Source organism: Tetzosporium hominis (genome assembly GCF_002265435.1).
Lineage (GTDB): Bacteria > Bacillota > Bacilli > Bacillales_A > Planococcaceae > Chryseomicrobium > Chryseomicrobium hominis.
In genome coordinates this window covers 1-42,247 of sequence record NZ_NOKQ01000189.1, presented here as the reverse complement: position 1 = coordinate 42,247, position 42,247 = coordinate 1, and the positions used below count along the sequence as shown (strand labels likewise).

Below are 42,247 nucleotides of genomic sequence, written 5' to 3'. Positions count from 1 at the left end.
TATTGGTGACGGAAAATATTTTTTCGGGCACTTGCGATGGTGAAAACCATTGATATATCAACATTTATAGAGGGAGGGAAGTAAATGTTGTTCGTTTATATATCGGAGACACTTTTATATCTGTGTTTCTCTTTATTAATCGGAACGTTCGTTATTGCATTAATTCCTGCAAGTAAAAGACCGCCAATAAATATAGGAAAACGATGGTTACAGGGTTCCATTTTGGGAATTGTTCTATTTTCAATGTTTCCTATTATCCGCCTTGTCCTTTACCTGTATGAAGATATTGGTCTGTTGTTAACAGTCCAAAATATACTGACGGATTTTGAAATAGGAAAGGCTTGGATATACACACTTTATGTATCGATTGTCTTTTATTTATATGTATCAATTTTCCCGGTACAAGTGAAAAGACTACATACATTCACGGCAATCATATTTACGATTGCCCTGGCATTATTGCTCGGGTGGGCAAGCCATTCAGCTTCTTTGACAGAATGGAGTGGGTTTGTAGTTCATTCCGTACACTTCTTGGCGGTTATAACATGGGTAGGCATTTTGCTCGTGGTGAGTTGGTTTTCATTTACCGCTGCTAATTGGTTATCATTTTTAAATTGGTACACACCTGTAGCTTTTGCCAGCCTTGCAGTGATAATTGTTTCAGGGATTTTTATGATGAACTTAGTGGTTGAGATCAATGATTATCCAAACTCCTGGATTGTACCGTATGGGCAGGCACTATTGATCAAACATTTAATTATAGTTCCTATATTGGTCTTTGCGCTTGTTAATGGCTTCATTATTAAAAGAAAGTTACATATTGGAATATCTATTAATCCACTGCCATGGGTTAGGTCAGAGAGTATATTCCTTTTATTGATTTTCTCGGCTACGGCTGTTTTGGGCCAGCAAGAACCTCCGCACAACATCGAATCGATGGTGACAAGCAATGGAATGTCAAAAGTATTTAACACCATTTATATGGGTCCAATCAACGCTCCTATAAATGCAGACTTGAATATCACCGTTCTAGGGTGCTTGTTCTTTTTGATTTCGCTTTGCTTTGCAACTCTTATCGGAGTAACTCTAAAGAAAAAAGCTTCAATTTTAGCGGTATTTTTGTTGAGCTTATTGCTAGCTTTTTCCTTGTATTTGGGAATGATGAATAGTGTGAGTTTTTAGTCAAGATAAAACATAAGTTGAGTGAAGAGATGAAGAATTAAAATATGAAATTTGCGGTGGTAATATAGCTTGTCACTGTGTCTTTAATTGCATTGACTGTTGTATGCCAGTCTCTTGGTTGATTTACAAAATCAAAATTTTTAATTGCGGAAACCAATTTTCTTATTAAAATTCAATTAAAATGTGGTGACTATCAAATATATTTGAGTTTAAGACTAGATAAAAAAGTTGTATTTTTTTAATACGCCCTTTATATTTATATATGAGCATATGTAGATATAATAAATTAATGTGGAGGTATGATGCAAAATGAAACATGATTTTAAAAAGGAAGAAAATTTCTTTGAAGGCGAATACCCTTTAGATGAGGAAACCCTTTTTGTGGTCTCTCAGACATTCAAGGCATTGAGCGACCCGACCCGTATTCGCATCTTAAATCTACTCTGTTCAGCTGAACATTCTGTCAATGAATTAGCCGAACAATTAGACTTGGGTCAATCCACTGTATCGCAACAATTGCGCTTCTTGAAACAACTGCGCTTAGTAAAGTACAGAAGAGCCGGCACGACTTTGTATTATTCTAAAGACGATGAACATATCATGAACCTTTTAAGACAGGCAATTGAGCATGCAACGCATCATTAAAAGCTCGTCTCCATGATAAAGAGGTAGTAATCTATAAAGATAAATTGAAGGAGGTATCGGAATGGGACACAATCATAGCCATGACCATACGCAGGGGAAAAATAAGAAAGTGTTGCTCATTTCATTTATCATCATCACCAGTTACATGATTATCGAAGCTGTTGGAGGTATCTTAACAAACAGCCTAGCACTTCTGGCCGACGCCGGACATATGCTGAGTGACTCCATTTCGCTCGCAATCGCCCTAATCGCTTTCAAATTGGCTGAAAGAGTAGCAAATCATAGTAAAACCTTTGGGTACAAGCGATTTGAAATCCTCGCCGCAACAATCAATGGCATTACGCTGATTGGTATAGCACTTTACATTTTTTATGAAGCCATTGGCAGGTTCGCTAATCCGCCTGAAGTCGCCACGACAGGTATGCTCATCATCAGTGTATTTGGCTTATTGATAAACATTCTGGTCGCTTGGATCCTGTTCCGCGGCGGAGATACACATGATAACTTGAATATGCGCGGGGCGTATCTGCACGTGTTAAGTGACATGCTAGGTTCTATTGGCGCGATTGCGGCCGCTCTACTCATAATGTTCTTTGGCTGGGGCTGGGCTGACCCCGCGGCCAGCGTCATCGTTGCAGCTCTCGTCCTGCGGAGTGGATATTTCGTAACTAAATCTTCTCTGCATGTGCTGATGGAAGGTGCCCCGCAGACTGTAAAGATTGAAGATATCATTCAAACCATCAAAAAAAACAAAGATGTTCAGGGTGTCCATGATCTACACGTCTGGACTATTACAAGTGGATTGAACGCCTTGTCTTGCCACATAGTAGTTGGCAATCATCTCACGCTTGTCGAAAGTGAACGCATATTGCATAGCATCGAACATGACCTTGAGCAACAAGGCATCAACCATGTGACGATTCAGATGGAAACAGATGCTCATAAGCACCATGATTCTATTCTCTGCACAGTGAAAAGTGAACCGTCTCATCATCATTAAGCTTAAAGATTGAAAGAATGCTGATAATTTTTGAGGCAAATCATCTTGGACTAGAAGTCTCATAAAACTAATTAGAAGAGAAATTGTCCTATTTAATCTGACAATTTCTCTTCTTTTTGCTCAATCAAGATTTAAAGGTCTGAGTAAAGAAATGAAGTAAAAAACATCATACGAGTGCAAGTTCGTAATCAGATGTTAGGAATGGAGGATCTTTTCTTAATATAGAGGTAGAGTCAGAAAAATGCAGATTTACAACGTTAAAGACAATCCAGTATAAAAGCCCAATTTCTCAAAGTTAATTATGAAATTTAGGTTTTTTCGATGTACTAGAAAAAAGTATCTTGGAAATTTTTTTTTTTTTAAAAAAATTCAACTAAACTACCTATTACTTCAATATTTGTTTCCGAAATTCTTTTGATGTCATGCCCTCTTGTCCTTTAAATTTTGTAGAAAAATTTGAGCTATCATTGTATCTCACTGCTAATCCGATTGTTGTAATTGAATAAGTATGCTTTTTTAGTAATTCTTTGGATTTATTGACTCTAACTTGATACAAATAACGTAAGGGAGTACTCCCTATTATATAAATTCCTATAAATTCCTTCATGAATAAACTTATTTATAAGAAATTACAAAACCTTTCCGTTATATATATTCATTATAGTACTTCTTACTAAAATAATCCCGACAAAAGAGTTACCAAGGGGTAGAGGTGTCAACTTCCATAATGATTTATATTCTCGAATAAGCAGCACTATTTGTAACAATATGTATAAAACAAACGAATATTTTCATACTTAAACATGATAGATTGACAGAGAAAATTTAATTTAGAGGTACTACCTGTGTAGGTATAAAAGGAGAAGATGAATTTATGCCACTGAACGAAGAAGTACTACAAGATAAAAGCCCTGATAGTAGCCTTGCTCTAATGCGTGAGGGGTATCTATTTATACAAAACAGGTTTGACCGTTATCAGTCCAATCTATTTGAAGCTCGCTTGCTGGGACAGAACGTTATTTGCATGAGTGGGAAAGAGGCGGTTAGGGTGTTTTACGATCCAGAACGGTTCCAACGAACCGGTGCTGCACCAAAACGGGTACAAAAAACGTTATTTGGCATGAACGCAGTCCAAGGAATGGATGGAGAAGTGCATATTCATCGGAAGCTGCTTTTTATGTCCTTGATGACCCCGCCGCACCAAAAACGGTTAGCGGCACTTGTGATGGAACAGTGGCAGGTAACTTTCAACAAATGGGAAAGCTCCGAGAAAGTTGTACTATTTGATGAAGCAACTGAAATTTTATTCCGTGTAGCATGCCATTGGTCTGGAGTTCCATTACAGGAAACTGAGGTTAAAGAACGGGCAAATGACTTCTCTGCAATGGTCGATGCCTTCGGAGCTGTTGGACCGCGTCACTGGAAAGGAAGAAGTGCAAGAACACGAGCAGAAGAGTGGATTAGACAGGCCATAGAAGACGTACGAGCTGGCAAGGTGATGACCGAGGAAGGTTCAGCCCTTCATGCTATGGCTTTTCACAAGGATCTCAATGGGAATCAATTGGATACCCAGATAGCTGCAGTTGAACTCATTAACGTGTTAAGGCCAATTGTTGCGATTGCAACCTTTATTACCTTTTCAGCTTTGGCACTGCATGAGTATCCAGAGCATAAAAAGAAACTGCAGTCCGGTGACAGTGATGATTTTGAAAGATTCGCACAAGAGGTTCGACGCTTCTACCCGTTTGGCCCTTTCGTTGGTGCAAGAGTACGAAAGGGTTTTCTCTGGAATCAATGTGAATTCAAAGAGGGGATGCTTGTACTGTTGGATATGTATGGTACAAATCACGACCCCATGCTTTGGGAATATTCAAATGAATTCCGGCCGGATCGGTTTAAGGAGTGGAAGGGAAGCTTATTTGATTTCATTCCCCAAGGTGGGGGTGACCCTGCCAAGGGACACCGTTGCCCAGGCGAGGGTATTACCGTCGAAGTTATGAAAGCGACTCTGGAATTCCTTACCATAAAAATTGAGTTTGATGTCCCCAATCAGGATTTAAGCTACAGTCTAGTAAAAATGCCTACATTGCCTGTAAGCGGATTTGAAATGAGGAATATTAGATGGAAATGATAATTCAAAAAAATAGCCTATAAATTTCACTTGCTTCTTTTTTTATAATCTTATTTTTAATTATTTGGTTTAAACCATTTGAAATCATCCGTATGATGACTTGGCTTAAGAATGTTACTTAACAAGTGGTGAGCGTTTGGGCGACTGCACTAGAGCGACTAGAAGTTCATGAAGTCGCTCTACGTGTCGCTTCGTCCTAAAAAAGCCGATAATCACAGGCTGTATCCTTTCGGACCGCCTATAGATTCCTGTCTTTTTCTTCACGGACGAACGAGTCGGAAATCCAAGAGCATGCAAATCGGAGGGTAGCCACCAGCTGGCTACCCTTTCTTGTCGTTATTTTTTGCTTTTGGCCACCGGAGCGTACACATCCACAGCCTGTCTAAGGACCAAATACGGACAGATTCCACGGCTTCGCCCTATCCCTATTTCGTCCCAAGACAGGAGAGTCCAGTTCAAGGGGCGAAAAACTTTTTATACCGGCTGCGCTAAAAACTTTTGCGCTGAGACCCTTGACCGGTCCTCTATGTGATGTATCCGTCCTCCTTACCAAAAGGCAAAAAATAATCCCTTTTGGGACCACTTCCGCCCGGCGGACCAAAATTGAAAGGGAGCGATACACATGCAATTAGAAAAAATCATTGAAATCACACGAATCAAACAGGAAATCAAAGAGGTCGAGGAGACGTACAAAGACATCTTACCGGAGAGAATTAAAGGCTCTACAGACGCACTCGATTTTGCACAGGCACTCATAGGAGATGATGACCGTGAGGTGTTCCTCGTCATGTGTCTCAACATCAAGAACGAGATTACAGTCGTCCACCGCTGTCACATAGGCGCATTAGGAGCTAGCATCGTGCATCCACGAGAAGTCTTCAAGTCAGCTATCATGAGTAACGCCCACAGCATCATCGTCGCCCACAACCATCCATCCGGTAACTGCCAGCATTCTCCGGAAGACGTCAAAGTCAGCGAACGGTTGATAAAGGTCGGTGAAATATTAAATATCGAAGTTCTCGACTCGTTGATAGTAAGCCATCAAGACGCTGTTTCTTTAAAAGAACTCAGAGTCATCTGAAAAAGCCCTCCTCTGAGGGCTTCTCAGAGGAGTTTAGATGTACACTTCACCATAAAACAAAAAGTAAAGACCTCAGAATGCGAATCTCAGCATAGAAGATTCACATTCTGAGGTAAATACGATCGAATTTCTAAAGTTCAAGGTAGACGAAGCATCTAGAACGAGGGTGCCTCTACATAGATGCTTCGCCTTGATCGTCTAAGAGCATGGACTGGATTTTTCGGGTCCATGCTAGCCTTCCGTCTAACTCCCCTCTTAATCCAACTAAAAAACTTGAACCCCAATTTTAAAGTCAAATCGATTCTGTAAAACTTTTTCGTCACTTAAAGATACAGGATAGCTTGCTTTTCCATAAAATCTTGATTGATAAATTCAATTAAGCATTTCAAAATGAGGGTCAGTTCTTGATATCTCCGTAAAACACTTTGGGCGACTGCACTAGAGCGCCTAAAACTTCATGAAGTCGCTCTACGTGTCGCTTCGTCCTAAAAAAGCCGATAATCACAGGCTGTATCTTAAAGGACAGCCTGTAGATTCCTGTCTTTTTCTTCACGGACGAACGAGTCGGAAACACAAGAGCATGCAAATCGGAGGGTAGCCAACAGCTGGCTACCCTTTCTTGTCGTTATTTTTTGCTTTTGGGACTACTTCCGCCCGGCGGACCAAAATTGAAAGAGAGCGATACACATGCATTTTGAAAAAATCATTGAAATTACACGGATTAAACAGGAAATCAAAGAAATCGAAGAGTCGTATAAGAGTTACCTACCGGAGAAGATAACGGAACCCATAGATGCCATCAAATTTGTTCAGGCACTCATAGGAGATGAAGACCGTGAGGTGTTCCTGGTCATTTGTTTAAATGAAAAGAACCAAATCATTACGGTGCATCGCTGTCATACAGGGTCTTTAGGTGCCAGCATCGTCCATCCTCGGGAAGTTTTCAAGACAGCAATCATGAACAATTCTCACAGCATCATCGTTGCCCATAACCATCCTTCAGGTCACTGTCAATGTTCACCGGAAGACGTTACTGTGAGTGAGAAATTGATTGAGATAGGACAAATCTTAAATATCGAGGTCTTGGATTCTTTGATTGTTAGCCATAAAAACGGAGTCTCATTGAAAAAACAGATGTACATCTGATAAACCCTCTCCGAAGGGTTTTCACTTCTTCAAATTCAATTTCAGTTAGCCAAATACTTAGAGCTCATTCCTATAAAAACCACCATTCGAAAGACTGGAAATGATATTCTAAAGAGAAGAGTAGATACAGCGAAGAGCATCAACCGAATAGATATATGAAAGGGGCCCTATACATTGTCATTATTTACAGAAAGCCATCACGTATCGTATAACGAAACACTGCAAAAACTTAGCTCTTATCAACAGAGGAGCCATGAATACCAGACGTTAATCTATGTCCTTACTGGTAATGACGAACTTGTCAAAAAAGCGCTTCCTTACTTAAACGATGGTGGGTTCAGTTCAGATAGATGCTTTAAAGAACAGGATTTCTCAAGGGGCACGGCAAGTCTATTGAAGCTTGCAGTCCATCTATATAATGCGAATGAAGACTGTACACCACTTGAACTAGTAGAAAATCTTGATTCAGACTCTTTCCAACTGGCGATGAATGCTGTGTATCTAAGAAAGTATGGATTGAATTAAAAAATATAAATTTAATAAAAGCGAGGACATAGGTATAAAACTTAGCCTCATTAGCTAAATAAGAAAAAGTAAAACCGCGTAGAATCAAGATTCTAAAAATTTGATTTTACGCGGTTTAATCATTTTATTTCGTTTGTCCCAGCCTCTTTTAATCTACCTGACCTATAAAATTAAAAGTCTCGACTTAATGACTCTTTTCGAAATCTACTTTTTCAATGTTCAAATCCCTAACTGATTATGAAGGAAACCACACTCATTTTTAGTCATGAGTGTTCAGATCCTATCAGAAGAGGAGTCTCTCACTAATAGTTCATTCTTTTTCGTCGATTTCTAACTGTCCTGTCTCTTGGTTGTAGAAGCGATATAGGTTTCTATTTATAAGAATGTCTGAATAGAAAAACCCCTGATCTGCCGTATCTACTTTTCTTCACTAGAAGGGCCATCATAGAAGATATATTCCTAAAAACAGATATTTACTATTTCACAGAAGGACTGTTCACTCCTCCTATCAGGTCTATTTACATAAAGAAACTCTAGAATTAAGGTGCAACAAAGCTAATCTCCTATTTAGTTGATGTATAATCAGTCTACCTATTTCAACCCAAGATGTTCCCTTAGTGTTTTTCCCTCGTACTGTTTTCTGAAAATCTCTCTTTTCTGCATTTCGGGAACAACTAATTCAACGAAGTCCTCTAAGCTCTCAGGTAGCGTAGGAGGCATGAGATTAAATCCATCTGCCACGCCTTTGTCTAGCCACATCTCCATCTGATCAACAATCTCTTCAGGTGTTCCGATTAAGGTGAAGTGCCCTCCACCTGCACTAAGAAATCCTAATAATTCCTTCACCGTAGGATTAGTATCATGAATAATTTCAAGTATTGTCTCATACCGACCTACGGGACCATTAAATTGTTCTAAAGGTGGTAGTGGAGGCACTTTTAAATCGATTTCCCAGTCCGTACAATCCATCTGGAGAAAATAGCTCAGTTGTTTTAACGCTGTCTCTAGAGGCAACATTTCATCTAATGCTTGCTTTTTAGCCAGAGCTTCTTCACGGGTCTTTCCTACATATGTAACAAGCCCTGGAAAAACTTTAATTTGCCGATTGCACTCTCCATTTTGCTTGATGGCCTCATCTAACTTTCGACGATATTTCATAGCCTGACTTATATTCCAAGATACTGAATAGACTGCCTCCGCATGTTTGGCAGCTAGTTGAATACCTTGCTTTGAGGCCCCTGCTTGCATGGACACCGGTTTTCCTTGAGGACTCTTTGGTGTCGTTGATGGACCCCTCACATTAAAAAATTCTCCTTTGTGATTGATAGGGCAAATATTATCAGGGTTGATTACCTGACGTCGCACTCGATCAGCGAGAACCTCTTTTTTATCCCAAGACAAGAAGAGTTTATGCATCAATTCTGCGAATTCATCTGCCTTCTTATATCTCTCTTCGTGGGATAGAAGACTCTCCATACTGTGATTCCATGCTTCTTCATCTCTCATAGATGTCACTAGGTTCCAACCTACTCTTCCATTTGTAATATGTTCTAGGCTCAACAACTGTCTTGAAGCTGTAAAAGGATTTGAAAAAGTACTTGAGATGGTTGAGACGAGTCCTACATATTTTGTCACCTGAGAAATAGCTGTCAAATTGATTAATGGGTCGAACCAAAATGCCGGTATTTCATTTGGTTCTTGTGCCAGGAAAGATTGACTGTCTGCGAAGAAGACAGCGTCAAAGCACCCTTTTTCAGCTAACTGCGCCAAGGATTGATAATATTCTATCTCCCCTACCCGGTTGACACTTGAGTTCGGCATCAACCACGCAGCCTGATGATGTCCACACCCATAAACCAAAACCCCTATATTAAGTTGATTCTTTTGAATAACCGTCATTACTCTTCCCCCTAAGACTAGACCAATATTATTATGCCTTCCTATCTTACATATGGAGGTAATACTACATTTAGTTCATCGTTAGTCCACCATCTACTGTGAAATTTTGCCCTGTGATACCTTCTGCCTCTTTAGATGAGAGATAAACGACCAAATGGGCCACCTGTTCCGGAGTTGTCACTTTTCTCAAGGGTGTAGAATTAGCAATCAGTTCAAAGACCTCTTGAGACGTTACTGAACTGGCATCAGTCACCTTCAACAAACCACCTGATACGACATTTGCTTTAATTCCGTATTGTCCCAGTTCAGAAGCTATATTGCGTGTAAAACCTATAAGTCCTGCTTTTGCAGTTGTATACTCGTGGTAGGGGACTACTGGATTTTGGTAGAGATTCGTACCAATACTGATGATACTTCCATTTTGTCTCTCCATGAATTGGGGTAAGACACTTTGAGTCACATTGAAGGCCGCTTTTAATGTTCCGTCCAGCTGTTTTTGATAATCTTTCCATGAAAGATCTATAAAAGACTTTTGTTGTATCGGATCGAATTTGAAATCTACCAATGCATTATTGACCACCACATCAATTTGACCAAAATAGTCGGTCGCCACTTTCACCATCTCATCCACTTCTTGGCGATTTGTCACATCAGCATATAGAGCTATAGCATTTTGTTCACCGAGCTCCGAAGCAAGTCCTTCTGCCTTCTCTTTACTTTTGTAATAGTTAATCACTACATTAAACCCTTTTTCAACTAAAGCTTTTGCTATCGTAGCACCAAGACCCTTGCTACTTCCTGTCACCAAAACTGTTCTTTTCATGTCACCACTCCTATACTTTTAGTTGCAATCGCAAGGACAAATAAAAAAGTGAAAGATAGTATCCCTGCACTCCCTTTAGTCTTTCCAATAAATCTAACTCTTCCGTACCAACTTCAGATGAATATCATTCTGAATAGTACTATCAAATTTGCAACGACCTGATTTGTAATGCATTGTACAATTGGCGCTCTTTCACGAACAGAGAGTTGCATTAGTATCCCTCCGCACTCGGTTGCTTCTTTGAACTCTTGTACAATGACCCATGCCTATTACCCCTTTCTTGAACGCAAAAAACCGCCTCCTGAAGATAGGAGGCGGCGAAAGACCTGTTAAATAGAAAGTATAAAGGGTTCGCACACTTCCCTCCGCTGGTATGACCCAGATCAGGTTCAAAGGGTCCGGACTATTGTCCGTCTCAGCCAATTCGGCTCCCCTAGTGTATTTAGGTATTTTGTTTTCACGACCACTATAACAAATACTAATTTTTATGTAAAGCCTGGTATCTACTGTCTACAGAGGTTGTGCAGGAAGTAACCCTTGTCTTACGAGGGTTTCGTACTAGATGTTTTAATTATAAGATTATAAGATACCTATTAACTTGTATGATATTTTAAATGAGCTCTGATTTATAGGAATTGCTCTTCTTATTTTTCCCCTCCCTAAAACCACACCGGGCTGTTTTTTTATCCTTGAATTAGAGTGTGATAAAAATATTGACTATAATATCAAATGGCCACTATTTATTTTTGATAGAGAAAAAGAAAGATCTTAGAATTAAACATAATTAAAAACGTTCATAAAAGTAGACTTTTACGGACGGCCTGAAACAGCTAAAAACAATCTACAATCGAGTTCCCAGGGAAGATTTCAATGAACGAGTATACTTCTTTCTGAATTCTTCCCTGGGAGCAATTTCTTTCTCTTTCCGAAACTTCTAGCCTCCTAATTCGTAAAGAAGAATCAAGAGGTGATTTCGTATGAAGAAAAACTGGATACTATCTCTAGTAGTGACTTTGACACTTATCGGTCTGTTTCCTTTGCAAGCATTAGCCATCGACTTTGAAATTGAAACGGTGCGGATCGATGCACAGCTGAATGAAGACGGTTCTGCTTCTGTTACAGAGCGCTTCACGTATGCGTTCGAAGAAGATTTCAACGGCATTACGAGAAGCTTGATCGAAAAAGAAGGGACTGCAATTGAAGAATTTCAAGCGTTTGAAAATGGGAAAGCACTCCGAACGGAATTTGTAGACGGGATGTACCGCGTCTACCGCGCTGGTGATGACGGCGACACCGTGACAATCGATTTAAGTTATACAATTACAGATGTTGTAGAAAAGTTTGAAGATGGGGCTCAGTTCTACTATGCCTTCTTTGACGAAAGCAATGAGAGCGCCTATCAAGATCTGACGATTTCCGTGACGCCACCGGGGCCATCTACCAACACAGAAGCACTGGGATATGAAGAAGCATTTGGTTCTCAGACGGTTACCGAAGACGGGACTGCATTGTATGAGATCGGTTTAGTTGATGAAGGGGAAAATGGCGATGTCCGTGCAATTTTTGATGCAGAGCTATTCCCTGTCCTCTCGACTTTAAATGGTACGGTCCGAGATGACATGGCAGAAAACATTCGCATGCAAGAGCAAGCCGCGGTGTTCTCAGAGAACCAACAAACGGCAAGTACGATTGCAAAACCAGCTGTCACGGGAGGAGGAACACTTCTACTGCTGTCGGTGCTAGTCCTTTGGTTGCGTGCAGCACGACGTAAAAAATCGGTCCAAAGTGATGCTTCAGGTTTCACTGTGCCCGCAGAGACGATGAGTATTCCGGCAACCTTATATTTCACTCACTCAGCTTTCTTATCACCGCACGTGACCGTGGCTGCCATTCTAGACATGTTACGAAAAGGAAACTTACGTCAAGTATCTGAAGACCAATTTGAGCTGGTAGACCGGAAGACGCAGTATGCGCATGAAGAGACCTTGCTCAAGCTCCTCGTCGACCGTATCGGTAATGGTACAGAGTTCACACTGACTCAAGTTAAAGAGTTTACACAGAAGACCATCTACCACGCCGAATACAATGAAGCCATCGCTAAATGGAACAAGGGTGTCCGAGCTGAAGTGCTTTCTCACCACTTTTACGAGAAGCACCCTACTCTTCGCTGGATTGCTGGTATCTCATCTGCGGCATTTGTTGGACTGGCCGTCTATACAGCGATCTACGATTTGTTGCCTTGGACGTTCGGATCCGTGATGCTAGCAATGGGCACGTTGTTATTAGCCATCTTCTACTCTCCTCTCACTCGAGAAGGACACGAGATTCGCTCCCAGTGGCGAACCTTGAAAAAAGAGTTTCCTACGGTAACAGAAGAACAGTGGAAATCCTTAACGGAAGACGAGCGAAAACGCGCCTATGCTTATTTACTCGGTAGTGATTCCAAAACAGCTACTAAACAAGCTACTACTTTCCATGCCGCGACATCTTCATCAGATGATAGCAGTTTTGTAATGAATCCTGTCTTTCTCACCACCATTTTTGTAGCCGCAAATACATCAACTAGCGCCAGCGCTAGTGGAGGAGCAACTTCTGGCGGTGGTGCAGGAGTTGGTGGCGGTGGAGGCGGATCAGGCGCCTTTTAAATTTCAGACCAGATAGTCCTCGCTATACGGCGAGGGCTATTTTCATTCTCGACGACAGCACAAATTTTGGTATACTTGACATACTTCCTACATACAAAACGGAAACGAGTGATGTCTAATGAAACTCTCTCTAAAATTTTGGATTATTTTTATAACCACTCTAACCATGGTCATCACACTTACGGTCATTTTTGTTACAGAACACTACGTCAGCAGAGAAACACTGACAGAGGCCGTTCTAGAACTGAATTACTCCAACGCACGAAAATTGAGCGCTTTAACTAACGATAGTTTTATCATGATGCAAGATACCTTACATGCGCACCACGATAAAATTTTAGAAAACTGGGATGATCCTCAAATGCTTAAGGAGATCGTTCAAGATGTTCATGACTCAAACTTCAACTTCAACTCTGTCACTATTATCAATGCAGATGGGACAGGGCGTGCCAATCATCCCGAATTGAATTTGATCGGCAAGTTTGTAAATTCTGATGGCGTAAAAACGGGCATCGAACTTCAAGAAGATTTTATTTCTGAACCCTACATAGGAACCAATGATAAATTGATGCTCATCGTATCCACAGCCCTTTATCAAGATGGCAAATATTACGGAATGCTCAATGGCCTCGTGTGGTTACAAGAACGGAACTTTTTGACACGACTCCTTGAACAAACTTACGGCAGCGATGTAGAACAGGCTGCTGTTTATGACAGAAATGGCAATTACATCTACCATAGAAACTCTGCGTGGATTGGAACAAAAGCGCATGAAAACCAAGCTACTCGCGACTTAGCTAAAGGACTCTCAGGAAAAGGCATTATAGAGGATCGTTCGGGGGAGACTTTCTATGCGGGATACACAAAAGTACCCGAAAGTGGCTGGGGTATAATTTCAATGACTCCTGAAGAATTAGCACTTGCTCCTGCTTCTCTTTCCGCAAACCGCGCTTTACTTATTGGGTTACCATTCATTATAGGTACCTTTTTATTGTTAATTGGATTAATCTTGTTCATCACAAGACCCTTAAATCGTCTCTCGGCAGTTGATTATTCGAAGCCTATAGGAGAAATCATTGTAGAGGCTAAGTCCATCCAGTCTCCCTATAGAGAGGCAGAAAATATTAAACAAATGATCCTGTCTTTTGCTCAGAATCAGCAACATCTTGTAACGGAACTTGAAACATTGGCTGTTACTGACCCCATGACTGGCCTTGCTAATCGTCGGCAATTTAATCATATGGTGACAATGATTAAAGAAAACAATGCAATCTTTGGTTTCATCATCCTTGATATCGATCGCTTCAAATCAATCAATGATACATATGGCCATCTGATTGGCGATCAAGTGATCATCAAGCTAGCGGACATTCTAAAGTCCTTAGCTCCAACTGCCAGTTTACCTGTAAGACTTGGCGGAGAAGAATTTGGTTTTGTGCTTCAAGATACTTCTATGGAGGGTGTTTATGCGCTAGCAGAGCGGATTCGAAGAGAAGTGGAACATGCAGACTTCCCTGTACCGCAAGCCGTCACGGTATCTATTGGGGCAGGGTATCTCGATTGCGACCGTTGTGACTTGAATACCTTCTTCAATGCTGTAGATGAGCAACTCTATAAAGCAAAAGAAGGCGGAAGAAATCGGGTGGAGACGGTCTCTTTCATAAATGGGGTTCGCCAAGACTCCAAATAGCAACAGCCCTCAGACTCTAGTAGTCGAGGGCTGTTTTGTAGTTGGACACCATCACTCTTCGCTGGATGGTTTTTAGCTATCTCTCTTGATCCTTGTCTTTAAAATTATCGGCGAAGTTCTTTAAGAATTCGACATTCAACTCAATATTGTTCTCATAGGCATATTTGATCCCGTAGCCAAGCGCTAGCGTCATAGAAGCAGCAACTCCGCCTCCAATAGCAGCGCCTGCGCCAGGCACTACTTTGACAGCTTGACGGAAGATACTCTTGCCGATATTCCCCGTGAATGTGGCGATTGCTAACTCACGTGCTCGCTGTTTCGAAATAGGTTTATCGTAAAGAGTCGCAAGTCTCACCATCATCCCTACCTGAAGCCCTGTAAGAGGCACGATATCGGCTCCTGGTAGAGGAACCGCTCCAACCACTCCTGCCGAAGCTGATGTGGCGAGGATCCATCGGTTAGCGACCGCGGATTTTGCTTTTAATTCTTTGGCGAAGAGTAGGTCCTTTTTTTTCGTCTGTAAAATATCTAAGATGGCATCGCGAAGCTGCTGCATGTTCTCTCCTGTACGAGACGAGATTGGAATCACTTTGAACTCGTTTCCTGTATTCGTCTTGATATAGTGAACAAGTCCTGGAATGTCATCTGCAGCATCGATTTTATTTAAAACGAGCAGGATTTCTTTATTCGTTTTTCTTACTTCTCGAAGCGACTTCTTCTCACCTTCTGATAAGACCGTTCCTGCTGCGTTCAAAAAGAACAGAATGACGTCCGCTTCTTTATAGTATTTCAGTGTCTCCGCAGAGTTCTCCCGGTTGATGTCATCTAAGCCTGGTGTATCTACAAAGGCAATCTTCTCTTTGTAGACATACTTTTTGATAGCGGTCGTCTCGCCTGGTTGCGCTCCGACAGACGCTACGTCTTCTCCCATAATCTGATTCACCGTAGAAGATTTCCCTGCATTGACGTCCCCGATCAAGACGAAGAGGATTTCGCTATCCAGCTGCTCTTGAACGTCTCGTAACTCTTTATCATACAGGTCATTGAATTCTTGTTCGTTAAACTTCATCATCCTACCCCTTCCTCTAGTCCACTTCGTAATCCAGTGGATGTTCTTACTTGTTTTACGTAGAGCAGAGGAAAAGGTTCCCTGATAGTGCTTTACTGTACTTTTTGTAGCAGCTCTGTTGAGTTGAAATGATACTTTACTCTCTTTTCGCCTTCTAAAAGAGTTGTCTCGATGAACACGTCTCCTCTAGGAACATCTAAATTATACGTAAACACCGAATCTGGAAAAGGATCTCTTCGGATTTCTGACTGAAGTATGGCGCTTTGGAAGGCACCGTCTTCGAATCGTATCACTTGGACGCCTTCGTCATCTAGTAGCCATTCCTCTGTACCATCTCCATCTAAATCAAATTGACTGGCACTTCCCACTTCTGGACTGGTTCCAACAAAATGAATCCTTTCATCCATAAACAAAGCGCCTATGAGGCCGTATCCTTCCGCCTGGAGCATATATGCCGTTTCCCCCGTATCTTGCACCATAAAGGGTTGAACATCGAGAGACCCTACTTCAGGAACCGACAAGCGCGTTAAGTAATACGATTTCTCATCAGTTGCAAAGACAACGTCAAACTCCCCATCTTGAAATGCAGCAATCGAGACGGTCCCCTCTTCACCTACAGATGCCTGTTGTTCAATAAGATCCGGATGAAAAGAAATCTCTTGAACCGTCGGAATTTCCTCGTAATTTAAAGTGACCGTTTCTGGAAATGTGAAAGGTGTGTACTCGGGATATTCTCCGTAGAAATCTTCCGATACGGTCATCTGTATCCCGTCTCCTCGATCAACTGTATAAGTCTTGAGAACTTCATTCGATGCGTCTTTGTAGGCAAATGCTGCGACAAGGAACGTGACAGGTTCCCCTTGGCTTTCTGTTACGGAAATCAAACGAAAGGTGTCCAAATCGATGGTTTGGTACTTCTCAAACACTTCTTTTGGGGAAGCGACAAGGTCTGTTGTAGAGACAGCCTCAAAGCTTGCGTAATCCTCGTTTTCGATAGATTTTAAATAGGTGATAAACGCGTTTTCAACTTGTGGATCTTCAATCGCGTTTGAAATGGCTTCGTAATTAAAAGCAGCGACTTCAGGTTGGACAGGTTGGGTTTCTGTATTCCATAAGATAAATGCGAAGAGTGCAATTGCGAAAGTCACCACGCTAGGAATCAGAACTTTCGATAGGCTTCGCTTTTCTTTATTTGGTTTATAGTGTGGACGAATCATTTGATGAAGGACCTCTTCAGTCAACCAAGGTTCCTCACCAATCGCTTTTTCAATACTCGTTTTGATAGAAGAATCGCGCATCGTATCCACCCCTTTCCAAGTTCAGCTTCAGTTGCTTGCGTCCACGTTGCATCCTAGTCTTCACTGTATTTTCGGAAACGTTCAATAACTCTGCGATTTCTCGCATAGAAAGTTCTTTATAGTAATAGAATACGAGCACTTCGCGGTACTTGATTGGTAGTGCCAGCACTTGGTTGCCTAGTATGGCATTGTCTTCTGATAGTTCACGCGATGGTCTGCCGCTGGAAGCTCCTTGAAACGGCTCCATCAGAATCGTTTTGCGGTAGTGCCAGCTTCTCAAATAGTCTTTGCACCGGTTCATAACCATTCGGTACAAGTAGGTCTTATAGTGGCTATCGCCTCGAAAATCAGTTTGTTTTACAAAGGCTTTTAAGAAGACGTCTTGAACAAGATCTTCTGCGGTCTGTCTGTTCTTGACATACGTATAAGCAAGCCGAAGCAACTCTTCTCCGTGCTGCCGAATGGTTTGTTCTAAATCCGTTTGGGTGTTCAAAGCTTCACCTCTTTTTTCACTTGTTTCTGATTAGACGATACATGTCTCACTCTCGGTTCAAAAATTACATTGTGACTTTCGATTTCCTACCGTATACTCTAATTACAAGTATTTACATATATAAGTATACTAGATGGGGGAATGAACATGGCAAAACAATTGATGAAAGAATATGTGGTCGCGCTTAGTGCTTTAGGAATCGGCTGTCTTTTCCTCCTGATTGGAATGAATGGAGGTACGATTGCGAGTATCACCAGTCGGCCAATGAACTCTAGCTCTTGGGAAACTTCTTTTGCGGCTATTAACGCGTGGACGTATATTCCAATCGGATTAGGAATTACGTTTTTACTTGCTGCCTTGTTTGCATTTACGATTAAGTATTATGTTCAGCAGGTGAAGAACGTCTAGTTCAATACACATTATTAAATCATTGTTTACGATTTGATTATCGAAATGATGAGTGAAACAAACTTAAGAAACGAAAGTAGTTGGAAGAGCTATGAAATTAGTACGAAGATTTGCTGTACTGAGCAGCATCTTACTACTATCAAGTATGGTAGTCATGATGATTCAAATGAATTTTGGAGAAGAAGAGTATCCTAGCGGAATGATTGAGAATCAAAGTGGCTTGCTTCCCACAGAATCTTTTGATGAAGGAATTCAAATTGGCATGCCCGCACCTGACTTTGTCCTCGAAACTCTAGATGGTGAATTAGTTCGACTATCTGATTATCGAGGTAAAAAGGTATTTCTCAACTTTTGGGCATCTTGGTGTGGACCTTGCCAAGACGAAGCACCTGAAATGCAAAAGTTTTACGAGACATCTCCCGATGATTCAAACAACGAAATTCTTGCAGTCAATATGACGACCAAGGAATCGTCAAGAGACGACGTTATTGCTTTTTCGCAGAAGCATGGCCTGACTTTCCCAATATTGATTGATCCCAATGGAGAAGTCGAAAAGCTCTATCAAGTTATTGCCTATCCGACTTCTTACATAGTAAATGCTGAAGGCATTATCACTTATGCATTTAAGGGTCCAATTAGCGATTCAAAGGAACTTGAGAACTTGTTGACTGAGTATTGAAATACCAAGTTGCTCAGTATAAAAAGAGCAGCCCTGAACATTATTAGTTCGGGGCTGCTTGTTTTATACAGTGTCCTTTTTCATCACTTCTCGCAACACCCTCGCCACTCCGATTGCCATCAGTCCATTCAAAAGACCAAAGATAGAAGCCACAATGTAATAAATCGCACTTGGATCAAAAGAAACGAAAGACATGATCAGAAATATAAAAGAACCGATAGCTACCAGTGCTCCAAAAATTTCGAGGATAATAGAGAATTTCATAGCAATCATCCTTTCTTGGGTATGTCCCTAGGAATCTAGTTACTTTAGTAGACTATGGCTCGTGTCATTAAGTTTCAGTTATTCGTGCGAGGAATCACAACAAATTTACTAATCATTACGAGAACTAGTGAAATAAAGCATACTTGCACTACCGCCTCGTTAATAGCTAGGGATTGAGCCGATGTGAACATGTTTAAAATATAGGCTCCTAAAAATAGCGCGTAAAAAAATGTTGTCAAAACATAGCCCAGACGAGTTCTGCTATTTGATTCGTACGTGCTTTTGATTTTTTGAGTGATAGTTAAAGTTCTACGCACTTGGATGACAAGGCCCACAAGTAGAATAAGCGCGATGATGCCCACTATTCCATATTCCATTCAAAATTCCCCCCTATCAATTTTCTAGTAATCAATGAATAGCAAGGTAGATCGACAACAGTATAGATGCTACCCATGCAACTGATAACGAAGTAAATAATGCTCCCCATATCATTGTGTCTTTACCTGCAATTAGATTTTTAAGAAGTTGAATAAAAACTTTCGCTAGTAAATATGTGCTCACTAGTGGTAAGAAATAGTAATACAGAATAAGATTTGCCACCTTAACTTCCACCTTTCAAGCTCTGTTCGAGTTCAGAGAACTGCCTCTCATGATGGCGGAAATGCATATCCACAAGTGCATACCATTCCGAAGCATTCAGCCATCCAAATCCATCATGTTTTACGCGATTTGTTGCGGGAATGGATACTACCTTCTTTTCCACTTCATCCATTCGCACAGTTAAGTTAACCAGTTCTGCTTCAAGTTCTGCACGAAGCAAACTATTGTTAGGCGGTTGATTCATATCCGGAGGCAGCGTAATTTTGATTGTCGGAAATTCTCCACGCTCAAACAGCTCGGCACCAAATGCAGTTTTAGAGTCCGCACTATCTCCTGTTGCTTCTTGGCAGGCTTCTGCAGCATCGAGATATTCATGGGCGACGGCCAAACAATGATCCGTCACTTGGCAGATCGACCAAGCTTCTGCAGAAGGTTTGAAATGAATGGCTTCTTCTGTATAGTTACGTAGACGTTGCAACAATTCATATCTAGGGTTCATAGAGTTCATTCCTTAATTCACATCTCCCAGATAGACTGGATGATGAGTGACATTCTGAATTGGTTGAATCAAAGCTTTAGGATATAGTCTATAATCGGCGATATGTTGGATCGGAAGCCATTCCGTTCCTATTTGATCCGTATCCGGCTGGCTTGGCTCTCCATTCACATGTTCTTCACTAATTGTACAAAGAAAATAAAATTCAATCTGATGGATGTCACGATCAAATTCTGCAAATTCATGATGTTGCCCTATGTACTCGCGAATACAGATTAACTCGTGCACATCGACAGCTGCATCAAGTTCTTCTAGACATTCTCTTCGAACGGCTTCTTCAAGAGTCTCAAACTTCTCTTGCCCACCGCCAGGAAAAATGTAATAAGCCCCTTGTGCATCCTCTTTTTTGATTACTAGGATATGGTCATCCCGTTTGATGATGGCTTTTGCAGAATTTCTCATGATAGAGTTTTCTCTCTAACTATTTTAGTATTTAAAAGCTCCGCAACTCCTACAGCAATCAAGCCATTAACAAAAACTAAAAAACTCAATATCATAGCAGTACCCTTGCCATCATCATTTGAGAAGAAGCTCATCACAAAATAGAGGACTGCTGCTCCGCAAATCAAAAAGCCACAGATAGCTAGTATTCCGGATAGTTTCATACTAAGCTCTCACTCCCCGTATTTTCCGAAAAACTTCAATGTCTCATCGATGATTGTCTGTTGGTCATTGTCGAGAGTTGCTACATGATAGCTTTCAGGGAGTTCAATTAAATGTTTGTCTTTCGACGTAATGGTGTCTAAAATCATTTGGCTATTGCTAGGCGGTACGACATGATCTTCTGGTGAAACCAAAACCAATGTCGGACAATGGATACTAGACAATCCTGCCTTCACTTCGCTCATAAATGTTAACAACTGCTTAACAGCAGCCACTGGTGTTTTCGGATACGCGAGTTCTACTACTCCAGGCTTTTTAATGTCTGAGCCAATCGCATCTAAAAAGCGAACCTCTTTAGGAAGTTGAGCCACACCTTCCATCGCAGGCACTTCAATGGCAGCATTGATAACAGAAATTGCTTTCAAGTCAGGATGATGTTGCGCCATATACAGAGTTAATGTTCCACCCATAGACAATCCTGTCATGTAAATCGAGTCGCAACGTTCTACAAGCCAAGCATAAGCTTCTTCAATCGTCTCAATCCAATCTTGATATGTAGAGATTTCCATGTCTTCTGGATCTGTCCCATGTCCTTTTAGACGTGGCATCGAAACTGTGTAACCTGCTTCAGCAAAAGCTTCGGCGAGTGGACGCATACTCTGCGTCGTGCCAGTAAATCCGTGAGAAATCAGCACCCCTCTTTTTCCGCCTTCATATGAATAGGCTTCTGCCCCTTGCAACACTTCATAGTTTGTCATATTTACTCCTCCTTTAAATTGTAAGAATATTCATTGTATCTACTTCCTTCATCATACCTTCCAATCAAAACGGTTACAATATATTCCCAAAAAAGACTAGAGGAACCTGATTCCTTTTGGTACGATTAGGAAACTATCTATACCGACTGATTAAGGAGGGGTTACATTGCACATAAGAAAAGCGAGCGTTCAAGATGCAGAAGCCATTGCAAAAGTTCATGTGGATACTTGGCGTACTACATACGAGGGAATAATACCTACTCCGTTTCTGGATAAGCTGTCCTATCAACAGCGTGCAGAGCTATGGGAAAAGAATCTGAGGAAGCCCGAGGACTATGTACTAGTCGCTGTAAATGAAGATTCGAGAGTTATAGGATTTGCGACTAGTGGAAAAAGACCAACAAATCTAGAGAACAACTCCACTGATTTAACTTCTTTATATCTTCTGCAAGAATATCAGGGACAGGGAATCGGAAAGTTGTTGATGCAAGAACTCTTCCGCTACTACAATGAACAAAATTATGATTCTGTTTATGTAGAAGTACTAAAAGACAATTCGACTAAAACGTTTTATGAAGCCTTTGGAGCGAAACATGTCGAGGATATCGAAATAAAGATTGCTGGCAAGCTCCTGTTGGAAAGTATTTATAAGTGGGATCTGAAAAGTGTGGACAACATCAAATTTAAAGGAGTCTATTAATGTCAAAGTACATAATCAGATTTTTTCTAGTCTTGATCACTAGCCTATTTTTAATGTATATATTTTTAGGAATATTTGATGGCGGTGATTACGTAGAGACTTGGATACTAACTTTTAGCAGCATCATTATTTTACTTTTATCATTCATAATTGCACTTTTGTATTATTTAATTGATTTAATCAAAAAAGCATCGTAGATATTAGGAAATATCCATACTCGAAAAACTTTTAATCAAAAACTCCAAGAACTCTCTCATTTCAGGAATGTTCTTGGAGTTCTTATATTCATTCAGTCTTTTCACGTCTACCATACAAAAATAAGCCTATTATCGTTACAAAAGTTACTATAAAAATAAATGCAAATAGTTTTTGCTCCCCAAATACCGTTTCTAATAGATCACTGAATCTCGGAACTCCCAGTAGCGTAGACAAAGGCATTATGATGAGTCCAGTAAGCAAGCCTAAAATGAAATACCATTTTTTATTCAACTAGTTTCTCCTCCTCTTTTTTCTTCCCATAAGTCTTTGAGTCCCATCCCCATTTAAAAAATGCAGCGAAAGCAAAGGTTAAACCAACTCTGATGATTGCTTCTGTTATTGATACATCCGAATTTTTAACGAGTAAAATGCCAACTGCAACTAAGAATCCGGATATGAAAACCATAAATTTATTTCTCTTCAAACTTGTAAGCAAACAAGCACCTCATTCCCTCTACTTGTAAATCATTTATTTCGCCTGCTGTTCATTCAACCGAATCCCTCTTACAATAAAACTTATAAATAGTAGAATGATTAAAACCGCTCCGACCCACAACCATGGACTCCTCAATACATCTTGCACTTTTAAAGGAACGTCTGTCTCGTACGTAGCCAATTTATAGCTTTCATTCACTTTTACAGCAATCGCCTCTGAAATTGGAGAATCTTTAATTTCATAATATGGAGTCCCTTTTGGATAGATATTCGAAGCATCTCCGTAATAGTCTCCCGTATATTCATCTGCTTCCACTTTGACCTCACCAATCCGATCGCCAATCGTAGTTTCAGCCATAGAAGAATCTACTTGTACGACATATAATTTCTGATCATAAATCACGAATTCATATGCCCAGCTTAAAGCTTTTGCCGTAGGAGCTAATAATAAAAGAAGAATAATAGAGAGACTCCCAATTTTCTTGTGCATCCTCATCCCTCATTTCTTTTGAGTGAAATCGACCATGACCGCAATAATAATAAAGAGTACAACAGCAATTAATAAAAATATCATAGTGATCTCTCCCCAATTTAAATTCCATAAAGACTAAACTGCCGATAACAAATGATTTCAATTTCTATTCTTTACGTAGTACTTCTAGAAAACGTTCCCAATATCCTTTTAAATTGTAGAAAACTGGTATACTTAATGAAAATGGAGGGAGTGGAAGCCATGTACATTTTAGGATTTATTGTTGCTTTAGTGTCTATTGGAGTACTAGTCGATCTTCGTAGAGGAAGCTTCAAATCAAGACAGGCCCATGATACCAACCCTAACCACGTGCAAACCCCTGCTGCTGAACAAAATGCATTGAATAGCACAAGCCCAGAGGTGCCTTACCCGTAATGTCTTTTATCGTTTTGTTTCTATTGTCACTAGTAGTATTAGGTGGTCTATTTGTTTTTATGGTTTGGTTTGCCGTTCAAATTTTACGCTCCCAGAAGACCCCGTATAGTTGGGTGATTCTTGGCGTCCTGACATTCTTTATTTCCTTTATTGCTATTCAATTTATTGGATTTGTTTTTTAGAGTAGTTATTTACATTACTACTATGAAGCTGTTTCAAAATCACTGAAAGGAGTTGTTGAAAATGAAATTTAATAAAGAGGTGCAGGAAAAGTAAGTGCTTGGATCACTTTTCCTCCTCCACTCATGACCAAGCATCAATCATGATTACTTGGAGGAACTTATGTTATCAAAACAAGGATTTAATTTATGGGCAGATGGCTACGACCAGTCTGTGCAGCTTAGTGAAGAACGAAATGAGTATCCGTTCGCAGGGTATAAAGCCATTTTAAATGCCATCTATCAAGAGATTCGAATGAGTCCAGGAAGTTCTGTCTTAGACATTGGAATCGGTACTGGGGTTCTCACAGCGAAACTTGCTGAGCATGGTCACGCCATTACAGGTATCGATTTCTCAGAAAGTATGTTGGTGCATGCAAAAAAACGTATTCCAAATGGACAGTTTCTACAGTGGGATATTCACCAAGGAGTTCCCTTATCTATCCCAAGAGCTCCTTTTGACGCGATTGTAAGTACGTATACATTGCATCACTTAACAGACCTCGCCAAGTTCCAACTACTCAAACAGGTGGCAAATTATTTGAAACCTGATGGTGTTCTATATATTGGAGATACTTCGTTTGCCACTCGACACTCTTTAGAAGAATGCCGTAAGAAGAATCTTCATCATTGGGATGACGACGAATATTATTTTGTGTATGAAGAGATAGAGCGTGCTCTCTCTAATGAGTTTATTATGGAATATACTCAGGCTTCTCATTGCGGAGGCTGGTACAAAATTAAATTAAGATAGCACAAAAACACGGATTCTCGTCATGAGAATCCGTGTTATTTTTATTCATCACTCATTCGCTTCTTGAATAGAAATGTTGATAACATAACCGCTACTACTGCCCATATAGTAAGGACTACTAACGACGTGAGGATATCTGATGTAGCACCAGTTGAACTGTACTGCTCTAATAAAATCAGTTGTGCGCTAGGTAGCCACTCAAAGATTTCAAGGATAGGGTAACGGTCTGCAAACAACAATACAAGGGGACCAAACGAGAACACAATCATGACAGGAAGAATTCCTACAGACGCTTCCATCACTGTTTTTGTATAGAGACCTACAATCAAACCCATAGCCAGATAGAATACTGTAGAAAGGACAAGTGCACTACTCATTGCTAACAGATTAGAAGGCGTAAATTCAAGTATCCACATGCACAGTCCTAAAACGATGACCGTAATCACAAATACGAGAGCACTTTTTCCAATCAAGACATCCGCAATAGAAGCGGGAGACAAAAGGAGGCTCCGTAGTGTGTTGTGTTCTTTCTCTTCTGCAATCAAACAGCTCTGAATGAAAGCCGTGATCATGGCAAATGTCAGGTTAATCGGCATGAATAGACTTTGCAAATCCATGTCGCCCGTCATACTGTAGATAAATGCAAGTGCAAGAGGCATGAGCACCATCGTAGAAATCGCGTAGTTCCGGTAGAACTCTTTATAGTCTTTCACAAAAATTGCTTGAATACGTTTCATGGATACATTCATGATAAGTGCCCTCCAGTTACTCGCATAAATAAGTCGCCTAGCGTTGGTTCATTAGAATGAATACGCCGAATACGCTGTGCTAGTGCCCATCCTTTTAACTTGTCTATAGTCGATAGTTCATTTACCGGCAGTACATGGGTTTCCCCACATGTCAGTTCAATTTCAATGACGTTATCTCGATAAGCGTCCTTCAATTCTTTTGGAGATCCACTCTCTTTTATTTCCCCTTCATGTAAAAATGCGACACGGTCACATAATGCCTCTGCTTCATACATATCATGAGTGGTTAGTAGTATGGTGGTTCCTTGTTCATTCAATTTACGCAATCCCTCATGAATATGATGTGTATTCACCGGATCTAGCGCCGAAGTAGGTTCATCTAAAAAAAGCAATTCTGGTTTGTGCAGGATGGCCCGAGCCAATGTGACACGCTGCATCATCCCTCGAGACAGTTCAGACACCTTCTTCTTTTTACTAGAAGCTAGATTCACAAACTGTAAGGCCTCATCCATCGCTGAGACGGGTAAATCATAGAGCTCACAATACATTTTGAGATTTTCCTCTATAGTAAGGCGCTTATACAGACCGCTGTTGTCCGTCAACACACCAAAGCGCTTACGGTTGTGACTTTTCTTTACCTGATCGCTCGGCTCTCCAAATATCATGACGTTTCCTGATGTGGGTTCAAGCTGACCAGTCAAGATTTTGATGATTGTCGATTTCCCAGCACCACTTGGACCGAGTAGCCCCAAAATCTCTCCTGATTGAATGTCTAAGTCTACGTTTCGGATTGCTTCAAATCGATTAAAACTCTTTCTCACTTTTTCCATTTTAATGGTAGTACCCATCAGAACAGCCTCCCTTTAGTTTTTCTACACTCAGTGTATGAAAACTAGGAGAGGCTTGCAGTTGTTTTCAGATGAACAGTCCACGAATTTCGCCGAGTGGTGGAATTTTCGACACGAATGGAGTCGATTATTTCCCAGGAAATATTATGAGATGCCAAGAAGTTCTTTTAACTGCGTCAGTTTGGCACGAGATATAGGCACCATTGTGGTTTTTTCGACATCCAATTTGATGCTATAACTATTTTTCGTCCAACTGACCAGTTCACGAACTTTTTGCAAGTTCACGATGTACGATCGATGACACCTGTAGAATCCATAAGGCTGTAAGCGAGTCTCTAATTCTGTCAGAGTCATCGGACTTGAATAAGCCATACCCGCAACATTTATGTAAACCGCTCCTTCGATACTTTCAATATAATCCACTTCAGGAGGATTAAAGAGGAGTGTTTTTTCTTGATGCTTTACTTGAATCTTATTGACTTTGAGTTGAGCAGGTTCTTCCTGTTGGGTCACTGCCTCATCTCTGAATTCCATTTTATGGATTCCTCGTTCGTCCATTCTATAAATCATATCCGCTACAGGTAGCAAATCTTCCACACTAGTGCTCAGCAACAAAATAGATTTTCCTTGTCTTACGACCCCTTTTATAATTTGCTCAATTACAAACCGATCTTCTTGTTCAATCCGGTGAAAGGGTTCTTCGATGACGATCCATTCGGATGTGGCGCAGAATGGTTTGATGAGATTCAGGGTGTTCCGCTTCGTCTCCGTCAATTTTTTCACTTTTGTACGTGCTTCAGCTGAAAGATCAAATGTCTTTAATAATTCCGAAATAGACCAATCTGTTTCTGCAAGCTTTGTATAGTATGAAAACGTTTCTTGAACAGTGAGATGAGGGTAATGACCATCTCGCACTTGATGGACGTACGCAGACTTCTCCAGTTGTTTCATTACAGAAGAAGCACGTCTCATATCAATCAATACTCCCGTTACTCCCTCTTGAAAGGAGTAGGAGGGAATCCACTGTTTATCTTTTTCAATTACGGGTGTAATAGTAAGTATCATTTTTTGTCCTCGCTTGTCGAATCAGTCTGTTAGTTCTAGCTTACCATGGAAAAACATACAAAAAAACACAACTATCCGAAGATACTTGTGTTTCATTCTTTTACTTACTTTAACTGTCTATATACATTTGCCATCTCGATAGCCGTGATAGCCGCTTCCGCCCCTTTATTACCCGCTTTTGTACCTGCGCGTTCAATCGCTTGTTCAATCGATTCTGTGGTCAACACTCCGAAAATCGTCGGCACGCCTGACTGCAAGCTCACTGCAGAGACGCCTTTTGCGACTTCTGAACAGACATAATCAAAGTGAGGCGTTGCACCGCGAATCACAGTACCAAGTGTAATGACTGCGTCATAGTTTCCGCTGTCCGCGAGCTTCTTTGCCGCCAGCGGAATTTCAAATGCACCCGGTACCCATAGTACTGTGATGTCTTCTTCTTTGACACCATGACGGCGAAGGAGATCTTCCGCTCCACCTAAAAGCTTACTCGTGATAAACTCGTTGAATCGTGCTACCACGATACCAATTTTCAAATCCGTTCCTACTAAATGACCTTCAAATACTTGTTTCATTACTGTTTCCTCCTATATACTTTCAGTTTTCAAACGATAGTGTAAGAGCTCTTTAATAGAAATCATCACAAGATCATGTTTTTTCGCAATCTGTTCAAGTTCAGGCAGTCGCGCCATCGTTCCGTCGGGATTCATGATTTCGCAGATAATCCCAACTGGTGCTGCACCGCAAAGCCTTGCAAGGTCGACAGCCGCTTCTGTGTGGCCTGGACGCACCTTGACACCACCTGATTTTGCGATGAGTGGGAAGATGTGACCTGGACGTACGAAGTCGTGCGTCGTAGCTGCAGATGCCGTCAATAGTTTTAACGTCTCTGCTCGCTCCTGTGCACTGATTCCTGTCGTTGCTTTTGCGCTGTCGATACTGACAGTAAACGCGGTCCCATAAGGATCTTTGTTGTCTGCAATCATAGGGACAAGCTCAAGACGTACCGCTAGTTCTTCTGCAACCGGTGCACAGACGAGCCCTCTCATACGGATGCACTGATTGAAGAGGTTCAAGTCCATTTCAAGAGCAACCATGTGGAGTCTGAAGTCATCCGTCTCGCTGATTATCAGATTGCTTACGGAATTGCAGGTGATATGGGAGAGGGTGACGAGTGGCCCCAAGTGTTTGACAAGGTGAAAGCAGCAGATATCGTGATTGTCGGGACGCCACTTTGGTTAGGTGAGAAAAGCAGTATTGCCACGCTTGCCATCGAAAGACTTTACGGGAGTAGTGGCAAGACGAACGAAAAAGGACAAGCGATCTTCTATAATAAAGTGGGTGGCGTCGTAATGACCGGAAACGAAGACGGGGCCAAGCATGCGTCTGCTTCCATTCTCTACGGTCTTTCACATATCGGATTTGTCATCCCTCCAAATGTGGATGCGTACTGGGTAGGTGAAGCCGGTCCTGGTCCCTCTTACCGAGACACCGATCGAAGCAATGCATTCACTAAAAAACATGCAGAAATGCTCGCATACAACACGATGCATCTGGCGCATCTTTTGAAGGAACATCCGATTCCTGCTGAAGGGAATCTCCTGAACGATTAAAGAGGAAGGCTTTTAGGGCCCTCCTCTTTTTTATTTCGAATAAGTTTCAAGCGCCATTTTAAGTTGCAGTACAGTGAATCCTTCGATACGTCGCTTTCCTGTATTCTCAAACGCTACTAAATCTTCAACTTGAATATACGTCCTATCAATCTTCCGAAATAGATACCTATTCCCTTCATATTCTCCGCTTTGAAAATTATCCAAAGTGATGAAATCGTAAATCGTCTTATAAGTTTCCTCGTCCATGAGCTCATCTTCAAACACTTGATGTAAATAGGGCATTTTCGTCCTCCTACTGAATCGACTTTCGAATCTCATGTTCATTTCCCCACTGATTTTCACTTCATTACATGAACTCCATCTATATGGATGACTTTTGGAGAACCTACTTTTTGTTTACAGAGACTTCTACATTCTTCATACTACTAGATAGGACGAACATAAGAAATATTTTTCAGAGAACGGAGCGGTAAAGTGACAACTTATTTACGAATACATGCTTCTCAGCTAGACATGGCGGCCGAGTGGTTAGCAAACGTCAATAGCCAAATGACTTTTCACTCGGGCTATTGTGGCACATCAAAAGAAGAAATCTTAGAGAGTCTCCGAGAAGATTTCATAGAAGGCGATTCGACTTCTCTTGTTGCGGAGCTTGAAGGCGAGAGAGTTGTCGGTTTGGTTGGATTTGATTATGAAGATACGATTGCGGAAGTATGGGGACCCTTTCACCTCTCCTCTGACATTCCATCTATTATGAAATTGTGGAACTTTGCACGGAATGAATTCCCACTACTTAATCAATTTTCGTTTTTCTTACATAAGGACAATATTCAGCAACAAAATTTCATGAACATTATGCAAGCAGAGCTTCGCGGAAAGCATTTGTATTATAAAATCCAGCAAGCTGCGAAAACCGAACCACAGAAATTAACACTGGAGCCATTTTCTACTCAAGACCCTCAGAAATTCGTTGAGCTCCACGATACTGAATTTCCTGTTACGTATTATGATGCGAAGACGATTCTGAACCGCTCGCAACAACAAGGTCATACGCTTTATTTTGCTTATTTAGAAAATACGTTTATTGGCTATGCGTACTTTGAGGAAGGAATAGAATCTATCCATCTCGAGTATTTTGCACTCGCCCCTAGTTATCGCGGGCAAGGACTTGGAGAAGAATTACTTCGTCTAGCCCTTGATCAAGTGACCTCTATTGGGAATTTCTCCGAGGTAACATTGACGGTAAATTTATTAAACGATGCAGCCAATCCTTTATACGAAAAAATCGGATTTCAAGTAGAGAACGAGCTTTGGCATTATAGTTTGAGTACCAAATAAATTTTCTATAATTTCCAGTATATTCATGGTAAAGTTAAGAAAAATGATTCTGCTAAGGGGATTCTGTATGAAGAATTTTATACTTGGAATTGTGCTCTTTGGGGCAGGCACTGTTTTGACGAGCGCAACTCTACTTGCCGCTACAATTTATGCAACGAGTGCTGAATCTTGGTCAGGAGATTCTAAAGTTCGCTCTGTCTTATTCTCTGGGAGCTATGTAGATTCAGAACCTATTTTTTTAGGATTTCCTTTTGTAATAGGCATCCTGTTATTTTTGTCGGGAGGTACCATTATTTTTGTCCATTGGTACAAAGAATGGTTGCAAGAAGCCGATGCAAAGGTAGAACAGGTGAAAAAGGAAACACCTCAGAACAGCTAAGTCAAACTGTTCTGAGGTGTTTTATCTCAAAGAATTATAATCATAGGATCTCTATTAAAAATAATCATCTTTGTAATTACAATTCAATTGTCTCAAAATAAGCTTCCCATTCCGCGAATCTCTTGAGCATGGTCTCTTGATCTGGAATCTCGGTCATTAATTCATCCGGACTATAAACAACACCTTGTTTGATGATGAAGACTGTCGACAAAGTGTTTTCAATGTTTTCTAGAGGATTCACATCTAGGATAAGTAAATCCGCCACCGCTCCATTCTCAATTCGACCAAGGTCCGGTCTTCCCAACGAATCAGCCGCGACGGAAGTTGCACTCTTTAAGGCTTCTCCTTCTGTGAACCCAGCTTCGACCAACAATTGCAGTTCTCGATGCAGTGCAAGGCCTGGGTATGTGAAGATTCCAGCAGGTGTATCGGTCCCAGTGACAACGATTCCTCCCATTTGATGATACAGATAGCTGATTCGCTGGATGGTCTTAGTTTGGATACCAAACGACGATTGACCGGCTTTGGCAGCCGCCATTCCTGGCCAATGAGCGAATTGATACCCTCCGGCTTCCAGATGATGAATCACAGGATGTTCCGGCTTCCAATACTCTTCTGCTCGGTTCATTTGATCATAGAGGACGAGTGTCGGACAAAGTTTTACATGATGTGCTAGTAACTTTTCACAGACCTCACGGATTTTTTCGTCATCCGGCTCCTCCCAAGGAATCTGTCTCCACACTTCAGGTGGTGCGTCCATCGTCCATTCTGGATACAGGTCTTGGATAATTCCAGATGCATGTTCTAACCAGTCGACCCCCATCTTCGCTGCGCTGAGAGCCGTTACATCCTTTGAATAGACAAGATCTGTGCTGACTTCTTTCCCATGCTTTTTCGCTTCTGTGACCACTGCTTCAAAATTGTCAGAGCTCAACCATCCGTAAGTCTTGATAAATGCCGCTCCAAGCTCTACCTGTCTTCTGACTTCTGACACAGCCTCTTCAACTGTCGACACATTCACGTTAAATGGCGAAGTCTCTCCCCAAAGTCCTGGGGGCCCATCAATCAAGCGGTCCGTAGAAATCACACGTGGCCCCTTGCCTTTTCCGTCCGCTTCCATCATCTCTCTGAGTTCATGAACACTGCCCGCTGTATTGCGAACTGTAGTGATTCCAGCAGCTGTGAAATAGTTCGCAAAGTGTTCTTTGATGTGAACATGCATATCGATCAGTCCAGGAATCAGCCATTTACCTGTGCAGTCGATTCGCTGGACTTCTTTGTAATCTAAGTTCGTTCCTACTTCAACTATGTATCCGTCTTGAACAAGTACATCTTGTTTCTCAAAAGTACCCGTATGACCAGTAAACACAAACCCGTTTTGCAATAGCATGGTCCATCCCCCTTATCTCTATCTCAACCAATCCACTATCACCGGAAACAGCATTGTCACTAGAACACTCTGAATGGCAGTGACTACTAAATCTGCTTTCCATGAGCGAGTTTCCATTCCCCACCGTTTCAAACGAAGAATTCCAAAGAACAGAAGCCACTATATACATGCAGTTGCCAGTAATGCTCCAAACCCTCCATAAAAATCAAGCAACACAATTGGTCCCTCCTTAGTAATTTAGCATCTGTAAATATGCAAATACCGCTGGCAGAATTAAAGCTAAAGCTAAAGACAGCACAGCTCCTAATCTGGCCTGCTTGGCTTCGCGCTGTTCATCCGCCTTCAAATGTATAAAGAAGGTTAACGCAAAATATAAAGTAAAACAGTACATGATTGCGATGGCGCTGGTCGTTAAAAAGAACATCTCATTTCCCCTTTTCTGATTATAGAGCAGCTTTCCGGTCAAACTGTTTCAAAGCTAGAAGAGTAAGTAAGACTATATAGATCGGGACTGCTGTAACCATTACTGCAGTGAGCCAATCTGTAACTAGCTGCGGGACAAATGTTTCTATCACCAGCAAGATGGCCAGTGACACTAGCAGAGACCCTAATACCTTCGCAACTGAAAGCTGCCACTTCTTCAATGCGAGCAACGTGATGCTACAAACCAGTCCGATCAAAGAGAGTATTACAGAAATCGTCCACAACAACTCTAACTGCGAGGTACTTTCCCTTCCACTGATTTGCAGAAAAAATAATCCCACTGCAAAGAGCACGACTGCCCCGTTTAGTAGTGCTAAATTTCTTCTTTTCAAATACCAAAAGAGAAGCGGACTACCTAGTGCCATAAATATGGTAAATGTGATTAATACATCTTGCATCCTCTATCCTCCCTACTTTCGCTTCAAAAACACAAAAGAAAGTACTACTCCTGCAATCAGAACAATCGCAATAAGTGCTACTAAAACAAATAATAAATTGCTCATTACCCGTCACCTCATCTCTTTTTAATGTTTACGAAAAAAATTCAAAAAAGTTCCATAAGTCAATTAGTATGTTTTTCATTTGAAAATTTTTGTAAGTTCTTTTATACTCATCTTAACTCACAAGAAGGGATGATGGATGGTCGATGATTTCTTAATTCTATTTTATACGTCAAAATGTATACGCATTTTTACGACAAAATAGGATGAGTCTGACCATTTATAACCCTTTACGATCTGTAAAGCTTATTTATGTTACCATACTGTCCTTCTGCCATTTTGGCGGGAGGATTTTTTTGGTCGAAACTGCGTATACATACAACTCACCCGTATTGGAGGTATTATGTATGCCGATTGAACTTACTAAACTAACATTTACTTATGATGTTTTGGATGCGCCTTTATTTGAGGACGTCTCACTTACCCTGAACGATGACTGGCGACTTGGACTCGTCGGACGGAATGGCCGCGGCAAGTCCACCTTACTCAAGTTGTTGATGCAGCAGCTCGAATATGAAGGAGAGATTCGCACCAATTTAGAATTTGTCTACTTCCCTCTCGCTATTCGGAATCCCGACTATTCGGCTTTTCTCGCCATCGATGAAGTGATGCCTGTCGAGCAGTGGCAGCTAGAACGTGAATGTCAATTGCTTGGAATGGATAAAACTATCTTATGGCAACCGTTCGCGTCGCTATCTGGGGGCGAGCAAACACGAGTTATGTTAGCCGCTTTATTCTGTGACGAGAACCGTTTCACTTTGCTTGATGAGCCGACCAACCACTTGGATATAGCTGGTCGAGACAAACTCGCTGGGTATCTTGAGAAAAAGAACGGCTATATCGTCGTTAGTCACGACCGGCAGTTCCTGGACCGTGTGACAGACCACACATTAGTCATTGAACGTAGCCAGGTGCAGCTGTATCAAGGCAATTTTTCTACGTACGAATCGCAAAAGCAACTTCAAGACCAGTTCGAGCTGGATCAAAACCGTGCATTGAAATCGGAAATTGCTCGCATTGAAAAATCAGCACGGGAAAAAGTCGACTGGGGATTGGAACGCGAAAAGCCATCTGGCAATGATCCGTTCGGAAATGCGATTGCTAAGCGGATGATGAAACGCGGAAAAGCGATTGAAAGACGGACGAACGCTAAGATTGAAGAAAAGAAGAGCTTGCTCAAAAATATTGAGAAAATCGATGACTTGACCATCACGCCAGTCACTAGCCACAGAAATCCAGTGATGCGTGTGAAGAACCTGACGCTCTCTTATGGAGATAAAACTTTATTTGATCCAATTTCCTTCGAACTATATCAAGGGGAACAACTTGCCATTGTGGGGCCAAATGGTTCCGGCAAGACGACGCTCATGAACTATCTACAAATCGGCGCAACGGAAATAGTCGTAGAAGGCGAAGTCTTGATGCCACAAGGCGTCTCTATAAGCCATATCTCACAAACTGCAACGCATTCAGGTACTTTACAGCAGTTTGCAGAGGACCACGGTCTGGACTACACCTTATTCCTTAACAACTTGCGAATCCTTGGATTCACACGAGATGTGTTCCATGTTCCGATTGAAGAGATGAGCGAGGGCCAAAAGAAAAAAGTCGAGCTCGCTAAGTCGCTTGGAACTCCAGCGGAACTCTACTTGTGGGATGAACCGCTGAACTATTTGGATGTCTACAATCAGCAACAGATCGAGAAGATGATTCAGACCTTCCAACCAACTGTGCTGTTCATCGAGCATGACCGCACCTTTGTAGAGCGTGTAGGGACTCGTGTGATTGAGTTGAAGCGACTAAATTAAGTTAAAACACAACCCCAGGGCTTGCCTCACGCATCGAGTTCGCTTGATACTGAGACACCCCTGGGGTTTGTTTAGCTTATTAATTCATTTTCTTATAAACTCTCTTATAAAGAAGTATCCACATTCCTAAGAAAATCAATCCCATACCCAAAAGTTTGAGGATGACCGTTGTAGTAACACCACTACTGGCCGTAACGTTAAACAGAAATAGACCAGTCAAAAGTAATGGAATCGCAAAATTACACGTACGATATTCCCTTCCACACCATAAACCTCCCGCAATCCATTTTCTTTATATTTACATATATAACTTCCATTTACTATCCCATCTGAAATAAATTTCAAATTTAGTTGGTAGCATGTGATAGATTTAAACGAACAGCACGAATGTATCAGTGAACGGATTTTTCGCGAAAAAAGCGTCTCAACAACGAGGTGAAACATGGAACAGCACATCATCAATCAATTAAAGAATCAGAAAGAGCAGGGAATCACACTTGTCCTGGATCAATACGGTGGTCTTCTCAAGCACATTGTGACGAAGTACATCGGCGGTCATCCGCAAGAAATTGAAGAATGCGTCGCCGACATCGTCATTGCGGCTTGGTACCATATCGACGAGTTCGACCCAGAACGCAACTCGCTCAAGAACTGGCTAGCGGTCATCGCCAAATTCAAAGCCATCGACCGTTTACGAAAACTGCAGCGAGCCGGTCAACAGGACGAACTGTCCGATCAAGTGCCTGCTAGTGCTTCACAGACTATCAACTGGCAAGAAGTGCTCGAACAGCTTTCTCCACAGGAGCAGCGCATCTTCAAACGCTACTACTTTGAAGGGTCGTCAGCCCGAGAACTCGCAACCGAGTACGAAGCCAAAGAATCTTGGATTCACAACAAGCTCTCACGAAGCCGCAAAAAGTTACGCACATACTTTCAACAGGAAGAGGGATCACAATGAGCCTTTATAGCGACTTTAACGATATCGAAGCAGACATCACTTCACAAAACCAAGAACCACTGACAAAACTTGAAAAGAAACGCATTTCAAAAATAATTCATACCAAGTTATCCCCAGCTAAAAAACGTGGCGGATTCATCGCAGCATCAGTCGCAGCTATCGCCTTGAGCGCCATCGTCATCACTAGCCCGAGCATCGCTAACATGCCACTAGTTGCCGGCCTTCTCGAAGACTGGATTCCTGGCGAGGAGCAAGATTTCACAGCTTACAAAAATCCGATTGGCATCACAGCTACTACTTCTAACGGAGAACTGACGTTGAATGAGGTGGTTGTGGATTATGACAAACTGTTAATAAGTTCAACATTAGTCAAAGCGGATGACTTTGAGTATTCACATAAGTATCAAATGGTACCAGATATTTATATCGATGGACAGAAAGTAGAGGTAGTGCATACAAGTGCACAGTCTATTGAGCAAAACTCCTCGATGTTCACAGTCTATAGCGAGATTACATTACCTGCTCCCCTAGATTCTTCTGAACTAGATCTTGAGGTTGTTTATGAGCGCATGCTAACGGATAGTGAATCCGATCCAATCGATGGTGTGAAACTGTCGGAAGCATGGACATTTGACGTGACAGCGAACCAATTGGCTGTTCAAGAAGAAACCATTGTCAGTACACCCGCTATCACGATTCCAACACAAGATGGAGAAAGTTTTGTCATTGACAAAGTCGTTCGGACACCGATTTCGACAACTCTTTACTTCAGTGGTTCGTCAGAAGGCACCGCATTAGATATTCAGTTAGTGGATGCTGAAGGAAACGTTTATGCTTGGGACATGGCGTCTCACGAAGATGACGGTACCGGAATCTTCTCTTTCTCTGGTGCCTCTTTTGTGGATAAAGAACTAGCCGTGCAAGTTCGCGATTCCCATACTGGGGACAACCTTGGGGATAAAGTTATCCTTCCTGAATAACGCAAAACAGGACACCTCGTTCTAAGATGTCCTGTTTTTACTTCTCTGTAAAAAGCTCAATCACGTAGCGCTCTTCCTCTTTACCACGGCACCCTGTCAACGTGTACACATCAAATTCGCCTTCTCTTTCCTTCACAATCTCTTGGCAAGTAGACGTAATGATTTCCTTGCTACCGTATGCATCTTCCGTTGTATCTAATGTATACTCGATTCCTTCGTCCGTTCGTTTCAATGTTCTGTAAATCGGATCGCCTTCAATAGTGTTTCTGATAATCATCAATTCTTTCGTTTTTCCACCCGCCAGGAAATCCTCGAACTTATCCCGATTCGTGATTTTTTTATAATCTACAACTACACGAACCGGTTGTTCCCCTGTTTCCTTGTCGACTTTAAGTAGCGTGGTATTAGCAGATTTCGCTTCTCCACACCCTGCTAAGAAAACCAATACACCTGCTACTACTAAATAGGTTCGTTTCATCACCATTCTCCTCACTGTAACTTTTTTCCACACTCCCCGTCTACTTTATGAAAAGGGGGTTCTTTATGAAATACATACTTTTCGTGCTCATGTGTATTAGTCTAGTTGGATGCGCCAGTTCGGCTTCTGAAGAGTCGATTCCTCCCATGCCTGAGGACTTTAACTTCAAGTTGAAATACGGTTTTAATAGCAGGCATGAAATCGACACCTTTAACGACCGAGTCGTCAAAGACCTCGTAGAGAATGGGACGATAAAAACTTCCATTTCGTTACAAAAAGATGAAATGGAAGCCATTTATAAAGAAATGATGGTTCTAAATATCATGGAAATTGAACTTCCAAAGGAAACTTCTTGTACTGAAGAACCGGAGATGATTTCTAAGTGGCATATAGAGATGAACGGAGAAACGCATTCCTTTCAGTTCACGAGATCCTGCGAACCAAATCAACTCGAGTTGGACCTTCTAGAGCTCGAACAAACTATACACGAGATGATTAAAGAAAAGCCGGAATACAAAGAGTTACCTGAGGCATCAGGGGGATATGCATAATAAGTTTAATTCAGCGTTGCAATTACTTTTAAAAGGGAGATGTCTATGAGATTCATTCTGCTCTTATTCATGTGTATCAGCCTAACCGGCTGTGATTACTCAGCTTCTGAAGAATCGATTCCTCCCATGCCTGAGTACTTTAACTTCAAGCTGAATTATGGATTTCAAGGTATTCAGGAAATTGATACGTTTTCAGATACCGTTGTGAAAGATTTGGTGTTAGATGGAACTATAGAGACCTCCATTTCTCTCGAACAGGATGAAATGGAGACCATTTACCAACAAATGATGGCTATGGACATCATGGAAGTCGAACTAGAAGTCGATGGCTCTTGCAGATCGGAACCTGAACCGGTCTCTAGATGGAAAATCGTGATGAATGGAGAGACAAAATCGTTTCACTACACGACCCTCTGCCCATCCAATCAACTCGAAAAAAAGTTCTTGCAGCTCGAGAAAACTATTCAAGAGATGGTAGAAGAAAAACCAGAATATAAAGAATTACCACCCATTAAGGGCGGCTACGAGTAATAATTTAGTTCCACGTCTCATCTAAGTGATCCGCATAAAAGGCCAGCGCCTTCTCATAGCTCAGAATTTCTGAATCCGCTGTTGTAGCTACTAATGCCTTCAAAAGAAGCTGCACTGCATCGTGCGCTTCGCCCAGATTGTAGAGTGTTAGTGCATAAAATGTTTTTAGAGCTTGGTGATTCGGAAATCTCTTCATGCCCTCTTCAAAAACTCGCTTCGAATTTTGATAATCCCCTAGCGCTCGGTATGTACTGCCAAGTCCTAGATAGGCACTTTTCAAGTCATCTGGCTCTAGGTTTCCATTGAGGGCTGCTTCGTAATGAGGGACTGCCTTTGTCTCTTCACCAAGAACATCATAACTCCAAGCGCATTGATACTGAATGTTGACGTCTTCTGGAAACTGTTCCACAAGGCTTTTCATAAGTGAGTTCGACTCTTCTAGCTTCTTGTCACTTCGCAGCTGGAGGGCTTTTTCGAGTAGTTCGTTTTTCGTCATGGTGAGTTGGTCCTTTCTATCAAACAGATATGTATTCCCGTTAGATTGCGTTATTTTTTCTTGCCTTACGTGGCCAAATAAAATACGAAATCGTAATGAGCAGATCAACGCCAAGAACAAGTGTCCAGATTCTAAGTACATTCCCCAACGCTTCTGTTCGCGAGGTGTCATCAATGAACAAGATAGTTCCAAACAACAATCCTGCTCCTATTAAATAGGCCAGTGCATGGCGTCCCCAGCCCTTCAAATAATTTTTCGAATGGCTGAGACCTGTGTACTTTGCTGGACGATCTCCTTCTTTTAAAACGTAAAACTGAAATGCTTTGTCTGCCCACTCAATCATACTTTTCCCAAACGCTAAGGAAATGCCGATGTAGACAGCTGCGAGCGCATGCGGTATCGTTGCTGTCGCTCCTCGGTACAAATCGGTCGCAGTCACGATCAATAAAATCAAATCTACTACAGGCGTCATTGCGAGTAGTATCAAGCCCAGTCGTTTTTTCTTCAACATATATCGCGTGACCAGTCCCAGCCCAATTAGGACCCAGAATCCAATCTCACACAAGATGATTGTCCAAGCAATCCAGTTCATGTTGTTTCCTCCCGAAAATCAAATTTCCAATTCCTTTCATTATACAGAAAAATCACTTCATAAGTTTCGCAAGAACGGGAGTTTTGTGAATGGCAACTTTCCTTGGATACATAGAATCTCTGTAGGGTATACATTGACTGACTACATAAAAGGAGGAATTGGATGGATCCTTTACTATTTGGATTGTTCACTCTAGCCTATATCGGCATTTTCATATGGGGAGTAAGAAAACTAGGAAAGACCGCTTCTACCGTTATACTCTTGACAGTGCTTGGGCTGATTTATGATAATTTGATTTTGGCAATCGGCCATTTGATTGGTGAAGGTACACTTCTTGAAACACTAAACTATGCTCGTTACTGGATTCATGCTCTTGTGACGCCGACTTTGATTCTGTTTTCATTGTTCGTCTTGCGAGACGCCTCGATTCAATTCGCTTCTAAGACATGGATCACGGTCGTATTTGTGGTTGGTTGGATCATGGCTACTATAGTGGAATACTTTGTGGAATTGCGAGGCCTCGAGCTATCTGTTCAAGAATCGTATGGAGTATTAAGCTATGCTGCTTTTGAAGCGTCTTCAGGACCGCCTCCTATGATCTTGATTGTTCTTATATTCTTACTGGTTGCCTCGATTGTTCTCGCTTGGAAGAGAAAGTGGTGGTGGATGCTCCTCGGTACCATCGTCATGACCATTGGAAGCGCAGTTCCTTTCAATATTGGTAGTGATGCGGCGACAAATGCATTTGAGTTGTTCTTGATCATCACGTTGATGCTTACAGCGATTCATTTTTCGAAACGAGCTTCTACTTAACAAAACAACTCCGTTCACCGGTCATGAAGACCTTGGGGACGGAGTTTTAATCTAGTGATATATTGAAGAGTTCAAACAACAAGGCATTTTCTAACCTTTCGTTGTCGTTTCTAATTCGTTAAGACGCTTTTCAACAGTAGCCAGTTTTGCATTAGCTTGCGTGGCGAGAGTGAATCCGATAATCCCAAATATAAAACCTGTAGTCGCAAATGTAAAAGCCATCATTGCGAATACATCCATTTTGTCGCCCTCCCTTATTTGTAGATTCTACCTTTTATACGGAAGAGGACTATGAAAAGTTCCGACTCTTTATAATCACTAAACTAAACAGCAGGCTTTCATTGAATTAATCCGCCCAATAAAAAATAGCATCCGCCACAGTATAATCCCGTGATTCGCGATAAATAGTTGGAATCTTTGTTTTAAAAGATAAAAGTCGATTCATCTCTTCAGGTTCTAATACTTCAAAATCAAATTCCTCTAAAATTTGTTTCAACGCTTCTCCAAACGTTTGGTATCTCTCGCTCACCCCGATTAGGCTTGGGTCACCGAGCAAAGAACCATAGGCTCCTCCTCTATATTCATTCGTCTCGATATGAATAGTCTTATATCGCTCGTCATCCCCCATGATGGCCACAGATGCTAAACGACTAATATCTACTATGAGACCATTCATTCTGATTTCTCGATGACCATGTTTCTCCTCAAGCACTACCAAATCCTCTTTTTGATAACAAAAGAATTCCACAAACGAGGCGTATCCACTGCCAAAGTGATTCCACTCAGCCTCACACACCACATTCGGAATGCGGTTAATCCGATGAAATAAACGCCGAAGATGCGCTTCAATTTCTTGCTCGTTGTTTGTATCATAGGGAAACTTATTCCCAATGATTCTCCCATCAATCATTGCCTGTAATTGTTCATCCGAAAACATATGTAATCACCTTTTTCTTCTTGTATTCATAGTTGCAATTTATTTTTTACAATTTGCACCAAAGATTTTGTGGCGAAATAACACAACGGAATTCCTAAAAGCAGCACAAGAAAACTTATAAAGTAACTATTGAAAAAGAATCTATCCGAAACATACGCTGCAAACTTAAAATACGGAATAAATAAAACCAAGACAACCAGCCCAAATCCAGCTTGTCGTAACATCAGTCTATTTTCATTAAACGGTTTTTCGCGTCTATAGTTCTTCTCCATGATTAATTCCCCTGACTTCTTAACATAAATTGTAAACTATTAAAAAGAATGGTTCATCACCATAAGTCGTGGTTGACATTAAGTTGATTTGAGAATGTAAATAAATAGAAAAAAAGCGAAAACACCTGTATCGTAATTGTTGTCTAGACAAACCACGATAGGAGTTTTCGCCTTGTCCCAACAGTTTATCAAATTAGTCCTTCCACTTCCATCATTTTTTAAAATTCATCCGTCATCCGACACCGAACCAAACGTGTTTCGAATTTCTGCGCTGAACCGTCAAGTCCCATGTGTTGTCTGTTCAAATCAGACAGTCCGCCACTCAAAGGAACGTCGCCGTTTTAGACATTCCTACGCCTGGGGCGTAGGGACGATCTGGATCGAGATAGATGTCCCACGCCAGGTATGTAAAGAATGTGGTATCACGTTTGTTCATGACTTTGGTTTAGGCATTGTTCGTTCTTCAACCAGACATTATAGAGTGGAGATAGCAAAACGTTGTCATGGCAGGACAATCTCTGATGTCTCACGTGAATATGGTGTTCCGTACACGACCGTTGAAAGGTGGTTCTATCAATACGCTTCGAGCCAGTTGGAGACTAAAACGGCAAAGCATGTCTTGGTCGATGAGTTCGCTACGCGCAAAGGTCATCATTACGCGACAGTGGTCATTGATGCGAAATCTGGGTGCGTCCTTTCTAT

53 protein-coding genes and 1 riboswitch are annotated in these 42,247 nt (G+C 41.4%); of the genes, 24 read left to right on the top strand and 29 right to left on the bottom strand.

Annotated features, from left to right (window positions below; genetic code table 11):
* Positions 1-84: 84 nt before the first annotated feature.
* From CF394_RS05175 to CF394_RS05165, 3 genes are all read left to right on the top strand, one after another.
* The gene (locus CF394_RS05175; RefSeq protein WP_094942175.1) at positions 85-1,182 is read left to right on the top strand and encodes a CopD family protein; all 1,098 of its coding nucleotides are present in this window, start codon (positions 85-87) and stop codon (positions 1,180-1,182) included.
* A 309-nt stretch (positions 1,183-1,491) separates the two neighbouring features.
* On the top strand, positions 1,492-1,827 hold the full coding sequence (locus CF394_RS05170) for an ArsR/SmtB family transcription factor (protein ID WP_094942174.1): 336 nt from the start codon (positions 1,492-1,494) through the stop codon (positions 1,825-1,827).
* Positions 1,828-1,888: 61 nt separating this feature from the next.
* Entirely contained in the window at positions 1,889-2,827 is a 939-nt protein-coding gene (locus CF394_RS05165) for a cation diffusion facilitator family transporter (protein ID WP_094942173.1), read from the top strand.
* A 385-nt stretch (positions 2,828-3,212) separates the two neighbouring features.
* On the opposite strand, the gene CF394_RS16265 is transcribed toward CF394_RS05165, so the two are convergent.
* On the bottom strand, positions 3,213-3,434 hold the full coding sequence (locus CF394_RS16265; protein ID WP_094942172.1) for a helix-turn-helix domain-containing protein: 222 nt from the start codon (positions 3,432-3,434) through the stop codon (positions 3,213-3,215).
* 267 nt (positions 3,435-3,701) lie between these two features.
* Between CF394_RS16265 and cypC the strand changes: the two genes are divergently transcribed.
* The 4 genes from cypC (at position 3,702) to CF394_RS05140 (ending at position 7,710) form a co-directional block, all read left to right on the top strand.
* On the top strand, positions 3,702-4,958 hold the full coding sequence (gene cypC, locus CF394_RS05155) for a CYP152 family fatty-acid peroxygenase CypC (RefSeq protein WP_094942171.1): 1,257 nt from the start codon (positions 3,702-3,704) through the stop codon (positions 4,956-4,958).
* Positions 4,959-5,580: 622 nt separating this feature from the next.
* A complete protein-coding gene (locus CF394_RS05150; protein WP_094942170.1) occupies positions 5,581-6,039 on the top strand; it encodes a JAB domain-containing protein in 459 nt (152 codons plus the stop codon).
* 687 nt (positions 6,040-6,726) lie between these two features.
* Positions 6,727-7,185 (top strand): JAB domain-containing protein, encoded by a 459-nt coding sequence (locus CF394_RS05145; protein ID WP_094942169.1) that lies wholly within the window; start codon positions 6,727-6,729, stop codon positions 7,183-7,185.
* Between the two features lie 174 nt (positions 7,186-7,359).
* Positions 7,360-7,710 carry a DUF6075 family protein gene (locus CF394_RS05140; RefSeq protein ID WP_094942168.1) on the top strand — a complete coding sequence of 117 codons (351 nt, stop codon included), beginning with the start codon at positions 7,360-7,362 and terminating at the stop codon, positions 7,708-7,710.
* A 591-nt stretch (positions 7,711-8,301) separates the two neighbouring features.
* On the opposite strand, the gene CF394_RS05135 is transcribed toward CF394_RS05140, so the two are convergent.
* Both CF394_RS05135 and CF394_RS05130 read right to left on the bottom strand, forming a co-directional pair.
* The gene (locus CF394_RS05135) at positions 8,302-9,609 is read right to left on the bottom strand and encodes an LLM class flavin-dependent oxidoreductase (protein WP_094942167.1); all 1,308 of its coding nucleotides are present in this window, start codon (positions 9,607-9,609) and stop codon (positions 8,302-8,304) included.
* 70 nt (positions 9,610-9,679) lie between these two features.
* On the bottom strand, positions 9,680-10,432 hold the full coding sequence (locus CF394_RS05130; RefSeq protein ID WP_094942166.1) for a 3-oxoacyl-ACP reductase: 753 nt from the start codon (positions 10,430-10,432) through the stop codon (positions 9,680-9,682).
* Between the two features lie 343 nt (positions 10,433-10,775).
* Positions 10,776-10,877: riboswitch (TPP riboswitch) on the bottom strand.
* A 532-nt stretch (positions 10,878-11,409) separates the two neighbouring features.
* Between CF394_RS05130 and CF394_RS05125 the strand changes: the two genes are divergently transcribed.
* Both CF394_RS05125 and CF394_RS05120 read left to right on the top strand, forming a co-directional pair.
* Positions 11,410-13,077, top strand: coding sequence for a DUF2207 domain-containing protein (locus tag CF394_RS05125; protein ID WP_094942165.1), 1,668 nt, complete (start codon positions 11,410-11,412; stop codon positions 13,075-13,077).
* A 118-nt stretch (positions 13,078-13,195) separates the two neighbouring features.
* Positions 13,196-14,767 carry a sensor domain-containing diguanylate cyclase gene (locus tag CF394_RS05120; protein WP_094942164.1) on the top strand — a complete coding sequence of 524 codons (1,572 nt, stop codon included), beginning with the start codon at positions 13,196-13,198 and terminating at the stop codon, positions 14,765-14,767.
* Between the two features lie 76 nt (positions 14,768-14,843).
* Here the strand turns inward: CF394_RS05120 and CF394_RS05115 are convergent, their stop codons facing one another.
* The 3 genes from CF394_RS05115 to CF394_RS05105 form a co-directional block, all read right to left on the bottom strand.
* Positions 14,844-15,839 (bottom strand): GTPase, encoded by a 996-nt coding sequence (locus tag CF394_RS05115; RefSeq protein ID WP_094942163.1) that lies wholly within the window; start codon positions 15,837-15,839, stop codon positions 14,844-14,846.
* An 89-nt stretch (positions 15,840-15,928) separates the two neighbouring features.
* On the bottom strand, positions 15,929-17,134 hold the full coding sequence (locus CF394_RS05110) for a hypothetical protein (RefSeq protein WP_094942162.1): 1,206 nt from the start codon (positions 17,132-17,134) through the stop codon (positions 15,929-15,931).
* The gene (locus tag CF394_RS05105) at positions 17,103-17,627 is read right to left on the bottom strand and encodes a sigma-70 family RNA polymerase sigma factor (RefSeq protein WP_094942161.1); all 525 of its coding nucleotides are present in this window, start codon (positions 17,625-17,627) and stop codon (positions 17,103-17,105) included. The genes CF394_RS05110 and CF394_RS05105 overlap by 32 nt, the downstream gene beginning before the upstream one ends.
* A 147-nt stretch (positions 17,628-17,774) precedes the next feature.
* Here CF394_RS05105 and CF394_RS05100 point away from each other — a divergent pair, with 147 nt between their 5' ends.
* Positions 17,775-18,035, top strand: coding sequence for a hypothetical protein (locus CF394_RS05100; protein ID WP_094942160.1), 261 nt, complete (start codon positions 17,775-17,777; stop codon positions 18,033-18,035).
* 91 nt (positions 18,036-18,126) lie between these two features.
* Positions 18,127-18,714 (top strand): peroxiredoxin family protein, encoded by a 588-nt coding sequence (locus CF394_RS05095; RefSeq protein WP_094942159.1) that lies wholly within the window; start codon positions 18,127-18,129, stop codon positions 18,712-18,714.
* A 63-nt stretch (positions 18,715-18,777) separates the two neighbouring features.
* Here the strand turns inward: CF394_RS05095 and CF394_RS05090 are convergent, their stop codons facing one another.
* The 5 genes from CF394_RS05090 to CF394_RS05060 all read right to left on the bottom strand — a co-directional run bounded on the left by CF394_RS05090 (position 18,778) and on the right by CF394_RS05060 (position 21,495).
* The gene (locus tag CF394_RS05090) at positions 18,778-18,978 is read right to left on the bottom strand and encodes a hypothetical protein (protein WP_094942158.1); all 201 of its coding nucleotides are present in this window, start codon (positions 18,976-18,978) and stop codon (positions 18,778-18,780) included.
* 601 nt (positions 18,979-19,579) lie between these two features.
* Positions 19,580-20,077, bottom strand: a complete 498-nt coding sequence (locus CF394_RS05075) for a DinB family protein (RefSeq protein WP_165767463.1) — start codon at positions 20,075-20,077, stop codon at positions 19,580-19,582.
* Between the two features lie 12 nt (positions 20,078-20,089).
* A complete protein-coding gene (locus tag CF394_RS05070) occupies positions 20,090-20,536 on the bottom strand; it encodes an NUDIX domain-containing protein (RefSeq protein WP_165767462.1) in 447 nt (148 codons plus the stop codon).
* A complete protein-coding gene (locus tag CF394_RS05065) occupies positions 20,533-20,739 on the bottom strand; it encodes a hypothetical protein (RefSeq protein ID WP_094942153.1) in 207 nt (68 codons plus the stop codon). Before CF394_RS05065 ends, CF394_RS05070 begins: the two co-directional genes overlap by 4 nt.
* A 9-nt stretch (positions 20,740-20,748) precedes the next feature.
* Entirely contained in the window at positions 20,749-21,495 is a 747-nt protein-coding gene (locus CF394_RS05060) for an alpha/beta hydrolase (RefSeq protein ID WP_094942152.1), read from the bottom strand.
* 166 nt (positions 21,496-21,661) lie between these two features.
* Here CF394_RS05060 and CF394_RS05055 point away from each other — a divergent pair, with 166 nt between their 5' ends.
* Positions 21,662-22,195 carry a GNAT family N-acetyltransferase gene (locus tag CF394_RS05055; RefSeq protein WP_094942151.1) on the top strand — a complete coding sequence of 178 codons (534 nt, stop codon included), beginning with the start codon at positions 21,662-21,664 and terminating at the stop codon, positions 22,193-22,195.
* Between the two features lie 285 nt (positions 22,196-22,480).
* On the opposite strand, the gene CF394_RS05045 is transcribed toward CF394_RS05055, so the two are convergent.
* Genes CF394_RS05045 through CF394_RS05035 form a run of 3 tightly spaced genes read right to left on the bottom strand, consistent with a single transcriptional unit; the run spans position 22,481 to position 23,378 of the window.
* The gene (locus CF394_RS05045) at positions 22,481-22,684 is read right to left on the bottom strand and encodes a hypothetical protein (protein WP_094942149.1); all 204 of its coding nucleotides are present in this window, start codon (positions 22,682-22,684) and stop codon (positions 22,481-22,483) included.
* Positions 22,677-22,889 (bottom strand): hypothetical protein, encoded by a 213-nt coding sequence (locus tag CF394_RS05040; RefSeq protein WP_133079805.1) that lies wholly within the window; start codon positions 22,887-22,889, stop codon positions 22,677-22,679. Before CF394_RS05040 ends, CF394_RS05045 begins: the two co-directional genes overlap by 8 nt.
* A gap of 33 nt (positions 22,890-22,922) precedes the next feature.
* Positions 22,923-23,378 carry a hypothetical protein gene (locus tag CF394_RS05035; RefSeq protein ID WP_094942147.1) on the bottom strand — a complete coding sequence of 152 codons (456 nt, stop codon included), beginning with the start codon at positions 23,376-23,378 and terminating at the stop codon, positions 22,923-22,925.
* A 234-nt stretch (positions 23,379-23,612) separates the two neighbouring features.
* On the opposite strand from CF394_RS05035, the gene CF394_RS15615 reads away from it, so the two are divergent.
* Complete coding sequence (locus tag CF394_RS15615) at positions 23,613-23,795, top strand: hypothetical protein (protein WP_133079804.1); 183 nt, start codon at positions 23,613-23,615, stop codon at positions 23,793-23,795.
* Between the two features lie 342 nt (positions 23,796-24,137).
* Positions 24,138-24,767 (top strand): class I SAM-dependent methyltransferase, encoded by a 630-nt coding sequence (locus tag CF394_RS05025; protein WP_094942145.1) that lies wholly within the window; start codon positions 24,138-24,140, stop codon positions 24,765-24,767.
* A gap of 41 nt (positions 24,768-24,808) precedes the next feature.
* Here the strand turns inward: CF394_RS05025 and CF394_RS05020 are convergent, their stop codons facing one another.
* The 5 genes from CF394_RS05020 to CF394_RS05000 form a co-directional block, all read right to left on the bottom strand.
* Positions 24,809-25,516: an ABC transporter permease gene (locus tag CF394_RS05020; RefSeq protein ID WP_094942144.1), complete on the bottom strand. Its 708-nt coding sequence runs from the start codon at positions 25,514-25,516 to the stop codon at positions 24,809-24,811.
* Positions 25,513-26,364, bottom strand: a complete 852-nt coding sequence (locus CF394_RS05015) for an ABC transporter ATP-binding protein (protein WP_094942143.1) — start codon at positions 26,362-26,364, stop codon at positions 25,513-25,515. The genes CF394_RS05020 and CF394_RS05015 overlap by 4 nt, the downstream gene beginning before the upstream one ends.
* A gap of 144 nt (positions 26,365-26,508) precedes the next feature.
* Positions 26,509-27,429, bottom strand: coding sequence for a LytTR family DNA-binding domain-containing protein (locus CF394_RS05010; RefSeq protein WP_094942142.1), 921 nt, complete (start codon positions 27,427-27,429; stop codon positions 26,509-26,511).
* Positions 27,430-27,533: 104 nt separating this feature from the next.
* On the bottom strand, positions 27,534-28,001 hold the full coding sequence (ribH, locus tag CF394_RS05005; RefSeq protein ID WP_094942141.1) for a 6,7-dimethyl-8-ribityllumazine synthase: 468 nt from the start codon (positions 27,999-28,001) through the stop codon (positions 27,534-27,536).
* A gap of 12 nt (positions 28,002-28,013) precedes the next feature.
* Positions 28,014-28,508 carry a 3,4-dihydroxy-2-butanone-4-phosphate synthase gene (locus CF394_RS05000; protein WP_341476727.1) on the bottom strand — a complete coding sequence of 165 codons (495 nt, stop codon included), beginning with the start codon at positions 28,506-28,508 and terminating at the stop codon, positions 28,014-28,016.
* Between CF394_RS05000 and CF394_RS04995 the strand changes: the two genes are divergently transcribed.
* Positions 28,485-29,039, top strand: a complete 555-nt coding sequence (locus CF394_RS04995; RefSeq protein WP_094942139.1) for a flavodoxin family protein — start codon at positions 28,485-28,487, stop codon at positions 29,037-29,039. The genes CF394_RS05000 and CF394_RS04995 overlap by 24 nt on opposite strands.
* 30 nt (positions 29,040-29,069) lie before the next feature.
* Here the strand turns inward: CF394_RS04995 and CF394_RS04990 are convergent, their stop codons facing one another.
* Complete coding sequence (locus tag CF394_RS04990) at positions 29,070-29,321, bottom strand: hypothetical protein (RefSeq protein ID WP_094942138.1); 252 nt, start codon at positions 29,319-29,321, stop codon at positions 29,070-29,072.
* Between the two features lie 192 nt (positions 29,322-29,513).
* On the opposite strand from CF394_RS04990, the gene CF394_RS04985 reads away from it, so the two are divergent.
* Complete coding sequence (locus CF394_RS04985) at positions 29,514-30,377, top strand: GNAT family N-acetyltransferase (RefSeq protein ID WP_094942137.1); 864 nt, start codon at positions 29,514-29,516, stop codon at positions 30,375-30,377.
* 67 nt (positions 30,378-30,444) lie between these two features.
* Positions 30,445-30,756, top strand: a complete 312-nt coding sequence (locus tag CF394_RS04980; RefSeq protein ID WP_094942136.1) for a hypothetical protein — start codon at positions 30,445-30,447, stop codon at positions 30,754-30,756.
* A 76-nt stretch (positions 30,757-30,832) separates the two neighbouring features.
* Here CF394_RS04980 and CF394_RS04975 read toward each other — a convergent pair whose 3' ends face one another.
* The 3 genes from CF394_RS04975 to CF394_RS04965 all read right to left on the bottom strand — a co-directional run bounded on the left by CF394_RS04975 (position 30,833) and on the right by CF394_RS04965 (position 33,027).
* A complete protein-coding gene (locus tag CF394_RS04975; RefSeq protein WP_094942135.1) occupies positions 30,833-32,146 on the bottom strand; it encodes an amidohydrolase family protein in 1,314 nt (437 codons plus the stop codon).
* Between the two features lie 229 nt (positions 32,147-32,375).
* A complete protein-coding gene (locus CF394_RS04970) occupies positions 32,376-32,570 on the bottom strand; it encodes a hypothetical protein (RefSeq protein WP_094942134.1) in 195 nt (64 codons plus the stop codon).
* Positions 32,571-32,589: 19 nt separating this feature from the next.
* A complete protein-coding gene (locus CF394_RS04965) occupies positions 32,590-33,027 on the bottom strand; it encodes a hypothetical protein (RefSeq protein ID WP_094942133.1) in 438 nt (145 codons plus the stop codon).
* Between the two features lie 449 nt (positions 33,028-33,476).
* Here CF394_RS04965 and abc-f point away from each other — a divergent pair, with 449 nt between their 5' ends.
* From abc-f to CF394_RS04950, 3 genes are all read left to right on the top strand, one after another.
* A complete protein-coding gene (gene abc-f / locus CF394_RS04960; RefSeq protein WP_094942132.1) occupies positions 33,477-34,937 on the top strand; it encodes a ribosomal protection-like ABC-F family protein in 1,461 nt (486 codons plus the stop codon).
* Positions 34,938-35,379: 442 nt separating this feature from the next.
* Positions 35,380-35,895 (top strand): sigma-70 family RNA polymerase sigma factor, encoded by a 516-nt coding sequence (locus CF394_RS04955; protein WP_094942131.1) that lies wholly within the window; start codon positions 35,380-35,382, stop codon positions 35,893-35,895.
* Positions 35,892-36,875, top strand: coding sequence for a DUF4179 domain-containing protein (locus CF394_RS04950; protein ID WP_094942130.1), 984 nt, complete (start codon positions 35,892-35,894; stop codon positions 36,873-36,875). Before CF394_RS04955 ends, CF394_RS04950 begins: the two co-directional genes overlap by 4 nt.
* 37 nt (positions 36,876-36,912) lie before the next feature.
* Here CF394_RS04950 and CF394_RS04945 read toward each other — a convergent pair whose 3' ends face one another.
* Entirely contained in the window at positions 36,913-37,353 is a 441-nt protein-coding gene (locus tag CF394_RS04945; protein WP_165767461.1) for a DUF4362 domain-containing protein, read from the bottom strand.
* A 65-nt stretch (positions 37,354-37,418) separates the two neighbouring features.
* Here CF394_RS04945 and CF394_RS04940 point away from each other — a divergent pair, with 65 nt between their 5' ends.
* Positions 37,419-37,904, top strand: a complete 486-nt coding sequence (locus tag CF394_RS04940; protein ID WP_094942128.1) for a hypothetical protein — start codon at positions 37,419-37,421, stop codon at positions 37,902-37,904.
* Between the two features lie 45 nt (positions 37,905-37,949).
* Complete coding sequence (locus CF394_RS04935; protein WP_094942127.1) at positions 37,950-38,435, top strand: hypothetical protein; 486 nt, start codon at positions 37,950-37,952, stop codon at positions 38,433-38,435.
* Positions 38,436-38,439: 4 nt separating this feature from the next.
* On the opposite strand, the gene CF394_RS04930 is transcribed toward CF394_RS04935, so the two are convergent.
* Together CF394_RS04930 and CF394_RS04925 are read right to left on the bottom strand one after the other, a co-directional pair.
* A complete protein-coding gene (locus CF394_RS04930) occupies positions 38,440-38,931 on the bottom strand; it encodes a tetratricopeptide repeat protein (protein WP_094942126.1) in 492 nt (163 codons plus the stop codon).
* Positions 38,932-38,971: 40 nt separating this feature from the next.
* Entirely contained in the window at positions 38,972-39,523 is a 552-nt protein-coding gene (locus CF394_RS04925; RefSeq protein ID WP_094942125.1) for a hypothetical protein, read from the bottom strand.
* Positions 39,524-39,685: 162 nt separating this feature from the next.
* Between CF394_RS04925 and CF394_RS04920 the strand changes: the two genes are divergently transcribed.
* A complete protein-coding gene (locus tag CF394_RS04920) occupies positions 39,686-40,336 on the top strand; it encodes a phospholipid phosphatase (RefSeq protein WP_094942124.1) in 651 nt (216 codons plus the stop codon).
* Positions 40,337-40,426: 90 nt separating this feature from the next.
* Here CF394_RS04920 and CF394_RS15730 read toward each other — a convergent pair whose 3' ends face one another.
* From CF394_RS15730 to CF394_RS04910, 3 genes are all read right to left on the bottom strand, one after another.
* The gene (locus CF394_RS15730; protein WP_165767460.1) at positions 40,427-40,576 is read right to left on the bottom strand and encodes a hypothetical protein; all 150 of its coding nucleotides are present in this window, start codon (positions 40,574-40,576) and stop codon (positions 40,427-40,429) included.
* 106 nt (positions 40,577-40,682) lie between these two features.
* Complete coding sequence (locus CF394_RS04915; protein ID WP_094942123.1) at positions 40,683-41,273, bottom strand: hypothetical protein; 591 nt, start codon at positions 41,271-41,273, stop codon at positions 40,683-40,685.
* A 26-nt stretch (positions 41,274-41,299) separates the two neighbouring features.
* Positions 41,300-41,545 carry a hypothetical protein gene (locus CF394_RS04910; protein WP_094942122.1) on the bottom strand — a complete coding sequence of 82 codons (246 nt, stop codon included), beginning with the start codon at positions 41,543-41,545 and terminating at the stop codon, positions 41,300-41,302.
* A 172-nt stretch (positions 41,546-41,717) separates the two neighbouring features.
* Here CF394_RS04910 and CF394_RS04905 point away from each other — a divergent pair.
* A partial coding sequence (locus tag CF394_RS04905) for a helix-turn-helix domain-containing protein (protein ID WP_165767459.1) occupies positions 41,718-42,247 on the top strand: 530 nt, incomplete at its 3' end.

What these genes read in the sequence shown, in the direction of transcription:
- CF394_RS05175 (WP_094942175.1), top strand. Translation starts at nt 85, where the DNA reads ATGTTGTTCGTTTATATATCGGAGACACTTTTATATCTGTGTTTCTCT.
- CF394_RS05170 (WP_094942174.1), top strand. Translation starts at nt 1,492, where the DNA reads ATGAAACATGATTTTAAAAAGGAAGAAAATTTCTTTGAAGGCGAATAC.
- CF394_RS05165 (WP_094942173.1), top strand. Translation starts at nt 1,889, where the DNA reads ATGGGACACAATCATAGCCATGACCATACGCAGGGGAAAAATAAGAAA.
- CF394_RS16265 (WP_094942172.1), bottom strand. Translation starts at nt 3,434, where the DNA reads ATGAAGGAATTTATAGGAATTTATATAATAGGGAGTACTCCCTTACGT.
- cypC (WP_094942171.1), top strand. Translation starts at nt 3,702, where the DNA reads ATGCCACTGAACGAAGAAGTACTACAAGATAAAAGCCCTGATAGTAGC.
- CF394_RS05150 (WP_094942170.1), top strand. Translation starts at nt 5,581, where the DNA reads ATGCAATTAGAAAAAATCATTGAAATCACACGAATCAAACAGGAAATC.
- CF394_RS05145 (WP_094942169.1), top strand. Translation starts at nt 6,727, where the DNA reads ATGCATTTTGAAAAAATCATTGAAATTACACGGATTAAACAGGAAATC.
- CF394_RS05135 (WP_094942167.1), bottom strand. Translation starts at nt 9,609, where the DNA reads ATGACGGTTATTCAAAAGAATCAACTTAATATAGGGGTTTTGGTTTAT.
- CF394_RS05130 (WP_094942166.1), bottom strand. Translation starts at nt 10,432, where the DNA reads ATGAAAAGAACAGTTTTGGTGACAGGAAGTAGCAAGGGTCTTGGTGCT.
- CF394_RS05125 (WP_094942165.1), top strand. Translation starts at nt 11,410, where the DNA reads ATGAAGAAAAACTGGATACTATCTCTAGTAGTGACTTTGACACTTATC.
- CF394_RS05120 (WP_094942164.1), top strand. Translation starts at nt 13,196, where the DNA reads ATGAAACTCTCTCTAAAATTTTGGATTATTTTTATAACCACTCTAACC.
- CF394_RS05115 (WP_094942163.1), bottom strand. Translation starts at nt 15,839, where the DNA reads ATGATGAAGTTTAACGAACAAGAATTCAATGACCTGTATGATAAAGAG.
- CF394_RS05110 (WP_094942162.1), bottom strand. Translation starts at nt 17,134, where the DNA reads ATGCGCGATTCTTCTATCAAAACGAGTATTGAAAAAGCGATTGGTGAG.
- CF394_RS05100 (WP_094942160.1), top strand. Translation starts at nt 17,775, where the DNA reads ATGGCAAAACAATTGATGAAAGAATATGTGGTCGCGCTTAGTGCTTTA.
- CF394_RS05095 (WP_094942159.1), top strand. Translation starts at nt 18,127, where the DNA reads ATGAAATTAGTACGAAGATTTGCTGTACTGAGCAGCATCTTACTACTA.
- CF394_RS05090 (WP_094942158.1), bottom strand. Translation starts at nt 18,978, where the DNA reads ATGAAATTCTCTATTATCCTCGAAATTTTTGGAGCACTGGTAGCTATC.
- CF394_RS05075 (WP_165767463.1), bottom strand. Translation starts at nt 20,077, where the DNA reads ATGAACCCTAGATATGAATTGTTGCAACGTCTACGTAACTATACAGAA.
- CF394_RS05070 (WP_165767462.1), bottom strand. Translation starts at nt 20,536, where the DNA reads ATGAGAAATTCTGCAAAAGCCATCATCAAACGGGATGACCATATCCTA.
- CF394_RS05065 (WP_094942153.1), bottom strand. Translation starts at nt 20,739, where the DNA reads ATGAAACTATCCGGAATACTAGCTATCTGTGGCTTTTTGATTTGCGGA.
- CF394_RS05060 (WP_094942152.1), bottom strand. Translation starts at nt 21,495, where the DNA reads ATGACAAACTATGAAGTGTTGCAAGGGGCAGAAGCCTATTCATATGAA.
- CF394_RS05035 (WP_094942147.1), bottom strand. Translation starts at nt 23,378, where the DNA reads ATGCACAAGAAAATTGGGAGTCTCTCTATTATTCTTCTTTTATTATTA.
- CF394_RS05025 (WP_094942145.1), top strand. Translation starts at nt 24,138, where the DNA reads ATGTTATCAAAACAAGGATTTAATTTATGGGCAGATGGCTACGACCAG.
- CF394_RS05020 (WP_094942144.1), bottom strand. Translation starts at nt 25,516, where the DNA reads ATGAATGTATCCATGAAACGTATTCAAGCAATTTTTGTGAAAGACTAT.
- CF394_RS05015 (WP_094942143.1), bottom strand. Translation starts at nt 26,364, where the DNA reads ATGGGTACTACCATTAAAATGGAAAAAGTGAGAAAGAGTTTTAATCGA.
- CF394_RS05010 (WP_094942142.1), bottom strand. Translation starts at nt 27,429, where the DNA reads ATGATACTTACTATTACACCCGTAATTGAAAAAGATAAACAGTGGATT.
- ribH (WP_094942141.1), bottom strand. Translation starts at nt 28,001, where the DNA reads ATGAAACAAGTATTTGAAGGTCATTTAGTAGGAACGGATTTGAAAATT.
- CF394_RS05000 (WP_341476727.1), bottom strand. Translation starts at nt 28,508, where the DNA reads ATGGACTTGAACCTCTTCAATCAGTGCATCCGTATGAGAGGGCTCGTC.
- CF394_RS04990 (WP_094942138.1), bottom strand. Translation starts at nt 29,321, where the DNA reads ATGCCCTATTTACATCAAGTGTTTGAAGATGAGCTCATGGACGAGGAA.
- CF394_RS04980 (WP_094942136.1), top strand. Translation starts at nt 30,445, where the DNA reads ATGAAGAATTTTATACTTGGAATTGTGCTCTTTGGGGCAGGCACTGTT.
- CF394_RS04975 (WP_094942135.1), bottom strand. Translation starts at nt 32,146, where the DNA reads ATGCTATTGCAAAACGGGTTTGTGTTTACTGGTCATACGGGTACTTTT.
- CF394_RS04970 (WP_094942134.1), bottom strand. Translation starts at nt 32,570, where the DNA reads ATGTTCTTTTTAACGACCAGCGCCATCGCAATCATGTACTGTTTTACT.
- CF394_RS04965 (WP_094942133.1), bottom strand. Translation starts at nt 33,027, where the DNA reads ATGCAAGATGTATTAATCACATTTACCATATTTATGGCACTAGGTAGT.
- abc-f (WP_094942132.1), top strand. Translation starts at nt 33,477, where the DNA reads ATGCCGATTGAACTTACTAAACTAACATTTACTTATGATGTTTTGGAT.
- CF394_RS04955 (WP_094942131.1), top strand. Translation starts at nt 35,380, where the DNA reads ATGGAACAGCACATCATCAATCAATTAAAGAATCAGAAAGAGCAGGGA.
- CF394_RS04950 (WP_094942130.1), top strand. Translation starts at nt 35,892, where the DNA reads ATGAGCCTTTATAGCGACTTTAACGATATCGAAGCAGACATCACTTCA.
- CF394_RS04945 (WP_165767461.1), bottom strand. Translation starts at nt 37,353, where the DNA reads ATGAAACGAACCTATTTAGTAGTAGCAGGTGTATTGGTTTTCTTAGCA.
- CF394_RS04940 (WP_094942128.1), top strand. Translation starts at nt 37,419, where the DNA reads ATGAAATACATACTTTTCGTGCTCATGTGTATTAGTCTAGTTGGATGC.
- CF394_RS04935 (WP_094942127.1), top strand. Translation starts at nt 37,950, where the DNA reads ATGAGATTCATTCTGCTCTTATTCATGTGTATCAGCCTAACCGGCTGT.
- CF394_RS04930 (WP_094942126.1), bottom strand. Translation starts at nt 38,931, where the DNA reads ATGACGAAAAACGAACTACTCGAAAAAGCCCTCCAGCTGCGAAGTGAC.
- CF394_RS04925 (WP_094942125.1), bottom strand. Translation starts at nt 39,523, where the DNA reads ATGAACTGGATTGCTTGGACAATCATCTTGTGTGAGATTGGATTCTGG.
- CF394_RS04920 (WP_094942124.1), top strand. Translation starts at nt 39,686, where the DNA reads ATGGATCCTTTACTATTTGGATTGTTCACTCTAGCCTATATCGGCATT.
- CF394_RS15730 (WP_165767460.1), bottom strand. Translation starts at nt 40,576, where the DNA reads ATGGATGTATTCGCAATGATGGCTTTTACATTTGCGACTACAGGTTTT.
- CF394_RS04915 (WP_094942123.1), bottom strand. Translation starts at nt 41,273, where the DNA reads ATGTTTTCGGATGAACAATTACAGGCAATGATTGATGGGAGAATCATT.
- CF394_RS04910 (WP_094942122.1), bottom strand. Translation starts at nt 41,545, where the DNA reads ATGGAGAAGAACTATAGACGCGAAAAACCGTTTAATGAAAATAGACTG.